Annotated in this window: 58 protein-coding genes and 2 riboswitches (1 of these 60 running past the window's edge); of the genes, 35 read left to right on the top strand and 23 right to left on the bottom strand. The window is 46.1% G+C overall.

Going from position 1 to position 57,671, the window contains the following annotated elements:
- The 5 genes in view from hflK to B2W60_RS00270 are tightly spaced (at most 5 nt apart) and all read left to right on the top strand, a layout consistent with a single transcriptional unit that may run on beyond the window.
- A protein-coding gene (hflK, locus tag B2W60_RS00290; RefSeq protein ID WP_292361442.1) for an FtsH protease activity modulator HflK crosses the window boundary here: on the top strand, window positions 1-678 show its 3' portion. It extends 528 nt beyond the left edge of the window; only the last 678 of its 1,206 coding nucleotides appear in the window; the start codon falls outside the window, past its left edge; its stop codon occupies window positions 676-678.
- 2 nt (window positions 679-680) lie between these two features.
- Entirely contained in the window at window positions 681-1,550 is an 870-nt protein-coding gene (gene hflC / locus B2W60_RS00285) for a protease modulator HflC (protein WP_292361441.1), read from the top strand.
- Window positions 1,550-1,747 carry a DUF2065 domain-containing protein gene (locus B2W60_RS00280; RefSeq protein ID WP_292361440.1) on the top strand — a complete coding sequence of 66 codons (198 nt, stop codon included), beginning with the start codon at window positions 1,550-1,552 and terminating at the stop codon, window positions 1,745-1,747. The genes hflC and B2W60_RS00280 overlap by 1 nt, the downstream gene beginning before the upstream one ends.
- A gap of 5 nt (window positions 1,748-1,752) precedes the next feature.
- The gene (locus tag B2W60_RS00275) at window positions 1,753-2,943 is read left to right on the top strand and encodes an ATP phosphoribosyltransferase regulatory subunit (protein ID WP_292361439.1); all 1,191 of its coding nucleotides are present in this window, start codon (window positions 1,753-1,755) and stop codon (window positions 2,941-2,943) included.
- Window positions 2,936-4,231, top strand: coding sequence for an adenylosuccinate synthase (locus tag B2W60_RS00270; RefSeq protein WP_292361438.1), 1,296 nt, complete (start codon window positions 2,936-2,938; stop codon window positions 4,229-4,231). Before B2W60_RS00275 ends, B2W60_RS00270 begins: the two co-directional genes overlap by 8 nt.
- A gap of 61 nt (window positions 4,232-4,292) precedes the next feature.
- Here the strand turns inward: B2W60_RS00270 and B2W60_RS00265 are convergent, their stop codons facing one another.
- Window positions 4,293-5,156 carry an NAD(P)-dependent oxidoreductase gene (locus B2W60_RS00265; RefSeq protein WP_292361437.1) on the bottom strand — a complete coding sequence of 288 codons (864 nt, stop codon included), beginning with the start codon at window positions 5,154-5,156 and terminating at the stop codon, window positions 4,293-4,295.
- 104 nt (window positions 5,157-5,260) lie between these two features.
- On the opposite strand from B2W60_RS00265, the gene glyA reads away from it, so the two are divergent.
- The 14 genes from glyA (at window position 5,261) to B2W60_RS00195 (ending at window position 18,130) form a co-directional block, all read left to right on the top strand.
- A complete protein-coding gene (glyA, locus tag B2W60_RS00260; RefSeq protein WP_292361436.1) occupies window positions 5,261-6,514 on the top strand; it encodes a serine hydroxymethyltransferase in 1,254 nt (417 codons plus the stop codon).
- Between the two features lie 14 nt (window positions 6,515-6,528).
- Window positions 6,529-7,002: a transcriptional regulator NrdR gene (gene nrdR, locus B2W60_RS00255; RefSeq protein WP_292361435.1), complete on the top strand. Its 474-nt coding sequence runs from the start codon at window positions 6,529-6,531 to the stop codon at window positions 7,000-7,002.
- 87 nt (window positions 7,003-7,089) lie between these two features.
- A complete protein-coding gene (gene ribD, locus B2W60_RS00250) occupies window positions 7,090-8,187 on the top strand; it encodes a bifunctional diaminohydroxyphosphoribosylaminopyrimidine deaminase/5-amino-6-(5-phosphoribosylamino)uracil reductase RibD (protein ID WP_292361434.1) in 1,098 nt (365 codons plus the stop codon).
- 3 nt (window positions 8,188-8,190) lie between these two features.
- Window positions 8,191-8,832, top strand: a complete 642-nt coding sequence (locus B2W60_RS00245; RefSeq protein WP_292361433.1) for a riboflavin synthase — start codon at window positions 8,191-8,193, stop codon at window positions 8,830-8,832.
- The gene (gene ribBA / locus B2W60_RS00240) at window positions 8,832-9,938 is read left to right on the top strand and encodes a bifunctional 3,4-dihydroxy-2-butanone-4-phosphate synthase/GTP cyclohydrolase II (RefSeq protein ID WP_292361432.1); all 1,107 of its coding nucleotides are present in this window, start codon (window positions 8,832-8,834) and stop codon (window positions 9,936-9,938) included. Before B2W60_RS00245 ends, ribBA begins: the two co-directional genes overlap by 1 nt.
- 10 nt (window positions 9,939-9,948) lie before the next feature.
- Window positions 9,949-11,082, top strand: a complete 1,134-nt coding sequence (gene lpxB, locus B2W60_RS00235) for a lipid-A-disaccharide synthase (RefSeq protein WP_292361431.1) — start codon at window positions 9,949-9,951, stop codon at window positions 11,080-11,082.
- Window positions 11,079-11,651 (top strand): ribonuclease HII, encoded by a 573-nt coding sequence (gene rnhB / locus B2W60_RS00230; RefSeq protein ID WP_292361430.1) that lies wholly within the window; start codon window positions 11,079-11,081, stop codon window positions 11,649-11,651. Before lpxB ends, rnhB begins: the two co-directional genes overlap by 4 nt.
- A 51-nt stretch (window positions 11,652-11,702) precedes the next feature.
- On the top strand, window positions 11,703-13,076 hold the full coding sequence (pcnB, locus tag B2W60_RS00225) for a polynucleotide adenylyltransferase PcnB (protein WP_292361429.1): 1,374 nt from the start codon (window positions 11,703-11,705) through the stop codon (window positions 13,074-13,076).
- A complete protein-coding gene (gene folK / locus B2W60_RS00220) occupies window positions 13,076-13,564 on the top strand; it encodes a 2-amino-4-hydroxy-6-hydroxymethyldihydropteridine diphosphokinase (RefSeq protein WP_292361428.1) in 489 nt (162 codons plus the stop codon). Before pcnB ends, folK begins: the two co-directional genes overlap by 1 nt.
- Complete coding sequence (locus B2W60_RS00215) at window positions 13,561-14,220, top strand: deoxynucleoside kinase (protein WP_292361427.1); 660 nt, start codon at window positions 13,561-13,563, stop codon at window positions 14,218-14,220. The genes folK and B2W60_RS00215 overlap by 4 nt, the downstream gene beginning before the upstream one ends.
- The gene (panB, locus tag B2W60_RS00210) at window positions 14,217-15,011 is read left to right on the top strand and encodes a 3-methyl-2-oxobutanoate hydroxymethyltransferase (protein ID WP_292361426.1); all 795 of its coding nucleotides are present in this window, start codon (window positions 14,217-14,219) and stop codon (window positions 15,009-15,011) included. Before B2W60_RS00215 ends, panB begins: the two co-directional genes overlap by 4 nt.
- Entirely contained in the window at window positions 15,011-15,865 is an 855-nt protein-coding gene (gene panC, locus B2W60_RS00205; protein ID WP_292361425.1) for a pantoate--beta-alanine ligase, read from the top strand. The genes panB and panC overlap by 1 nt, the downstream gene beginning before the upstream one ends.
- A 51-nt stretch (window positions 15,866-15,916) precedes the next feature.
- A complete protein-coding gene (gene panD / locus B2W60_RS00200) occupies window positions 15,917-16,297 on the top strand; it encodes an aspartate 1-decarboxylase (RefSeq protein WP_292361424.1) in 381 nt (126 codons plus the stop codon).
- Between the two features lie 117 nt (window positions 16,298-16,414).
- Entirely contained in the window at window positions 16,415-18,130 is a 1,716-nt protein-coding gene (locus B2W60_RS00195) for a lysophospholipid acyltransferase family protein (RefSeq protein WP_292361423.1), read from the top strand.
- 2 nt (window positions 18,131-18,132) lie between these two features.
- Here the strand turns inward: B2W60_RS00195 and B2W60_RS00190 are convergent, their stop codons facing one another.
- Both B2W60_RS00190 and B2W60_RS00185 read right to left on the bottom strand, forming a co-directional pair.
- The gene (locus B2W60_RS00190; RefSeq protein WP_292361422.1) at window positions 18,133-18,591 is read right to left on the bottom strand and encodes a YchJ family protein; all 459 of its coding nucleotides are present in this window, start codon (window positions 18,589-18,591) and stop codon (window positions 18,133-18,135) included.
- A complete protein-coding gene (locus B2W60_RS00185; RefSeq protein ID WP_292361421.1) occupies window positions 18,591-19,385 on the bottom strand; it encodes an SDR family oxidoreductase in 795 nt (264 codons plus the stop codon). Before B2W60_RS00185 ends, B2W60_RS00190 begins: the two co-directional genes overlap by 1 nt.
- Before the next feature lie 114 nt (window positions 19,386-19,499).
- Here B2W60_RS00185 and B2W60_RS00180 point away from each other — a divergent pair, with 114 nt between their 5' ends.
- The 3 genes from B2W60_RS00180 to B2W60_RS00170 all read left to right on the top strand — a co-directional run bounded on the left by B2W60_RS00180 (window position 19,500) and on the right by B2W60_RS00170 (window position 23,876).
- Window positions 19,500-22,229 (top strand): cation-transporting P-type ATPase, encoded by a 2,730-nt coding sequence (locus B2W60_RS00180; protein ID WP_292361420.1) that lies wholly within the window; start codon window positions 19,500-19,502, stop codon window positions 22,227-22,229.
- Window positions 22,230-22,247: 18 nt separating this feature from the next.
- Entirely contained in the window at window positions 22,248-22,775 is a 528-nt protein-coding gene (locus B2W60_RS00175; RefSeq protein WP_292361419.1) for a hypothetical protein, read from the top strand.
- A gap of 72 nt (window positions 22,776-22,847) precedes the next feature.
- A complete protein-coding gene (locus tag B2W60_RS00170; protein ID WP_292361418.1) occupies window positions 22,848-23,876 on the top strand; it encodes a CNNM domain-containing protein in 1,029 nt (342 codons plus the stop codon).
- On the opposite strand, the gene B2W60_RS00165 is transcribed toward B2W60_RS00170, so the two are convergent.
- Window positions 23,860-25,431 (bottom strand): hypothetical protein, encoded by a 1,572-nt coding sequence (locus B2W60_RS00165; RefSeq protein WP_292361417.1) that lies wholly within the window; start codon window positions 25,429-25,431, stop codon window positions 23,860-23,862. The genes B2W60_RS00170 and B2W60_RS00165 overlap by 17 nt on opposite strands.
- Window positions 25,432-25,443: 12 nt before the next feature.
- Window positions 25,444-26,124, bottom strand: coding sequence for a tellurite resistance TerB family protein (locus tag B2W60_RS00160; protein WP_292361416.1), 681 nt, complete (start codon window positions 26,122-26,124; stop codon window positions 25,444-25,446).
- Between the two features lie 105 nt (window positions 26,125-26,229).
- Between B2W60_RS00160 and B2W60_RS00155 the strand changes: the two genes are divergently transcribed.
- The gene (locus B2W60_RS00155; RefSeq protein WP_292361415.1) at window positions 26,230-26,754 is read left to right on the top strand and encodes a retropepsin-like aspartic protease family protein; all 525 of its coding nucleotides are present in this window, start codon (window positions 26,230-26,232) and stop codon (window positions 26,752-26,754) included.
- Here B2W60_RS00155 and B2W60_RS00150 read toward each other — a convergent pair.
- The 7 genes from B2W60_RS00150 to B2W60_RS00120 form a co-directional block, all read right to left on the bottom strand.
- Entirely contained in the window at window positions 26,740-27,456 is a 717-nt protein-coding gene (locus B2W60_RS00150) for an ElyC/SanA/YdcF family protein (protein ID WP_292361414.1), read from the bottom strand. The genes B2W60_RS00155 and B2W60_RS00150 overlap by 15 nt on opposite strands.
- Window positions 27,457-27,517: 61 nt before the next feature.
- On the bottom strand, window positions 27,518-28,219 hold the full coding sequence (locus tag B2W60_RS00145) for a lytic transglycosylase domain-containing protein (protein ID WP_292361413.1): 702 nt from the start codon (window positions 28,217-28,219) through the stop codon (window positions 27,518-27,520).
- Window positions 28,220-28,224: 5 nt separating this feature from the next.
- Entirely contained in the window at window positions 28,225-28,677 is a 453-nt protein-coding gene (locus B2W60_RS00140; RefSeq protein WP_292361412.1) for a CopD family protein, read from the bottom strand.
- Between the two features lie 10 nt (window positions 28,678-28,687).
- Complete coding sequence (locus B2W60_RS00135) at window positions 28,688-30,217, bottom strand: fumarate hydratase (RefSeq protein ID WP_292361411.1); 1,530 nt, start codon at window positions 30,215-30,217, stop codon at window positions 28,688-28,690.
- Between the two features lie 2 nt (window positions 30,218-30,219).
- Entirely contained in the window at window positions 30,220-31,932 is a 1,713-nt protein-coding gene (locus B2W60_RS00130; protein WP_292361410.1) for a proline--tRNA ligase, read from the bottom strand.
- A 90-nt stretch (window positions 31,933-32,022) separates the two neighbouring features.
- Complete coding sequence (locus tag B2W60_RS00125; RefSeq protein ID WP_292361409.1) at window positions 32,023-32,358, bottom strand: phenylpyruvate tautomerase MIF-related protein; 336 nt, start codon at window positions 32,356-32,358, stop codon at window positions 32,023-32,025.
- Between the two features lie 11 nt (window positions 32,359-32,369).
- Complete coding sequence (locus B2W60_RS00120) at window positions 32,370-32,819, bottom strand: DUF4124 domain-containing protein (protein WP_292361408.1); 450 nt, start codon at window positions 32,817-32,819, stop codon at window positions 32,370-32,372.
- A 55-nt stretch (window positions 32,820-32,874) separates the two neighbouring features.
- Between B2W60_RS00120 and B2W60_RS00115 the strand changes: the two genes are divergently transcribed.
- Both B2W60_RS00115 and B2W60_RS00110 read left to right on the top strand, forming a co-directional pair.
- Window positions 32,875-33,687, top strand: a complete 813-nt coding sequence (locus tag B2W60_RS00115; RefSeq protein WP_292361407.1) for an RluA family pseudouridine synthase — start codon at window positions 32,875-32,877, stop codon at window positions 33,685-33,687.
- Window positions 33,688-33,776: 89 nt separating this feature from the next.
- Window positions 33,777-33,980 (top strand): hypothetical protein, encoded by a 204-nt coding sequence (locus B2W60_RS00110; RefSeq protein WP_292361406.1) that lies wholly within the window; start codon window positions 33,777-33,779, stop codon window positions 33,978-33,980.
- On the opposite strand, the gene B2W60_RS00105 is transcribed toward B2W60_RS00110, so the two are convergent.
- A complete protein-coding gene (locus tag B2W60_RS00105; protein WP_292361405.1) occupies window positions 33,977-35,296 on the bottom strand; it encodes an MATE family efflux transporter in 1,320 nt (439 codons plus the stop codon). The genes B2W60_RS00110 and B2W60_RS00105 overlap by 4 nt on opposite strands.
- A gap of 120 nt (window positions 35,297-35,416) precedes the next feature.
- Between B2W60_RS00105 and B2W60_RS00100 the strand changes: the two genes are divergently transcribed.
- The 6 genes from B2W60_RS00100 to clpA all read left to right on the top strand — a co-directional run bounded on the left by B2W60_RS00100 (window position 35,417) and on the right by clpA (window position 40,757).
- Complete coding sequence (locus B2W60_RS00100; protein WP_292361404.1) at window positions 35,417-36,211, top strand: sulfite exporter TauE/SafE family protein; 795 nt, start codon at window positions 35,417-35,419, stop codon at window positions 36,209-36,211.
- Window positions 36,212-36,305: 94 nt separating this feature from the next.
- A complete protein-coding gene (gene ppa, locus B2W60_RS00095; protein WP_292361403.1) occupies window positions 36,306-36,833 on the top strand; it encodes an inorganic diphosphatase in 528 nt (175 codons plus the stop codon).
- A 91-nt stretch (window positions 36,834-36,924) separates the two neighbouring features.
- The gene (serB, locus tag B2W60_RS00090) at window positions 36,925-37,755 is read left to right on the top strand and encodes a phosphoserine phosphatase SerB (protein WP_292361402.1); all 831 of its coding nucleotides are present in this window, start codon (window positions 36,925-36,927) and stop codon (window positions 37,753-37,755) included.
- 73 nt (window positions 37,756-37,828) lie between these two features.
- Window positions 37,829-38,140 carry a Grx4 family monothiol glutaredoxin gene (gene grxD, locus B2W60_RS00085; protein ID WP_292361401.1) on the top strand — a complete coding sequence of 104 codons (312 nt, stop codon included), beginning with the start codon at window positions 37,829-37,831 and terminating at the stop codon, window positions 38,138-38,140.
- An 8-nt stretch (window positions 38,141-38,148) separates the two neighbouring features.
- Window positions 38,149-38,475 carry an ATP-dependent Clp protease adapter ClpS gene (clpS, locus tag B2W60_RS00080; RefSeq protein WP_292361400.1) on the top strand — a complete coding sequence of 109 codons (327 nt, stop codon included), beginning with the start codon at window positions 38,149-38,151 and terminating at the stop codon, window positions 38,473-38,475.
- 32 nt (window positions 38,476-38,507) lie between these two features.
- Window positions 38,508-40,757, top strand: a complete 2,250-nt coding sequence (clpA, locus tag B2W60_RS00075; protein ID WP_292361399.1) for an ATP-dependent Clp protease ATP-binding subunit ClpA — start codon at window positions 38,508-38,510, stop codon at window positions 40,755-40,757.
- Between the two features lie 362 nt (window positions 40,758-41,119).
- On the opposite strand, the gene cobO is transcribed toward clpA, so the two are convergent.
- The 10 genes from cobO to B2W60_RS00025 are packed head-to-tail and all read right to left on the bottom strand — an operon-like array spanning window position 41,120 to window position 49,904.
- On the bottom strand, window positions 41,120-41,728 hold the full coding sequence (gene cobO / locus B2W60_RS00070; RefSeq protein WP_292361398.1) for a cob(I)yrinic acid a,c-diamide adenosyltransferase: 609 nt from the start codon (window positions 41,726-41,728) through the stop codon (window positions 41,120-41,122).
- Window positions 41,729-41,735: 7 nt separating this feature from the next.
- Complete coding sequence (locus B2W60_RS00065) at window positions 41,736-42,458, bottom strand: adenosylcobinamide-GDP ribazoletransferase (protein ID WP_292361397.1); 723 nt, start codon at window positions 42,456-42,458, stop codon at window positions 41,736-41,738.
- Complete coding sequence (gene cobT, locus B2W60_RS00060) at window positions 42,458-43,516, bottom strand: nicotinate-nucleotide--dimethylbenzimidazole phosphoribosyltransferase (protein ID WP_292361396.1); 1,059 nt, start codon at window positions 43,514-43,516, stop codon at window positions 42,458-42,460. Before cobT ends, B2W60_RS00065 begins: the two co-directional genes overlap by 1 nt.
- On the bottom strand, window positions 43,517-44,035 hold the full coding sequence (gene cobU / locus B2W60_RS00055) for a bifunctional adenosylcobinamide kinase/adenosylcobinamide-phosphate guanylyltransferase (RefSeq protein ID WP_292361395.1): 519 nt from the start codon (window positions 44,033-44,035) through the stop codon (window positions 43,517-43,519). It lies immediately after the preceding gene.
- Entirely contained in the window at window positions 44,028-45,536 is a 1,509-nt protein-coding gene (locus B2W60_RS00050) for a cobyric acid synthase (RefSeq protein WP_292361394.1), read from the bottom strand. Before B2W60_RS00050 ends, cobU begins: the two co-directional genes overlap by 8 nt.
- Window positions 45,491-46,480, bottom strand: a complete 990-nt coding sequence (gene cobD, locus B2W60_RS00045; protein ID WP_292361393.1) for a threonine-phosphate decarboxylase CobD — start codon at window positions 46,478-46,480, stop codon at window positions 45,491-45,493. Before cobD ends, B2W60_RS00050 begins: the two co-directional genes overlap by 46 nt.
- Complete coding sequence (gene cbiB, locus B2W60_RS00040; protein WP_292361392.1) at window positions 46,473-47,381, bottom strand: adenosylcobinamide-phosphate synthase CbiB; 909 nt, start codon at window positions 47,379-47,381, stop codon at window positions 46,473-46,475. The genes cobD and cbiB overlap by 8 nt, the downstream gene beginning before the upstream one ends.
- A complete protein-coding gene (gene bluB, locus B2W60_RS00035; RefSeq protein ID WP_292361391.1) occupies window positions 47,378-48,040 on the bottom strand; it encodes a 5,6-dimethylbenzimidazole synthase in 663 nt (220 codons plus the stop codon). Before bluB ends, cbiB begins: the two co-directional genes overlap by 4 nt.
- Complete coding sequence (locus tag B2W60_RS00030) at window positions 48,037-49,329, bottom strand: cobyrinate a,c-diamide synthase (protein ID WP_292361390.1); 1,293 nt, start codon at window positions 49,327-49,329, stop codon at window positions 48,037-48,039. The genes bluB and B2W60_RS00030 overlap by 4 nt, the downstream gene beginning before the upstream one ends.
- On the bottom strand, window positions 49,329-49,904 hold the full coding sequence (locus B2W60_RS00025; protein WP_292361389.1) for a hypothetical protein: 576 nt from the start codon (window positions 49,902-49,904) through the stop codon (window positions 49,329-49,331). Before B2W60_RS00025 ends, B2W60_RS00030 begins: the two co-directional genes overlap by 1 nt.
- A 55-nt stretch (window positions 49,905-49,959) precedes the next feature.
- A riboswitch (cobalamin riboswitch) is annotated at window positions 49,960-50,162 on the bottom strand.
- A 79-nt stretch (window positions 50,163-50,241) separates the two neighbouring features.
- Window positions 50,242-50,436, top strand: a riboswitch (cobalamin riboswitch).
- 61 nt (window positions 50,437-50,497) lie between these two features.
- On the opposite strand from B2W60_RS00025, the gene B2W60_RS00020 reads away from it, so the two are divergent.
- The 4 genes from B2W60_RS00020 to B2W60_RS00005 all read left to right on the top strand — a co-directional run.
- Window positions 50,498-52,327 carry a TonB-dependent receptor domain-containing protein gene (locus B2W60_RS00020; protein WP_292361388.1) on the top strand — a complete coding sequence of 610 codons (1,830 nt, stop codon included), beginning with the start codon at window positions 50,498-50,500 and terminating at the stop codon, window positions 52,325-52,327.
- A 182-nt stretch (window positions 52,328-52,509) separates the two neighbouring features.
- Complete coding sequence (locus B2W60_RS00015; protein WP_292361387.1) at window positions 52,510-53,694, top strand: O-succinylhomoserine sulfhydrylase; 1,185 nt, start codon at window positions 52,510-52,512, stop codon at window positions 53,692-53,694.
- Between the two features lie 129 nt (window positions 53,695-53,823).
- A complete protein-coding gene (locus B2W60_RS00010; protein ID WP_292361386.1) occupies window positions 53,824-55,602 on the top strand; it encodes a vWA domain-containing protein in 1,779 nt (592 codons plus the stop codon).
- Window positions 55,603-57,671, top strand: a 2,069-nt coding sequence (locus tag B2W60_RS00005; RefSeq protein ID WP_292361385.1) for a hypothetical protein, incomplete at its 3' end; no start/stop codon positions are given.

Below are 57,671 nucleotides of genomic sequence, written 5' to 3'. Positions count from 1 at the left end.
AACGTTCGTACTCCTGACACTATTCTTCGTCAAATGATGGAAAGTGCTGTACGTGAAGTTGTTGGGCAATCGACCATGGACTTTGTTTTAACAGAAGGCCGGAGTGAGGTGGCAACAAGAACTGAACAACGTCTGCAGGCTATGTTGGATGCACATGCTACCGGCTTAACCGTGACCAGTGTCAGTATGCAAGATGTTCAGCCACCGGAGCAGGTCCAGGATGCATTTGCTGACGTGGTTAAAGCACGTGAAGATGAAGTTCGGGCAAAAAATGAAGCTGAAGCCTATTCAAACGATATTATTCCACGTGCCCGTGGTCAGGCTTTCCGTGTGATTCAGGAAGCCGAAGCTTATAAAAGCCAGGTGGTTGCCAAAGCAAATGGTGAAGCCAGTCGTTTTGTACAAGTAATGACTGAATATGAAAAAGCACCTTTAATTACTCAAGAGCGCCTCTATATCGATGCGATGGAATCGGTTTACAGTCGTAGTCAAAAAGTGATGGTTGACGTGGATAGCGGCGGCAACAATGTTCTTTACCTGCCACTTGATAGAATGCGTGGCAGTGGTAATGCACCCCGTGTGGATTTAAATAATTTAAATTATCCAACTACCAACAACCCCCAATCGACATCGAACTCATCAGCTCAAGATGGTTCACGTAGCCGGGGAGGACGTTAATCATGAGTTCTAAATTTACTGCAATTGTATTTATTGTCGTACTGGCACTGATCACGTTAAGTTCTGCTATCTTTTTTGTCGATGAACGTGAACGCGTTATTTTATTGAGGTTAGGTCAAATTGAGCGTTCAGATTTTGAGCCTGGTCTTCATTTCAAGATTCCATTTGTAAATGAAGTGCGTCGTTTCGATGGACGAATACTGAGTCTAGACGCCACCCCGGCAAGGTACCTTACTGGTGAAAAGAAGAATGTTATCGTTGATTCGTTTGTACTTTGGCGGGTTGCTGATGTAGCCGATTACTTCACCTCCATGGGAGGCGATGAAGAAAGTGCCAAACTTCGCATATCACAAATTATAAAAGATGGATTACGTGCAGAGTTTGGCCGTCGTACCATTCAGGAAGTGGTTTCCGGTGAACGTTCAGTTATGGTCAGTGGCCTGATGGACGAAGCGAACCGTATTGCGAATGAGTTTGGTATTGAAGTCGTCAATGTTCGCATCAAACGTATTGATTTACCTACTGAAGTCAGCTCGTCGGTATATACCCGTATGGAAGCTGAACGTGAGCGTGTTGCCAAAGATTTACGCTCGCGTGGTGCTGAAGAAGCTGAAAAAATCCGTTCTGATGCTGACAGACAGCGAACTGTTATTTTGGCAGAAGCCAATCGACAGTCGGAAATGCTTCGAGGTGAAGGCGATGCTACCGCTACCCAAATATATGCTGATGCCTATGGTCAGAATGAGTCTTTCTACTCTTTCTATCGCAGATTAGGTGCTTATCGGCATATTTTCCAAGGAGATGATTTGCTGGTAATTGAGCCAAAAGGTGATTTTTTCAGCAGTTTCAGTGACTTGAATACACTGGACTAGTGAGTGACTCACTGATTCATAGCCTATGGCTCGCCACAGCATTAATGCTGATTATTGAAGGGGTTTTGCCTTTTGTGAATCCCACAGCATTAAGGCGAGCCTTGCTGCAGGTTGCTACCATGACTGATCAGCAATTACGTATAACGGGATTGCTCAGTATGGTGGCAGGCTTGCTGATTTTATATTGGGTAAATTAATTTACATGACATTAAAAGAGAGTTGGTTGCTCCCTGAGGGCATCGATGAATTAATGCCGGAAGAGGCTTCCCAGCTGGAGAGAATGCATCGGCTGCTGGTTGATCGTATGCAAAGCTGGGGGTATCAACTAGTTGTTCCGCCATTAGTCGAATATCTGGATTCCTTATTAACAGGAACAGCAAAAACACTTGATCTGCAAACCTTTAAGTTGATTGATCAGTTATCAGGTCGCCTGCTTGGTATCCGTGCTGATATGACACCTCAGGTGGCCCGGATTGCAGCACATCGCTTACGGGATAATTCGAATGTCTTACGACTCTGTTATATCGGTAGTGTGCTGCATACCTTACCGGCAGGTCAGGCGAGTTCTCGCAATCCAATTCAGCTAGGGGCAGAAATTTACGGCCATGCCGGGCCGGAAAGTGACATTGAAAGTATCCAGTTGATGATTGAATTACTGAAAATCAGTGGGGTTTCCGGATCTATCTCGCTGGATATTGGCCATGTTGGTATCTATCGCGGATTAGCAGATTTTGCTGAACTTGATGATGCTCAGGAGCAAGCGCTTTTTTCTGCGATGCAGCGCAAGGCTTTGCCTGAAATCGAAAGGTTAATAACCCATTATGCTATTGCGGAACCAGCTGGAAAAATGCTGACAGCATTGTCTGAACTTAATGGTAATTCCAGTGTGCTTGATGACGCAAAACGGATATTACAAGATGCTCCTGAGGCGGTGATAACAGCACTTGATACTCTGGTAGTAGTCGCTGAAATGGCAAAGCAGCGATTACCTGGAATCCAATTAAATTTCGATCTGGCAGAGCTACGGGGTTATCACTATCACACCGGAGTGGTGTTTGCGGCTTATCAACCGAATTCAGCCCAAGCCATTGCTCTTGGTGGCAGATACGATGATATCGGGCAGGATTTTGGTCATGCTCAACCAGCCACTGGTTTCAGCCTGGATTTGAAAAAACTGGTGACAAGTTTTCCTAAGCCAACTGAAAAGCGACAGGTCATTACGGCCAACTGGTCAGCAGATCCCTTACAGCTTGAGATGATCGCAAGCTTACGTGAGAAGGGTAATATTGTCGTATTTGCTTTGCCTGGTAGCACTGTGCAAACCGAAAAAACATTGATTCAACAAGATGGCCGCTGGCAAGTGGTCGAGACAGGAAATAACACGCGTGGCTAAAAATATTGTAGTAATAGGTTCCCAATGGGGTGATGAAGGTAAAGGCAAGGTTGTTGATTTGTTGACTGACAGCGTTTCCGCTGTGGTGCGCTTTCAAGGCGGACATAATGCTGGCCATACGCTGGTTATTGAAGGCAAAAAAACCATTTTGCACCTGATTCCTTCAGGCATTTTGCGTGAACATGTTCAATGCCTTATCGGCAATGGTGTAGTGTTGTCTCCGGAAGCATTAATCAAAGAAATGAACGAGCTGGAAGCCAATGGTATTCCAGTGCGGCAACGATTGAAAATCAGTGCAGCCTGCCCGTTGATTTTGCCTTACCACGTCGCATTGGATGTCGCCAGAGAATCCCGCCGCGGTAAAGATGCGATCGGCACAACTGGTCGTGGTATCGGCCCAGCCTATGAAGATAAAGTTGCCCGTCGGGGCTTACGCCTTGGTGATCTGGTTAATGAACAGAAATTTGTGGAAAAACTTCGCGAAGTCGTCAGCTTCCACAATTTCGCCTTAATTAATTATTATCAGGCTGCGCCGGTCAGCTTTGAAAAGGTGCGTGATGAAACCCTGGCAATGCGTGATGTACTGTTGCCAATGATTGCTGATATTCCGGCGATGCTGCAGCAATATTATCTCAATGGTGACAGGGTCATGTTTGAAGGTGCTCAGGGAGCATTGCTGGATATTGATCACGGTACCTATCCTTATGTGACCTCTTCCAATACAACTGCCGGTGGGAGTGCTACGGGTGCTGGTGTGGGGCCATGTCATATTGACTATGTACTCGGTATTACCAAAGCGTACGCAACACGAGTTGGTGCAGGTCCATTCCCTTCAGAACTCAGTTGCGGTATCGGTAAACACCTTTCTGAAAAGGGGCATGAAAAAGGCTCCACTACCGGTCGTGACCGTCGTTGTGGCTGGCTGGATATGGTGGCATTGAATCGGGCGAGCTGGATTAACAGCATAACGGGTTTATGTTTAACCAAACTGGATGTTTTGGATGGTCTGGAAACGATTCGCTTGTGTGTCGGTTATCAACGTAAAGGCGAAGAAGTCACTATTCTGCCGTTAAGTGCTGATGAGTTTGACGGCTGTGAACCCGTTTATATCGATATGCCAGGCTGGCAGGACTCAACCTTGGGTATTACTGAGTTTGATGCCTTGCCGGAAAATGCACGTAACTACATTAATAAGATTCAGGAGCTTGCCGGAGTGCCGATTGATATTATTTCAACTGGTCCTGATCGCTGTGAGACGATTATTCGCCGTGATTTGTTTAGTATTTAACGAAAAAATCTTAAAGATATAGTAAAACGCCCTCAGATAGAGGGCGTTTTTGTTTATGGGGTTATTTTCTGTCAGGTGAAATTGCGGCGTATATTGCGGAGTAGTCAGTATTGCCCAACCCCATTGCCATGGTTTTATCCAGTAATCGAGCGATACCTTCCAAAGCGGTTGTATCGAGTCGTAGCTGTTCGCCAACTTCCAGAAATAAATGGGTATCTTTTGCTAAGTGTTTGGTGGGGAAATTGGGATCACTGAAATTACGATTGCACATACGCTCCAGTTTTTTATCAAACGTAGGCGCATAGAGAGCACTTTCCCGCAAAATCTGCATAAATTGTTCTGTATCAATCTGATGCTCTTCAATCAATGCCAGACTCAATGAAAAACTTGCAGTGAGGCCAGCAATTAATTGATTGAGCGCTAATTTGACAGCGGCTCCCTGACCTGTTTCACCGATATAACGAGGTGTTTCCCCGATCATTTTCAATAAAGGCAGAGCCTGTCGATAATTTTGTTCCGGGCCCGCTGCCATGAGGATCAGCTTGCCATTGCGAGCTTCCGGAAGGCTTCCCAGCACAGGGCATTCGAGATAGCGCGCGCCGACGCTGTTTAACTGAGCTTCAATGTGCTGAGATTGCTGCGGAGCAATGGTACCCATTTGGATAAACAGCTTATCAATAAAGCTGCTGGGTTCGACACTATCTAAAACAGTAGCAATGGCATCAGCATCGGTAAGCAGCAAGATGACTATCTGACTTTGCTGAACGGTTTCGCTGGCTGTCCGGAAAACATTGGCTCCCTGAGTGCTTAGCGTCGTGATTTTATCAATACTGCGGTTATAAATGCTCAACTCACATTTCTGGTTGAGAAGGTGTTCTGCCAGAGCACTGCCCATCAGACCGCCTCCAAGAATACCTATTTTCATGATGACTCCTGTTTTGTGTAACTAAATATTCTATTCTTACATAGATGCTGCGTGCGTTGTGGGATACAATATGCGGGCATTTACAGCCGCTACAGGGGAAAACTGTGTACAAAAAAAACATGAGCATCGCTGATTTTGATGACGAGTTGTTTCAGGCAATTTCTGCTGAAGAGCAACGTCAGGAAGATCATATTGAATTGATCGCTTCTGAGAACTATACCAGCCCACGGGTGATGGAAGCTCAGGGCTCATTGTTAACCAACAAATATGCAGAAGGTTATCCTGGCAAACGCTATTATGGTGGTTGTGAACATGTTGATACAGCCGAAGATCTCGCCATAGAACGAGCTAAAGCATTATTCGGTGCCGATTATGCCAACGTTCAACCGCATTCAGGTTCACAAGCTAATGCTGCTGTTTATCTGGCCTTGTTACAGCCCGGCGATACAATCCTGGGTATGAGCTTGGCGCATGGTGGGCATCTGACACATGGTGCCAAAGTCAGTGCGTCAGGAAAAATCTATAATTCTGTAGCGTATGGCATTAGCAGTGATTCCGGTGAAATTGATTTCAGTGAAGTTGAGAGACTGGCAAAAGAACATCAGCCAAAAATGATTGTCGCTGGTTTTTCAGCTTACTCACGGATTATCGATTGGCAAAAATTCCGTGATATCGCGGATTCAGTAGGTGCATATTTGTTAGTTGATATGGCGCACGTTGCTGGTCTGGTCGCTGCCGGACTGTATCCAAATCCAGTACAGATTGCTGATGTGACAACCACAACGACTCATAAAACCTTAAGAGGTCCGCGTGGAGGTCTGATACTGGCCAAATCGAATCCTGAAATTGAGAAAAAACTTAATTCAGCAGTCTTTCCTGGTTTCCAGGGTGGCCCGTTGATGCATGTGATCGCAGCCAAAGCCGTTGCGTTCAAAGAAGCCATGTTGCCCGAGTTTAAAACCTATCAGCAGCAAGTTGTTAAAAATGCTCAAGCCATGGCCAAAGTCTTTATGGCTCGCAGTTATGATGTGGTTTCCAAAGGTACAGATGATCATTTATTTCTGGTCAGCTTTATTGAAGCAGGCCTGACTGGTAAAGAAGTCGATGCATGGTTAGGGAATGCCCATATTACAGTCAATAAAAACGCTGTTCCCAACGATCCGCAATCACCTTTTGTCACTTCCGGTATTCGCGTTGGAACACCTGCTGTGACTACACGTGGTTTCAGTGAACAGGATTGCACGGACCTCGCGGGCTGGATGTGCGATGTGATTGAAAGTCATGGTGACGAGAAAGTGATAGCGGCTGTTCGCGACAAAGTAACCACTATCTGCAAACGTTTGCCGGTTTATTCATAAGTTTGTGCTGACTGATGCGCTGCCCGTTTTGCGGAGCTGAAGACTCAAAAGTCGTCGACTCGCGTCTCTCTTCTGAGGGAGATGCGATTCGACGTCGTCGCATGTGTCAGGAATGTAATGAACGTTTTACCACTTACGAAACGGCAGAGCTCAGTCTGCCACGGTTGATCAAGCGTGATGCCACACGGGAAGCGTTTGATGAAAATAAATTACGTGCTGGCATTATGCGAGCACTGGAAAAACGCCCGGTCAGTATTGATGCTATTGATAATGCGGTAAAAGCCATCACCCGGCGTTTATGGGCAACCGGCGAAAGAGAAGTGCAGAGTCGTCTGGTGGGGGACTGGGTAATGGATGCGTTACGCGAGCTCGATGAAGTCGCCTATGTTCGGTTTGCGTCTGTATATCGAAGTTTTCAGGATGTAAATGCATTTCGGGAAGAAATCGAACGCATGGAAAATCGTGCTTTATCTGATAAAGACAGCTGAATCTTACTGTCAGCCTCAGTTTATGCAAACGCATCATTCGAATGCGATTACAATCATTGCTAACGAAAATCTGTGGAGGCAACCCCAATGAGCCAACACGAACAATTTATGGCACAGGCAATACAACTGGCCTGGAAAGGTTTATACACCGCAGATCCCAATCCGCGGGTAGGTTGTGTCCTTGTCAAAAATGATCAGGTGATCGGTCAGGGTTGGCATCATCGCGCCGGGGAAGCGCATGCAGAAATCAATGCTTTACACGATGCAGGACATAATGCAGAAGGCGCTGATTGTTATGTGACTCTGGAACCCTGCAGCCATTTTGGCCGTACACCGCCTTGTGCCGATGCACTGATTCGAGCCGGAATAAAACGTTTATTTGTGGCGATGACCGATCCCAATCCTGTGGTTTCTGGAACCGGTATTCAACGGCTTGAACAGGCCGGAATAGAAGTTCATCAAGGAATACTGACCACCCAGGCTGAACAGTTAAATCCGGGCTTTATTCAGCGTATGCGCCTCGGCAGACCCTATGTGCGAAGTAAAATGGCGATGAGCCTTGATGGTCGCACGGCAATGGCGTCAGGGGAAAGCAAATGGATAACCGGTCCGGAAGCGCGTGCTGATGTACAAAAACTCAGGGCTCGCAGCTCAGCTATTCTAACTGGTGTAGGTACCATTATTGCGGATGACCCTATGCTGAATGTACGGCATGTTGGCGACTGGTATCCAAAGGGTGAAACGATACGTCAACCGTTAAAAGTCATCGTTGATAGTGAACTGCGTATGCCGAAGACGGCGCAGATCCTAAATGATGAAAAAATATTGCTGTTTACTGCCTGTGATCGAATGGTGCGTGAGGATATTGAAACCATCGTTTTGCCGGCACCCAATAATCAGGTCGACTTAACGGGCATGTTATCGGTATTGGCTAAGCGTGAAATTAATGAAGTCATGGTAGAAGCCGGTGCAGTTTTGAATGGCGCATTGTTACGCTCACAATTAATTGATGAAATGATATTTTATGTGGCTCCTAAACTTATGGGTGATGCCGCCAGAGCGGTATTTCACCTGCCAGGTATGGAGCGCATGGCACAAAATATTCAACTGAAGATCACCGATATTCGTGCCGTTGGCAACGACTGGCGAATTACCGCTAAACCACACTATAACGAGGCTTTTTAACGCATGTTTACAGGTATTATTGCAGCTGTCGGTCAGCTCAAATCTCTGCAATCAGTCGGGGGCGATATACGTTTGCATATTGACACTGCGAAGTTGGATCTCAATGACGTCAAGCTGGGTGATAGCATCGCGGTAAATGGTGTGTGTTTGACTGTGGTGGAAATGGCAGCTAAAAGCTTGCAGTTTGATGTGTCTCAGGAAACATTACAGCGAACAAGTCTGGGACAATTAAAAACCGGTAGTGAAGCCAATCTTGAGAAAGCCCTTGCCGTTGGGGATCGATTAGGTGGTCATATGGTTAGCGGCCATGTTGATGGTTTGGGTGAAGTCATCAGTAAAACGGCTTCGGCCCGTTCCTGGCAATACAAGATAAAAGTTCCTGCGGAACTGGAACGGTACATTGCAGAAAAAGGCTCGATTACTATTGACGGTGTCAGCCTGACAGTGAACGGCGTGTTTGAAGGCGGGTTTGATATCAATATCATTCCGCATACCCTTGAAGAAACCATCATTAAACATTACCAAACAGGTACCAAGGTTAACCTGGAAGTGGATTTGATTGCCCGTTATCTGGAGCGTTTACTGCCGCAGGCAGACTCAACTATCAGCCGGGATTTTCTCACTCAACATGGTTATATCCGTTAATGCAAATCAATAGTACGCAAGAAATCATCGATGACCTGAAACAAGGCAAAATGGTCATCATTATGGATGACGAAGATCGGGAGAATGAAGGTGACTTAGTCATGGCGGCCGATATGGTTACTGCGGAAGCCGTTAACTTTATGGCTAAATTCGGTCGTGGACTGATTTGTCTGACGTTAACGGAAGATCGTTGTCGTCAGTTACGTTTACCTTTAATGGTGACTGATAATCAAACGCCTTATGCCACCAACTTTACCGTTTCGATTGAAGCCGCTGAAGGTGTGACCACTGGTATTTCTGCAGCTGATCGAGCTTTGACCATCAAGAAAGCGGTGGCAGCAAGAGCAAAACCAGAAGATCTGGTACAACCCGGGCATATTTTTCCGTTAAAGGCGCAACCGGGTGGCGTGTTAACCCGTGCCGGACATACTGAGGCAGGTTGTGATTTGGCGTACTTGGCTGGCTGCACACCAGCGGCCGTTATTGTAGAAATACTGAATGATGATGGCAGCATGGCACGGCGTCCGGATCTGGAAAAATTTGCTGAAATGCATCAGTTAAAAATCGGTACCATTGCAGATTTGATCAGCTACCGTCTGCAAAATGAAATGACCATCAAGGCCATGTCAACCTGTGAGTTTCCAACTGAATATGGTGATTTTACCTTGCACAGTTATCAGGATGATGTGAACGGCCAAACCCATCTTGCGTTGGTTTACGGGGATATAGATGCTGAGCAGGAAACGCTGGTCAGGGTGCATATGGCTGACCCCTTGGGCGATTTACTGGCTTCTAAACGTGAACCCACGCATTGGCCTTTACCGGATGTAATGCGACGTATTCAACAGGCGGGTAAAGGCGTTTTAGTGGTATTGCGTCAACCCGAACAGAACAAACAATTGGCAGCAAAAATTGCCCGTTACCAGCAGCAGGATCAAGGTATAGCAGCGCCGTTCAAAGCCAGCTGGGATTTAAGAACATTTGGCGTTGGAGCACAAATTTTAGCGGATCTGGGTGTGCGTAAAATGCGAGTGATTGGTACGCCAACTAAATTGACCGGTGTATCCGGTTTTGGTCTCGAGTTAACCGGTTATTTAGAAGACTGAGTCAGGCGCAGTGAGTAATCATATCCATATTGTTGCTGGTGAGGCATCGGGTGAAGCACATGCTGCCCGTCTTGTCAGTGCATTAAAACAACAACAGCCCGCTATTTATATCACCGGTATTGGTGGTGAGAAAATGCGTGCTGCTGGTGCTGATATTAATATCGATTTTGCCGAATTAGCAGTGATGGGCCTGGTAGAAGTCATAAAACGCTACCCAAGAATCAAAGGTATTTTTAATAAGGTTGTGGCTGAATTACGCCGTCAGCCACCGGATTTACTCATTCTGGTGGATTATCCCGGCTTTAATCTGAAACTGGCGAAACAAGCTAAAAAGCTTGGGATTAAAGTGCTGTATTACATCAGTCCAAAAATATGGGCATGGCGAGCGGGGCGTATTGAACAAATCAAACGTGATGTGGATCATATGGCTGTGTTATTTCCATTTGAACAGGAAATATACCAAACAGCAGGAGTTGCAGTGACCTGTGTCGGCCACCCATTAGTCGATGCTGTTCATACTGAACTATCTCAAAATGCTGCGCGTGAAAAGTTTGCTTTGGATAATGATATTCGGGTTATTGGTTTATTTCCCGGCAGTCGTCGCAGTGAAATTTCAGTGTTACTGCCTGTAATGCTTGAAGCAGCCGAACGAATACAGCAACGGCATTTTCCAGTTAGTGTTGTTATCCCCCAAGCTCCCGGGATTGATGAAACCTATCTTCATCAGTATCTGGCAGGTTCACGATTACATATCAGTATTATTAAAGACGATTTTTACGACGTTATTAAAGCGTGCGATGCTATTGTTGCGGCATCGGGGACTGTTACGCTTGAAATTGCGTTGCTGGGTGTTCCGCATTTTATTATCTATAAGGTTTCGCCTTGGAGTTATCGTATCTTAAAACGGCTGGTAAAAATCCCCTATGTGGGGTTGTGCAATATTGTGACAAAACAACCGGTTATCAAGGAGTTGTTGCAAGATGATGTCACTTCTGTCCGGCTTGAACAGCAATTAATGGATTTACTGACGCATCCTCAACGCTTGAAAAATGCCGAACAAATTCGTCAGCAGGTGCGAGAAGCACTGGGACCATCCGGTGGTGCAGACAATGCAGCTAAACTTGTGCTTAGTTTGCTTTCATGACGACGATAGTCTTAATTGCCGGTATTGATGAAGTAGGGCGAGGCCCTCTAGCGGGGCCAGTTGTTACAGCTGCCGTAGTACTGGATCCGAATAAACCGATTGCAGGCCTGACAGATTCTAAAAAACTCAGTGAAAAACGCCGGGAACAGTTGGTGCCGATCATTGAAGAATACGCTTATGCCTGGGCGCTGGGACGGGCAGAAGTCGAAGAAATTGATCAGTTAAATATTCTGCAAGCCAGTTTACTGGCCATGCAACGTGCGGTGGCAGCTTTGCCATTTGAGCTGGAACATGCGTTGGTCGATGGCAATCATGCGCCGCAGTTGCCATGTCCTGTTACCACAATCATCAAAGGGGATTTGACGGAACCTGCAATAGCAGCAGCTTCCATATTGGCTAAGGTGGCCAGGGATCGTGAAATGCTGATTTTGGATCAGCTTTATCCCGGCTATGGTCTGGCCAAAAATAAAGGTTATCCGACGGCACAGCATCAACAGGCGTTACTCGATTTAGGTCCTTCGCCAATTCATCGTCATTCATTTGCACCAGTCCGCCGAGCAGTGAGATAAATTGATACAAATTCCGGTTATCGCCTGCAAGCATGGTATTATTCGCTCCTTATGCTTTCGATAAATTCACTCATTAACTCATTCAAACGGATCAAAGCCGGTAAAAAAAGCCGTGCAGCTGCTGAGGGAGCTGCGCCACTTATTGTGCCTCGAGCTGACCATAATATTTCTCGTGATCTCATCAGTCCCAGCGCACTAAAAGTACTTTATACCCTTAAAGATGCAGGTTACGAAGCATATCTGGTGGGTGGTTGTGTACGGGATTTGTTACTGGGTTATGAACCCAAAGATTTTGATATCACCACCAATGCTTTGCCTGAACAGGTTCATCGTTTATTTCGCCGTAGCCAGCTGATTGGCCGACGTTTTAAACTGGTTCATGTACGTTTTGGCCGTGATGAAATTATTGAAGTAGCGACTTTTCGTGCGCCACCTGAAGCGAAAAATCATGTCGATGATCAAGGCCGCATCATGCAGGATAATGTGTATGGCACATTAGAGCAGGATGCCTGGCGGCGGGACTTCACCATTAATGCCCTTTACTACAATATCCGTGATTTTTCAATTGTCGATTACACCGGTGGTATTGCTGATTTACAAGCCGGTCTGATTCGGTTAATTGGTGATAAACCGGTTCGTTATCGCGAAGACCCGGTGAGAATGTTGCGTGCTTTACGGTTTATGGCAAAGTTAGGTCTCAAACTGGAAGCTGAAACCGAGCAATTGATTGTTGATTTGGCACCATTACTAGGCGATATTCCTCCGGCCAGATTATTTGATGAAACCTTAAAACTGTATTTAAGTGGACAGGCCGCTGTGACTCACGAGCTGCTTTGTCACTATGGTGTGTTTGATCATCTTTATCCGCAAACAGCGGCTTTACTGCATCAGGAAAAAGACGGCTATCCACGAACATTGCTGATGAAAGCGCTGGAAAACACCGATAAACGGCTGGCTGATAATAAACCGGTTACGCCGGCATTTTTATTCGCTGCATTACTATGGGAACCGCTGCGCCAACGTTGGCAGCAGTTAAGCAAAGAAATGCCGGAGATACCGGCTATGCAACGTGCAGCTGGTGAAGTCTTGTCCGAGCAAATTCAGACTGTGGCAATACCCAAGCGCTTCAGTCTTGTCACCCGTGATATCTGGACCATGCAACCCCGTTTGACACGTCGTCAGGGTAAACGGGCATTTGCTTTGTTGTTGCACCCTAAATTTCGTGCGGGTTACGATTTTCTGGCACTTCGGGCACAGTCCGGTGAACCGCTGCAGGAATTAACTGATTGGTGGACAACTTTTCAACAAGCATCGGCAAACACCCAATCCGATATGGTGAATGCCTTAGGTGCGGGTGGAGAAGCAGAAAAACGTAAACCACGTCGTCGCCGTCGCCGCAAACCAGTTATTAAAAAAGTTGAATAATGCTGGTTTATATTGGACTTGGCAGTAATCTGGAAAACCCGCTGCAACAGATTAAAACCGCCATCAATGATTTGCAGGCAATCGCTGAAATAACCATTGTTTCAGTATCTTCCCTTTACCAAAGTCCGCCAATGGGACCAGCAGATCAGCCGGATTACATCAATGCTGTATTAGCATTGAAAACAATCCTTAATCCGCACCAGTTACTGGACGTTTTACAGTCCGTAGAACAATTGCATGGTCGAGAGCGTAAACGGCATTGGGGGGAACGGACACTGGATTTGGATATCTTGCTCTACGGCGATCAGATATTGGATGATGAGCGATTGAAAATACCGCATCCAGGCATGCATGAACGAGCCTTTGTGTTATATCCGTTAGCTGAAATAGCACCGGATGTTGAAATTCCCGGTATTGGTAACTTGCAGGAAATATTGCCATTATGTCCGCAAGGTGATTTACAACAAGTGGAATACACTAGCTTATGAAAACATTGTCGCATCGTTATATTGTTGTTGAAGGCCCGATTGGTGTCGGCAAAACTCATCTGGTCAAACGGTTGGCGGAGAGCTTTTCCGGGAGCACATTATTAGAAGCACCGGAACAAAATCCATTTTTAGAACGTTATTATCTGCATCCCAAGCAATCGGCTTTGCCAACACAATTAAGTTTTTTGATGCAGCGCGTCAAGTTAGCCAAAACCTTACAGCAGGACGATTTATTCACTTCGCTGCACGTGGCGGATTTTATGCTGGAAAAGGATCGCTTGTTTGCACAGATATCACTGGATGATGATGAACTGGCTTTATACAACATGGTTTATGAAAATCTCACTCTGCATCACCGGACGCCAGATCTGGTGATTTATCTGCAAGCCTCTTTGCCGACATTGAAAACCCGGATTTCGCAGCGCGGTATAAGTTATGAACAACATGTCGAAGATGCTTATCTCAAACGTCTGGCGGATTCCTATGCTGACTTTTTCCATTATTACGATGCGTCACCGTTACTGATTGTCAATGCCGAGCAGATTGATCTGGTGAAAAGTGAAGCCGATTACCAGCAGCTGCTGGATCAAATTTGCACTATTCAAAGTGGTCGGCAGTACTACAATCCGCTGCCGGTGAAAGAGAAAAAAGCATGAGCCGTCTGAGTCTGAATCAGCTGCGTAAAATGAAAGCTGAGCACAATAAAATTGCTGTATTAACGGCCTATGATGCGACGTTCAGTCATGTACTTGAACAGGCTGGAGTGGATATTGTTCTGGTTGGCGACTCGCTGGGAATGGTGATTCAGGGGCAGGAAAGCACTTTGCCAGTGACAATGGACCATATGGTTTATCACACGGCGAATGTGATTCGCGGCAGTGAAAGCCTGTTTGTGATCACCGATATGCCTTTTATGAGCTATGCCAATATTGATCAGGCTTTGCATAATGCCGCCCGTTTGATGGCTGAAGGCGGCGCACAGATGATTAAACTGGAAGGCGGTGCTGAACAGGTTGAATTAATCTCGGCATTGACCCGGCGTGGTATTCCGGTCTGCGGCCATCTCGGATTATTACCGCAGTCGGTTCATAAACTGGGTGGCTATCTGGTACAGGGCAGAGAACAGGCCGCGGCAGATAAAATCTTGCAGGATGCGATCAGTCTGGAAAAAGCAGGTGCCGATATGTTGGTACTTGAATGTGTGCCTGCTACCTTGGCAAAACTCATCAGCGAAGCGTTAACCATACCGGTGATAGGTATTGGTGCTGGAGCTGATTGCGATGGTCAGGTGTTGGTGCTATACGATATGTTGGGTATTACGCCGGGTAAACGGCCGCGTTTCAGCCATGATTTTCTGGCTGATTGCGGTCATATCCCTGCGGCAATCAGCCGTTATGTTGAAGCTGTTAAAAACGGCAAATTCCCCACTGCTGAGCAACAATATTAATGCAGATTGTTGAGTCTATTCTGAGCTTGCGTGGCCAGATAAAAACCTGGCGCGTGGCGGGTGATACCGTTGCATTTGTCCCGACCATGGGTAATCTGCATGATGGTCATATTTCACTGGTCAAAAAAGCCCAGACATTGGCTGATAAAGTGGTCGTCAGTATTTTTGTCAATCCATTGCAGTTTGATGACAAACAGGATTTAGCGAAATACCCACGCACATTACAGGCGGATATAAAAAAACTGATGCAGGCTGGTTGTAATCTGTTATTCACGCCTGATACTGACGTTATGTATGCACAAGGACAGGATTTTCATACCTTTATTCATGTACCGGGTATGGATGACAAGCTCTGCGGACTGGAACGACCTGGACACTTTGATGGTGTGGCCACCGTGGTCACCAAGTTATTCAATATGGTGCAGGCAGATGTGGCGGTGTTTGGTGAAAAAGATTACCAGCAATTATTACTGATTCGGAAACTGGTAAGCGACTTAAATCTTCCGGTGAAAATCGTTGGTGCGCCGACAGTAAGAGAAAAAAATGGGCTTGCAATGAGCTCACGCAATCAGCACTTAACCGACACACAGAAACAGCAGGCCGCTAGTTTGTATTCGAGCTTAAAACAACTTAAACAGCAGCTGGAAACTGGCGGCCAGGATGTGAATTTTTTATTGGCACAGGCCCATTCCCAATTAACGGCTGCCGGATTTACACTCGACTATTTTGATATTCGTCGGGAAAAGGATCTTCAAGTGGCGGATCCCGCAGTGGATAAAGCCTTGCGATTGCTGGTGGCGGGGCGGTTGGGAAATGTTCGTTTGATCGACAATATTGCCTGTAACCTTGCTTGACTATACTGAAAAAGCGATAATATACGGCTTATTGACGGAAAATTTCCCGCTATGCATCTGACACTGTTAAAAGCTAAACTACATCGTGCCTGTGTAACTCATTCCGAACTGGAATATGAGGGGTCATGTGCAATTGATGGTAAATTGCTCGAAGCCGCCGGCATTCACGAGTACGAGCAAATCCATATCTATAACGTTGCCAATGGTGAACGTTTTGTAACCTATGCAATTCGTGCCGAAGACAATTCCAATATTATTTCGGTGAATGGTGCAGCAGCGCATAAAGCATCACCGGGTGATCGAATCATTATCTGTGCTTATACTGCAATGGATGCAGAGGAGCTGAAAAGCTTCAAACCGACGCTGGTATATCTTGATGAAAATAATGATATTACCCATATGCGTCACGCGATTCCTGTCCAGGCGGCCTGATTAAAACTCTTCAGATATAACGGTTTGCGAGACTGTCACCGAACAGTCATCAAACCGTTATTTTTTTGTCATATATATTCTCTAGACTTTGCGGCATGAAGTTATCAGAGAATATGTATGCTCAATATTGAACAGGCTGTTCAACAAAAATTTCCCAATTTTCAAAAGCAAAAACCCTGGGTCAGAATACCGACTTTAGGCTTTCTCCGAAAAATCACCCATGAGCAAGAAGTTAATCGTTTCCTCGAACAGCATAAGCAGCTTGAAGGTTTTGATTTCATTGATGAAGTTCTGGATTATTTTAACTTCAGTTACAGTATTACCCATCGTCACCGCAATAATATTCCTGCCACTGGCCGGGTGGTAATTGTTGCCAATCATCCATTAGGCGCGTTGGATGGATTATGTTTGTTAAAGCTGGTGGGAGAGGTCAGGCGCGATGTGAAAATCGTTGCCAATGATATGTTGCTGAACTTTTCCGCATTAAGTTCATTGTTTCTGCCGGTTGATAACCTCTCAAAATCTACCCGTAAAAGCAGCGTGGCACGTATTGTCGAGTGTTTGAATAATGATGAAGCCGTCATCGTGTTTCCTGCCGGTGAAGTTTCGCGAATTCGCCCCGGTGGTGTTCGGGATGGTAAATGGAACAGCGGGTTTTTAAATTTTGCCAGGAAAACCCAGGCACCTATTTTGCCAATTTATGTTGAAGCCAGAAACTCATCGCTGTTTTACAGTGCTTCTATGGTCTACAAACCTTTATCCGGCATGATGCTGGCGCATGAAATGTTCAACAAAAACTCTAAAACCATCTCAATGCGGGTAGGGGAAACGATTGCCTATCAGCAGATTGAACAGCTGCCATTGGTCAAAGCGGAAAAGGCCAAATTATTACGTCGTCATTTGTATCGGCTGGCCAAAGGTAAAAAGCCATTATTTGTGACTGAACAGACGATTGCTCACCCGCAGGAACGCCGGGCGATTAAAAAAGAATTACAGCAAGCTGAATTATTGGGTGAGACAGCCGATCATAAGAAGATATATCTGTTTGATTATCAGGCGAATTCTGCTGTTATGCAGGAGATTGGCCGGTTACGGGAAATTACCTTCAGACAGGTGGGTGAAGGCACGGGAAAAAAACGGGATTTAGACCAGTACGATCGGGATTACCGGCATCTGATTTTGTGGGATGAGCAGGAGCTGGAGATCGCTGGTGCTTACCGGATTGGTGAAGTTGCTCGTATTATGGAGGCAGAGCGTGATATTTATACCAGCGAGCTATTCAGTTTTAACTCGGCGATGCAGCAATATTTTCCGGTTAGTATTGAATTAGGTCGCAGCTTTGTCAGCCCTAAATACTGGGGAAAACGCAGTTTGGATTATCTGTGGTATGGCATTGGCGCCTATCTCAAACGCTATCCAGAGATCCGTTATCTGTTCGGGCCGGTCAGCCTCAGCAATACTTATCCTGATTTTGCCAAGGCGTTGATTGTCAGTTTTTATCAAAAACATTTTGCAGATACGGAATCTCTGGCGACTGCCAGAGTACCGTCCATTTTTGATACAGAGCTGCAACAACGAGTGTATTCAACGTTAGTTAATCAAGATGCCGATAGTGACTTTACAGCGATGCGAGAGCAGCTGACACATATGAATGTGACGGTACCGACGCTATATAAACAATATGCCGATATTTGTGAGCCGAGAGGTGTACGGTTTATTGATTTTAATATCGATGCCAGTTTCGGTAACTGTATTGATGGTCTGGTGATGGTAGATTTACAGCAATTAAAGCCTGCCAAGCGCAAACGCTATTTAGGTGAGTCAAATACCTGACATCATCCGTGGCAGCGTTTCAGTTTTTTGCCACTGCCACAAATACAGTTATCATTACGACCAAGTTTTATCGGCGGTAAAAACTCGCCGTCAATATAAAACCAGTGACCTTGCTGTCGACTGAATCGAGAGCGTTCGTGTAACTGTCCGATAGGGTTATCTACATAAAAGGCAATAAATTCCACTTCCGCCTCATCATCAGTTTCAGCGTGATCCACAATGGTTAAACCTAGCCACTGTGTGGTTTCCATAGTTTGCTGCAAATTAAGCAAATCATCCGGCTGTCGTTGCGATGGGTGCAATGTCGCCTGTAAATAGCTGATATTGTGCATTACAAAGGCGCTGTAGCGAGAACGCATTAATTGCTCAGCTTTAATAGCAACCTCTTTACCTTGATGCAGCAAGCCACAACACTCGTCATAAATAGATTGACTCTGACAGGGGCAAAGTTGGTTTTTCATTAGAAAGTAATCTTCATTAAATCAGGGTGTTGAAAGGTATAGTTTAACTTTGATTTAACTTTTTGATTGCTGATTATTTTGTACTTAATCTCCGTTTCAGTATCAAATTCCGGTGGTGACAGGCCCATTAACTTTCTGGCATAACCGTAAAACTCACGTTTGCTGGGATGTGTATCCGCACAACCATTAAATATTTCGCCCCAGGCTTCCTGTTGCAAAATGGCATTGATAATACCCAGGCAATCATCCAGATGAATCAGGTTCACTGGAGCATCGGCTTGTGGCACGCTGCGACCATTACGGAAAAATCTGCCAGGATGGCGACGGCTATCAATTAAGCCGCTGAAGCGGACTATTGTCGTTTTAAAGTGCGTATTGTTTTGAAACAATTGTTCGATTTGCCATAACACGCTGTTGTGATCTTCGGCGTTTTCATCTTCAGTGACTTCCCGGTTAAGATTCTGATACACCGAAGTGGAACTGATAAACAAGACCTTTTGAATTGGTGATGTTTCAATTTGCTCAATCAGCCTGGCGAAGCCGTTAATGTTTTTCGAGGTGATATTGATAATCAGAATTTCACTGTCCAGAAATTCACTGATTTCAGATAATTGGTCAATATCAACATGAAATGCGCGTGCACCTGTAGCGTCCAGTTCGGTAAAACGCTCATGATGCCGAGTCGAGGCTCTTACTCTAAAAGCTTGTTTATAAAGAATAGTTGCAAGCGGTAATCCCAGCCAGCCGCTACCTAAAATACTGATGGTGTTAATGATAATTTCCTTAGAGCACAATTAAACAATAAGCCTATTGTGCAGCTTGATGCAGATCAAGTGAAAGCTCATTGTTAATAAGGCATTTGTTTAAAAACGGTATGCTAAAGTTATGAGCCTTACCAGGAGCTATCTATGAACGAAGATATGCAGAAACAACCTTTTGAAAAATCATGGCATCACCTCAGCTTTGAGGAAAGTCTGTCACAACTTGATAGTGATAAGCATGGTTTAGGGGCTGAAAAGATTGAACAACGACTGCAGCAATTCGGTCCTAACCACTTGCCACGTGCAAAAGGGCGTTCGGCCTTCGTCAGACTATTAGCTCAAATGCATAATTTGCTGATTTATGTTTTGTTAGGTGCTGCGTTTTTAACCGCCATACTTGGTCACTGGATCGATTTTTGGGTCATCCTGGCGGTTGTCATCTTAAATACCATTATCGGTTTTGTTCAGGAAGGAAAAGCCGAAAAGGCGCTGGATGCCATCAAGGATATGTTGGCGCCTCATGCTACAGCGCTCCGTGATGGACATAGGCTTCGAATTGAAGCAGATCAACTGGTTCCCGGTGATGTAGTGGTATTGGAGCCGGGCGATAAAGTGCCAGCGGATTTACGGATATTCAGTGCTAAAGGTTTACAGATTCAGGAAGCCGTATTAACTGGCGAGTCTGTCGCTGTTGAAAAAAATAGTGAGCCGGTCGCGGTTGACGCTGTGTTAGGCGATAGGCTATGTATGGCCTACTCAGGCACATTAGTGACCTCCGGGCAGGGGCATGGTGTTGTTGTTGCAACCGGCGCACATACCGAGATTGGTCGAATCAGTGGCATGATTTCCGATATCGAAAATCTCACCACTCCGCTGTTAAAGCAAATGTCCGTGTTCTCCCGCTGGCTGACTTTGGTCATTATGGTCATCGCTGCTTTGGTATTCAGCTACGGTTACTGGTTGAATCAGACACCGGCTATTGAAATGTTCATGATTGTTGTCGGCGTGGCTGTCGCCGGTATTCCCGAAGGATTGCCGGCGATTTTGACCATCACGCTGGCAATTGGTGTGCAACGCATGGCCAGCCGTAATGCGATTATCCGGCGTTTGCCAGCGGTAGAGACGCTGGGCGCAGTATCGATTATCTGCTCGGATAAAACAGGTACATTAACGCGTAATGAGATGACCGTTTCCACAGTGATGAGCTTAACAAACAACTATTCGGTCAGTGGAGTGGGATATGCACCTGCTGGAGAGTTCATCATTGATAATCAACCTGTTGAAACGGAACAGCACCCAACGTTAACGTTACTTTTGCGTTGTTCAGCTATTTGTAATGATTCGACCTTAAAGCGACGTGATGATGACTGGCTGGCAGAAGGTGACCCGATGGAAGCCGCAATGCTCACCGCAGCATTAAAAGCGGATTTCACGCTGGAGGAATTGAAACAATATTATCCGCGTCGGGATGTTATTCCTTTTGATACTGCCCATCGGTTTATGGCCACGCTGCATCATGATCACCAAGGGCATGATTTTATAGCGGTTAAAGGTGCACCGGAAAAACTCATCGAACTATGTCAGTTTCAGCGTACTGATGAAGGTGATGTCGAAGTCGACCAGGCCTATTGGCATTCACAGATTGAAAAAATTGCAGCAGACGGCCAGCGTGTATTGGCGGTAGCCACTAAAACGGTCGATCACAATACCGGTGAATTGCAATTCGAGGATTTAGATCAAGGACTGGTATTGCTGGGCTTGATTGGTTTGATTGATCCTCCTCGGGAAGAAGCCATCACTGCGGTCAGTGAATGTCATAAGGCGGGAATTCAGGTCAAAATGATCACTGGTGATCATGCTGCTACTGCGGGTGCCATTGCGAAAAAACTAGGTCTGAAGAATACGGATAACGTGCTTACTGGCCATGATCTCACTCAATTGAGTGATACGGAATTGCAGCACTTGGTTCAGCAAACGGATGTTTTTGCACGAACGGCACCAGAACATAAATTACGGTTAGTCAGTGCCTTGCAGGCAAATGGTCATGTTGTTGCGATGACCGGTGATGGTGTCAATGATGCACCTGCCTTGAAACGAGCTGATGTCGGGATTGCGATGGGACATGGCGGTACGGAAGCGGCCAAGGAAGCAGCTGAAATGGTATTGGCAGATGATAACTTTGCTTCGATTGCCAGAGCAGTGCGAGAAGGCCGCACAGTGTATGACAACCTGAAAAAAGCCATTTTATTTTTATTGCCCATCAATGGTGGTGAATCATTGAGTATTATCGTGGCGGTAATGGCCGGCATGACCTTGCCAATAACGCCATTGCAAATTTTATGGATTAATATGGTGAGCTCAATCGCTCTGGCGCTATCTCTTGCATTTGAGCCGGGAGAAGAAAATGCCATGCGCCGTCAACCCAGAAAGCGTGATGAAAAAATGCTCTCCGGTTTCCTGGTCTGGCGCATCAGCTTTGTGTCATTACTGTTTGTGATTGGTGTCTACGGCATGTTTTTATGGACCCAATCTCAGGGAGCCTCACTTGAGCAATCCCGAACTTATGCTGTCAATACGCTGGTCGTTATGGAAGTATTTTATTTGTTTAATGTGCGTTGTCTAAGCAGTGCATCCTGGTCAATTAAACAATGGTTTACTTCGCATATCGTATTTATTTCCATCGGCCTGGTTATTGTCTTGCAGTTGATATTCACATACGCCCCGATAATGAATACCTTATTTGAAACAAGACCTATTGGTTTACGACACGGTATGGAAATTATTGCAGTAGGTGTGATGATGTATTTGATTTTAGAGGCCGAAAAGTGGTTACGTCGTAAAATGACAGGCATTCAACAGACTGGAACTGCCAGCTAAGTGAAAAGTCATATTGCTATGAAAAAACTATTAATGCTTTGTTTGATTTTGATAAACCCTGTTCATGCGAATGGGATTTTTACTGATGGGGATGAGTTGTTACTGCAGACCTCATTATGGACGAAGCATTATAATCCGGAGCCGGATCATAATAATCATCAAAAGCTGTTCAATCTTGAATATTATTTCAATGATGAGGTGAAGCTTTTTGTTGTTCCGAATCAAGCCAGTTGGCGTGATGATGTCCGCTGGCTGGCAGGTGCTGCGACGTTTAAAAACAGTTATGACCAGCAGACGCTCTATCTTTATGGCGGCGGTCGCTACGATTATGACTTAGGTGAAAATACCAAAGCTTATGCCAAACTGACCGCCGGGCTTTTGTATGGCTATCGCGGGGAATATAGAGATAAAATTCCTTTGAATGATCTGGGCGTTGCACCGGTCATTTTACCGGCTTTCGGTGTTCAGCATCGCAGGGTAAACCTTGAAGTTGTGCCGTTTGCTGCTGCAGGCGTGATGGTTAATGCAGGCTTTTATTTTCGCTGAATAGTATTGATATACAGTAATTTATGTCCAGTGTATTATGACTGTCCCCTGTAACTGGAGCTGTTAACCCTAATGACTTTACTTATCGCTTTTGCGGTACTTTCAATTCTTGTCTCATTTGTTTGTTCTATTCTCGAAGCGGCATTACTATCTGTCACTCCTAGTTATATTGCCCAGCAGAAAGAGCATAAACCTAAGCTTTACAAACAGCTTAACCGGCTTAAAGATAAAATCGATCAGCCTCTAGCCGCTATTCTGACGCTGAATACAGTCGCGCATACGGTAGGCGCATTAGGCGTTGGTGCACAGGTAACCGTGGTTTTTGGTAATGGCTATCTCGGTATTGCCTCAGTAATTATGACGCTATTGATTCTCATACTTTCAGAAATTCTGCCTAAAACAATTGGTGCAAAATATTGGCGGAGTTTGGCCCCCATCTTGCCCCCGATTTTAAATGCCATGATCTGGATGTTAAAACCTTTTATCTGGGTGTCAGATCAGATGATGAAATTGATCGGCGGCAAAGAACAGCAGGGTGATATTCGTCTTGAAATCAAAGCGATGACCTCTCTTGGACATGAGTTAGGGGAGCTGGACGAAGATGAGTCACGCGTTATTGCCAATATTCTGGATTTACATGAAATCCGCACAAGAGACATTATGACTCCTCGAACTGTCTCCGAATATGTTGGTCCGGATGAAACCATTGCGGAATTCATCAAACGCTCGCAAGAGGGACAATTTTCTCGCTATCCGGTTCTTGATACAAATGAGTCGCCATTAGGCGTGATTTTCCGACGCGATGTTATTGGGGCGGATAGTACTACGAAAGTTTCTGATGTCATGAAACCGATTGTAGTGGTGACTGATCAGAAAGATGTTGAATCGGTCATGACTTTGTTAATGAAAGAACGCCAGCATATGGCAATTGTTTATGACGAGTACGGAAGCTGGTTAGGTCTTGTGACCATGGAAGATATTTTTGAAACGATTATCGGAAAATCCATTATGGATGAAACGGATGATATTCCAAACATGCGTCGTTACGCCAAAAAACTGTGGGAAAAACGCCAGCGTAATACGCCTAATCTAACGAACTAATGCTTTTGTTGAACATCCAGCGTAATGACAGAGCAATAAAGCTGGAAAGACCAAATAAAATCAATATGATAGGCCAGGGAATTGGCGAGGGGCGTGGATTCACTGGTTCTTGTTGTTTTAATGATTGAGGCATATCACGTGTTGCCAATTCAATAGTGACCCACTCATCGCGATCATCTGGTGCCGTTTCCAGATATTCGCTAAAGCTATACACCGGTGCATCTCCTGATACCCGGCTTGATGGGATTTGTGGAATCCGGACAAACCAGATGGCTTCAATTGAATCTGCAAGTGTTTGTTCGTAGGGTGTCAGTGAGCGGGGTGGTTTAGTGGCAGTCAAACGGATTAAATCTTCGCCAATGGCATCAAATGCTACTGCGGGTAACAGCCGTGTTGTTTCAGTGATGAGATAGTCATAAATTTGTCTGGCAGCGTCCAAATCCATTTCGGTAATGACCGTATAAAAATAGGCTCCGATAGCCTGTACATAACCATTTATGCCCCGCTCAGGTACTTCCCAGCCTAAGGCCCGTAAGGTATCGATGCTGATACCAGTGCAATTGGCACCAGCATGGTTATAGAGAAATTCATGCCGGTAAAAATAGTTCATTACCTGATTAATTGATTGCTGAAACTCGGTGGCTGCCTGGCCGTTTTTAAGCGTGGCCACCAGCATGTAGGATGGGCGATAATAATTCTGTCCTGCATTAAGATCCGCCAGGTAATTATCCATCGGGGTGACGGCCGCAAGAATACCTTTTTCACTGATCACATCAAGGTTATAGAAATTATTCACCAGCCAGTCATGATAGCTGCCATCAGTGTTAAATTGTCCGGTGATTACGGCGAAATGACCTGCAAGTGCTTCATGATCATCACCCTGAGCACCATTCAGCATCAGTCCAAAAACCGGTTTTCCGGCAGCACCCATGGCAGAGCCGGGGGTGCGTTCCCATAATAACCGGCTTTGATGTGGTTGCCGTACGCCACCATCATCTGCCTGAATCAGGGTTTGTAAGTCTTCATCTGCATTTAGGGGGAGTAACTGAAAGTTGGTAATGACAAAATCCAGCGGCCAGACCGTGCGGGCTATAAACTTGTTGTCGATCCATTCGCCGCGTAGGCGTATATCACGTTGGTTAAAAAATGCGGTGGTATCCTGATTCCAGAATGACTGGTTCTGAGGGATTTGCTTAACGGTTTTAAATGGGACTTTTTTCCCATCTTTTATGCTGATGAGTTGGCCTGAAGCATCGAGCTGTGCAGACTCTATTAAATCTGGGGAAGCTATCCAGACGGCGATGTCATCGTTGATTTCAGATTGTTTTTCCAACCATTCTGGCAGCTTGACTAATGATGAAGCGGGGGTAGGGAGGGGAGCGATAATTTCATTGTTGAAATACCATTTAGCCTGTTCAGACAGATTACAGTCAGTACAATTTCCAGTGGTCAGTTCTGCATCAACTGTTTCAACTGAGACAGTATCAAAGAGGGTTGTTGACTGCGCAAAACTGCTGCCCAGCAACATGAAAAACAGCGAGGGTAAAAATGACATGCGCAAAGCATATCATGAGACAGCGTTATTTTTAGCCTGATGGATTTCAGCTTTTAATGCTTCATCGAGATTTAGCTGACGCGCCAGTTCATCCAGATACGCTTTTTCCATAAAGCTATCTTCATCAATCATGATCAAACTGGCCAGATACATTTCAGCAGCCATTTCCTGAGTTGACGCTAACCTGGCAATTTCAACCGGGTTGACCGGCTTTTTTAACTCTGAATCTATCCATTTTTGTAATTCGGAATCATCGGTATATTCAGCAATTTGCTGATCAATTAACAGACGCTCCTGATCATCGATATGTCCATCCGCCTTGGCGGCCCCGATCATGGCTTGCAGAATGACCTGACTGTGACGTTCAGCCTCTGCTGCGGGTAACTTGTCTATGGTTTGTGGCGTGGCTTGTGGTGCTGTTTGCAGGTTATTTTGCTGCCAGTTCTGATAGGCTTTAAATGCAACAGCCCCCAGCGCTGCTACACCACCGTATTTGAGTACACTGCCACCCATTTTGCGTGCCTTTTTATTGCCAAGCAGCAGCCCCACCGCTGTTCCCGCTAAAGCACCGCCACCCGCACCCGTTAAAAACTGACCTATTTTATTGTCACCACTGCTGGAACCATTATTTTGTTTATCGAGAAATTGCTGACCAGATTGTAAAAGTTTATCCATCAGACTGCGTGTGTTCATTTGCCAATGTCTCCAACTTGGATGTAATTTGAGCTACTTGCCCGCATAATGTCATTCTGACAGTCGTTATACTGAAATGGTTTTACCTTAACTGAAATAGCTTAAATGAAAATGAATCCCGCACATCAACAAGGCTCGTCAAAAGCATTTACCATTATTTTCTGGTTGTTATTAATGGGGTCACTGACATTGTTTTTTAATGGTTTCATTGAACAGAAACATAACCCTAACCGGCATCTGGTGGAAATGGATGCCGGTCTGGGCTCAGATGTCGTGCTATTGAGAAATCAGGCCGGACATTATGTTGCTCCGGGGTTTATCAATGGCCATGAAGTGACCTTTTTGCTGGATACCGGGGCGACCAATATCAGTGTGCCTGCAGGAATCGCCAGAAAAGCAGGTTTGAAGCAGGGGCGCCAGGCCATGGTGAATACCGCAAATGGGGTTGTACCCGTTTATGCTACGGAATTAGAGACCGTGCAGCTGGGAGCGATAAAGCTGCAACACATTCGGGCGCATATTAATCCACATATGTCTGATGATATTGTATTGCTGGGAATGAGCTTTATGAAACATCTTGATATGACCCAGCGCGAGGGGACACTAACGCTGCGATTACCGAATGTCTGATGTCGTTCGGTTACTCTCGACAGCCCATTTTTCATAATGTGAACCGGGCTCACCTGGCTGAAAACAACACGCTACCCAAAAATTACCAATCAATTCTGTTATGACTGATTTTGCGCCATCACTGCTTTTCCACCATTGTTTAAGCTCAAAATTATGTGGTGCGGCGGCATAAATACCAACATTAACATCAGGAAAGGCCTGTTGATACAAACTGCGGGTGCGCCTGGCATGTACATGGCTGGTATGCACATTTAGTTCGGTTAGTGTTACACCATGTAAAGTGAACCAATCCCTGACCATAACGGCACTCAGATAAGTACGTTCCTGAGCCGATTCGGGGGCCGGTATCACGATCAGTTGCTCTGCAGACAATCCCTGGGTCAGCATGAAATCGCCGGCCTGCTCTGCATACGAGGCATGGGCTGGATTTACAAAACGATCATTAGGTCCGCCAGTAGTAATCATGTATTGATATTCTTCTGCATGAAACATGGCCAAGGCAGATAACAGGCTGTTTTCATCCTGCCAGCCTTCCACCACCAGGTAAGTACGATCAGCGGCGGGCTGATTGGGAGCAAGGATAACGGCCAACTGTTTTAAAAAATACAGGCTGCCAAGTATCAGCAACAATAAAATAAGCAAACTTCCCCAGAGTGTGGGAAACCATATTGGTCGTTTTCGAAATAAGGCAAAATTAGACAAACAGTCGATCCCTGATTAATACCGGCAATAGAGAAGAATAGATCAAATTAAGTTGAATGAATTATCCTTCCTGCCCATATCGATGATGCAAAATCCCAACACGTTCAACATACACTTCTGTCTCGGCAAAGGGAGGGATTCCTTTGTAACGTTTCACTGCACCTGGACCGGCGTTATAAGCCGCTGTAGCCAATTTGATATCGCCGTTGAAGGTATCAAGTAATCCCGACAGATATTTCACGCCACCTTCAATATTCTGCTGCACGTCAAACGCATTGGTGACACCGAGATCCTTAGCGGTTCCGGGCATCAGTTGCATCAGCCCTTGTGCCCCTTTTTTGGAAAGTGCTTTGGCATTAAACGCCGATTCAGCATGGATTACCGCACGCACAAGCGCTGCATCTACTTTGTACTTACCCGCCATGGTTTTAACGGTATCAGCATAATCGGAAGTATTCAGGCTGATGGTATGCCAATTGATCTTGGAGGTCGGATTACAGGCGTAACAATCATAAGCCAGCACCTCGAACTCACCATTTATCGGTCTTTGATCGGAAAAGCTGAAGCTTTCACCATCATTGGAAAGTGACTTATAAATAATGGTTTTATTACTGTTAATCGACGTCGGTTTGCGTACATCTATATCGGCATTCGTAAATTCCACCACGCCATCGCTATTGCGAACCTGCTTAATATCATTGGCCAGCACACTGCTGGTTAACAGCAGTGAACACAGTGGAATATATAAATGCTTAGCAATCATAGGATCTAAAAATAGCGTCCAGCCGAGCCAATGACAATCACAATTAACCCTAGAATGAGATTTGCTCGAACAAATTTACGAATTTTATCCAGTTCATTGGCTGAGGCTATCCAGTCGTGTTCGGCAACAGCCCATTTAAGTTTTCTGAATGGGTTAAAAAACACATGTAGGAACAATAGAATCATAAATATTCCGAGTAATAACATGATATGTACATGAACACCGACACCGCCCATGCCGCCCATCATAAACAGCATGCCAAACCCGGTAACCAGGATGGTGACAATGGATGCCCAAACCCATGGGAAAAAACGTTTAAATACACTCGCCCAAAGTGGAAAACGTTGCTCTGGTTCAAGCATGGTAGCCGCGACGGGGCGTAAAAACATAAAGGCGAAAAATAGTCCGCCTACCCAAATGACCGAAGCCAGTAAATGTAAACTTATTGCAATGCCCATAATAATTTCTCTAAGTTGTTATCGTTTTAATGGGAATGCCAGCGATTTTCTGCTGCCACTCTTGAGGACCGGTTTGATGTACTGACCGGCCTTGGCTATCCACTGCTACAGTGACCGGCATATTCTCAACATAGAACTCACGAATGGCTTCCATGCCGAGCTCTTCAAAAGCGACCAATCGAGAAGATTTAATCGCTTTCGATACCAGATAAGCAGCGCCGCCCACGGCAATCAGATAGGTAGATTGATATTGTTTAATCAAATCAACCGTTTGTTCACCACGCTCGGCTTTACCTATCATGCCTAACAGACCGGTTTTAGCCAGCATGGTTTCAGTAAATTTATCCATCCTGGTTGCGGTGGTGGGGCCGGCAGGACCGACAATTTCATTTTTCACCGGGTCTACTGGCCCGACGTAATAAATAAATCGATTATGAAAATCCAGGCCTTCAGGTAAGGGTTCGCCTCGATCCAACAGGTCGGCTATTTTTTTATGAGCGGCATCGCGACCGGTTAAAAAATGGCCGGTCAGCAATAACGTATCACCCGGTTGCCATTGTTTAATCTCACCATGCGTCACGGTATCAAGATTAATATGTCGGGTGTTTTCAGCGGCCTGCCAGGTGATTTCCGGCCAGTCATTTAAGGAGGGCGGAGTGAACGTTGCCGGGCCAGATCCGTCCAGGGTGAAATGCACATGACGTGTAGCAGCACAGTTCGGAATCATCGCTACCGGTAAGGAGGCTGCGTGGGTGGGATAATCTTTGATTTTGATATCCAGAACGGTCGTCAGTCCACCTAAGCCTTGTGCGCCAATGCCCAGGTTGTTGACCTTTTCATATAACTCAACACGTAATTTTTCAGTGGCGGTTTGCGGCCCACGTTCAATCAAATCCTGAATATCAATATCTTCCATCAGGCTTTGTTTGGCCATCAGCATGGCTTTTTCGGCTGTGCCACCAATGCCAATACCCAGCATACCCGGTGGACACCATCCGGCACCCATTTTGGGCACGGTTTCCAGTACCCAATCCAGCAGACTGTCACTGGGGTTCAGGATGGTGAATTTGGCTTTGTTTTCGCTGCCACCGCCTTTGGCGGCAATATCAATTTCTATCTTGTCGCCGGGAACCAGTTCGGTATAAATCACCGCCGGTGTGTTATCACCAGTATTTTTACGACTGCCAAGGGGATCGGTAACGATAGACGCACGCAGCACATTATCCGGATGTTGATAGGCCTGACGAACGCCTTCATTCACCATCTCTTCCAGGCTTTGGTCGGTCTCCCATTGCACTTGCATACCAACCTTGAGAAAGATATTCACAATGCCGGTATCCTGACAAATTGGCCGATTGTTTTCGGCGCACATGCGTGAGTTCACTAGAATTTGCGCTATGGCATCTTTTGCAGCAGCTGATTGCTCACGTTCATAGGCTTTGCTCATCGCATCAATAAAATCTCTGGGATGATAATTGGCAATAAACTGCAAGGCATCAGCGATGCTTTGTATAAAGTCCTGTTGGCGAATCACCGTCATTTTTAAAGTGCTAACTTCTGTTGGATGGCGGCCACTACATCATTTAAAACAAATTCATCCGCTTCGCCGGACGCACGGTGTTTATATTCAATCACACCGTTATCTAGTCCACGCTCACCAAGAATAAGGCGATGTGGAATACCAATAAGCTCCATATCAGCAAATGCCACGCCTGGACGAAGTCCACGATCATCGAGTAAGACATCAATACCGGCAGCGAGTAATTGCTGGTAGATTTTTTCCGCTTCATCGCGAACCCGTTGTGATTTATGCGCATTGACCGGTACCAATACCACTTCAAATGGTGCAATGGCTTGTGGCCAGATAATGCCATTTTCGTCGTTATTCTGTTCAATGGTTGCGGCCACCACTCGGGAGACCCCAATGCCATAACAGCCCATAGTAATCACCTGGGATTGTCCGGTTTCGGTTAACACCACAGCATTCAATTTGCTGCTGTAGTTTTCGCCGAGCTGGAAGATATGTCCTACTTCAATACCGCGGGCAATTTCCAGTGTTCCCTGACCATCCGGACTCGGATCTCCGGCAACCACATTGCGTAAGTCAGCGGTTTCGGGTTCCGGGCAGTCACGACCCCAATTTACGCCGGTCAGATGTTTTTCATCTTCATTGGCACCGCAGACAAAATCAGCGATATGTGCAGCCGCATGATCAACCACCATTGGAATCGTCAGCCCGACTGGTCCGATAGAACCGATATTGGCACCGGTGGCTTCATGTACCTGTTCCGGGGTGACAAAGGTTAATGGCGCTGCAATTAAGGGATGTTTTTCTGCCTTGATTTCATTGAGTTCATGATCGCCACGTAATACCAAAGCGACAACACTGTTTTTAGCCGCTCCTTCAACCAATAACGTTTTCAGACATTGTGCAGCCGATACCTTCAAAAAAGCACTGACATCTTCAATGGTATGTTTGTGGGGAGTATCAACGGTTTGCATGGGGGCAGATGCCGCAGGACGAGCACCGGCAGGTTTCACTGCTTCAGCCAATTCAACATTGGCGGCGTAGTCACTGGCATTGCTGAAGGCAATGGCATCTTCACCGGAGCTGGCCAACACGTGGAATTCATGTGAGGCATTACCACCAATACTGCCAGTATCGGCCAGTACTGCACGGAAATTCAAACCGATTCGCTGGAAAATACGTGTGTAAGTTGCATACATATCATCATAGGTTTGCTGCAAAGAGGCTTGATCCACATGGAAGGAATACGCATCTTTCATCAGGAATTCGCGGGCACGCATTAAACCAAAGCGCGGACGAATCTCATCACGGAATTTGGTCTGGATTTGATAGAAATTGACTGGTAATTGCTTGTAACTGCGAATTTCCTGACGTACCAGATCAGTAATGACTTCCTCGTGAGTCGGACCGTAGCAGAATTCACGTTGATGGCGATCGGTAATACGTAATAATTCAGGACCATATTTCTCCCAGCGCTGGCTTTCCTGCCAGAGTTCAGCAGGTTGTACTGAAGGCATCAATACTTCCTGAGCACCGGCTTTATTCATTTCCTCACGTACGATGGCTTCAGTTTTACGCAACACCCGCAAGCCCATCGGCAACCAGGTATACAGACCAGATGCGAGTCGGCGTATTAATCCGGCACGAAGCATCAGTTGATGGCTGACGATTTCGGCGTCTGCAGGGGTTTCTTTTAAGGTGGAAATAAGCAGCTTCGAAGTACGCATGGAAAACGTGATTCCTGTTAATTAGTTATGGTGATGGATATAAAAAAGACCGCGCTGACAGATAGAATATCAGCGCAGTCTGCTTTGCACTTAAAAAGTGCTGTGATCCCAGCCCCAGTTCTGCCGTTCGGAGTCAGTCATACTGATATAAGTCCGACTGCCGCTGACGCCAATCTGTTCTTCAATCATCGTACATAAAGCATCAGAAAGCGCTTTTCTGTCACTGGGTAAGCCGAGCGATCGATAATCCAGAATCGCTGCAGGCTCAGTGCTACCACCAAACGACATTGCGGTTTTTGATTCAACCGCGATCATCACGTAACTTTCCGGTTTACCGGATGCCTGTGCGACAGTTTTACTGGCCACCTTCAATAACGCGGCTTCATCATTAATGGGTTGATTGGTCACAATATTTAAATAAGGCATGGTTACTTCTCCTATTCGCAGAATTGGTTAACTTGCTGTTGAAGCGTGCTTATTTTTTGCTGTCTTTCTTCTTCGGTGGGGCGGGTGACATTGCCCTGCGCATCCATCATTCGACGGCCGGGATTATTTTGGTACTGTTGCAGATTATATTTGGCAACCCGGCAGTTTTCTGCCAAAGCTTCAGCGGCGAGCTGTTCCTGTTGCTGTTTTTGTTGTTCCTCTTCGCGCGCTTTATCGGTCGCCTTTTGTGCTTCAATAAGCGACTCAACTTGTTTTTTAGCTGCTTCCGGATTCATTGATGGCGGCGGTGGCGTGCCCATCTTTTCATAGGGTTTGTCGACTGGTGGGGTTTGTGAATAGATAACATCACCATCATCATCGATCCACTTATAAGCATCCGCCTGAACCGCCATGGCAAATACTAAAGCAAGACAACAACAGCTTAATTGCGGTATAAACATCGCGGGTACCTGATAAAATAAATCGTTATTCTACGCCAAAGCGCTATTTCATAAAATGTCTGATCATCATGCTCGTTTCGAGTTAAAAATCCCGGTAGAACAAGGCTCGGCAAATGCCGTCGATCTGTTAGCTGCTCACTGTGAATTATCTCGTCAGCAAATTAAGCAGGCGATGAGCAAGGGAGCTGTCTGGTTACAAAAAGGGAAACGGACTCAACGCCTGCGCCGGGCGACAAAAAAACTGAATTCGGGTGAAATACTGAGGCTGTATTACGATAAGCGTTTACTGGACCAAATCCCTGAGCCCCCGCAGCTGTTACATGATTTCGGTGTTTACAGCGTGTGGATTAAACCCGCTGGAATGCTCGCACAAGGAACGGAGTGGGGCGATCATTGCAGTTTGCTGAGGGTGTCTGAACTAGCCTTTGACAAACCGAGACAGAGTTTTCTGATTCAACGCCTGGATCGTGAAGCCTATGGTTTGATGATAATTGCGCATCAGCAAAAAGTGGCGGCTCAGTTATCCACGCTGTTCCAGCAGCGCATGATTGAAAAAAACTACGAGATCCAGGTAGATGGAGAGGTGAGCTGGCAACAACTGACAGTTAATACGCCGCTGGATGGTAAACATGCCATCAGTCATTTTGAAAATCGTGCTTATGACCCTTTACAGAACCGTACTCAGCTAAGGGTCAAAATTGAAACTGGACGAATGCACCAAATTCGACGTCATTGCGCGTCAATAGGCCATCCTGTGAGTGGTGATACACGTTATGGCAGAAAAAGTCGCGATGGATTGCAGCTCAAAGCCAGTCGTTTAGAGTTTGATTGTCCGATTACACATAAAAAACAAATATTTAGTTGCTAGGGTATGAATGATAAGCAGACCCCAGTACGTTGACAATGGTTTTTTTGCGGCGTAATGATCAGCTATCGACATCAACGGAGAAGTCTGTGATGAGTCAGTCCGAACAACAGTGTGTTCAGGATCCCGGATTCGGGCAGTATGATGGGGATGATGATCGCCGTCGATATCAACGGCGCCAGGGCATTGAGAGGCGACAACTCATTCGTTTTGATTTGACTCATATCAAACGACGTTCCGGACGCGATCGTCGGTTATTGCCTACGAAACAGCAAAGTCCGGTTAAACACCATTAAGCTGAATCTGCCAGTCGCAAGATCCTGCCAACATAAATACTTTGCGAGAGGCCTCTTGCCGCCAGGAAAATAATTAAAGCAGCCCACAAACCATGATTACCTAACGGTTGCAGCAGATAAAAAGCAGGCAAATAGCAACAAAGTGCTGAAAACAGCATGGTATTACGCATTTCGCGGCTGCGTGTCGCCCCTACAAACAAACCATCCAGCAAATACGACCATACCGCAATCAGCGGTGCGATTATCACCCAGATAAGATGCATGTTGGCGAACTCAATAACCGCATCAATCCCGGTTAATAGTCGAATAATCAGCTGACCAAACAGCAGATAAGTCAGCGAAAACAGCAGCGCCATCAATACAGACCAGAACGCTGTCAGACCAAGCGCTTTTTTTAACATCACTGGAGATTTGCGCCCAATGGCTTTGCCGGTCAGTGCTTCGGTCGCATTGGCAAAACCATCCAAAACAAAGGCCATGAAGGTAATAAAATTCAGTAAAACACTGTTGGCTGCCAATACGGTATCGCCCTGTCGGGCACCTTGCGTGGTGAATAGGGCAAAGCAGCTGATTAGCAAAAAGGTTCTGATCATTACATTGCCATGTACATGTAAGCCATGTCGGCTTTGTTGCAGTACTTTTTTGCTGAGTGATAAACGAATACCGGCTTTATTCAGACCATAATATCTGAGTAACAGCAGTCCGATCAGCAAGCCAGTGTATTCAGCAATAACCGATGCCAATGCAACGCCATCAACATCCATGCCCAACCCCATAACAAAAACGGCATCCAGCAGAATATTCGTGATGTTGATAACCAGTACCATTACCAACGCAGCTTTTGATGCTTCACGACCGATCAACCAGCCTAATATGGCGTAATTAATTAATGTTGCTGGCGCGCTCCAGATCCGGATATCAAAATATACAGCAGCAAAATGTTCCACTTCAGCACTGCTACTGACCAGCTGAAGAGCGAGATGACGAATCGGGAGCTGTATCAGCAGTAACAACAGAGCAATTATCAAAGCCAGCCAGATGGCTTGCATTAATACCGCCTGCATTTTTGGGGTGTTGTTTTCCCCATAGGCTTGAGAGGTGAGACCTGTGGTCGCCATTCTGAGAAAGCCGAATCCCCAGAAAACAAAGGTGAAAATCATACTGCCAATCGCCACGGCTCCCAGGTAATGGGCTGCACTGAGGTGCCCAACCATGGCAGTATCTACCATGCCCAACAGCGGGGTGGAGATATTGGCAATGATCATTGGACCGGCAATATGCCAAACTTGGCGGTGGGTTACAGTGTGATTCGACAATTTGATATCCGTAAAAAGCCCTCGTTCAGGGCAGGCGGTTTAAGCTTTAAACAATCTTCAGTTTGGAAAACAGCATGATTTTAGCGAAAAAAAACAGCATAACCTACGGATGTGAAGCCAATGTGGATTGAGTGGCTGAGTTATGCCTCAGCTGGCATGGTGGCAGGCACACTTGCGGGGCTATTTGGTATTGGTGGTGGACTGGTGATTGTGCCTGTCCTGGTCTGGTTATTCAGCAAACAGGGGGTACCCAGTGAATATCTGATTCATATGGCGGTGGCGACATCATTAATGACAATTGTTGTCACGTCCATGTCGTCCATATTTGCTCACTGGCGGATAGGTAATATTTCATTTCTGGCGGTTCGCAGATTGGTGCCGGGACTTATTATTGGCGCTTTTAGTGGTGCATTGCTGGCAAGCTCAATAAGTGGTGACAAACTGCAGATACTGTTTGCAATATTTGCATTGGTAATGGCACTACGTATTTGGTTGCCTAATTCAACCGCTTCCTATCCTGTTTTATTGAATCGCTTACCTTCGACTATCTATGCTTTGGGGAGTGGCGTAATAAGTGCGCTGGTGGGCATCGGTGGCGGAACATTGATTGTTCCTTATTTAGTGATGGCCCGTCTCAGTATTCAGCAGGCAATTGGATCCGCTGCATGCTGCGGTTTACCGATTGCGATTGCCGGAGGACTTGGTTTTATTATGTTTGCACCAAGCGAAATAAGCCAGCAGTCCGTGTGGCAAACTGGCTTTGTAAATTGGCAGGCATTTATTGGCATTATTGTTACCAGTGTATTTTTTGCTCAGTTTGGGGCACGTTTAGCTAAAATTTTACCGTCACATTGGTTACGCCGATTATTTTCGTTATTACTGATTTGTGTATCCGTTTATTTTTTCATTCGCTAATGACAGCATGACATCGGCTTTGATGGTAGCGCCGTTTCTTTTATAATTGCCGGGTTTCGTTTCTAACCTAATCTTATATTGGAGCAATCGCTTTATGAATCTTGACCGTGTCGGCCCAGGCAGCAACCTGCCTGAAGATATCAATGTCATCATCGAAATTCCTGCTAATGCTAATCCGGTCAAATATGAAGTTGATAAAGCAACCGGTGCGCTGTTTGTCGATCGTTTTATGAATACCGCCATGTTTTACCCGGCAAATTATGGCTATGTGCCAAATACTTTATCGGATGATGGTGATCCTGTTGATGTCCTGGTGATAACGCCATTTCCTTTAATTAACGGTTGTGTCGTTGCTTGCCGTCCAGTCGGCATGCTGAAAATGACAGATGAAAAAGGCGAAGATGCCAAAGTCGTCGCAGTTCCTCACGACAAAATGTATGACCATGTCAAAGATATTAATGACGTGCCAGAATTTTTGCTAAACCAGATTGCGCATTTCTTTGAACATTACAAAGATTTGGAAAAAAACAAATGGGTCAAAATCGAAGGTTGGGCGGGAATTGATGCCGCCAAACAGGAAATTGTTGATAGTGTTGCGCGTTATCAGAATGAAGTGAAATAACTATCATTGAATTAGTAAACACGACTGTCTTTGCATACGGCGAGCTGACATAAGTCAGTTCGCCGTTTGTCTTTTATGACTGGATAAAAACATGACACAGATTATTGTTCAGGGACCACAATTAACGCATGAACTGGCCAATGACATTGCCGAAAAACTGGCTGGAAACTGCCGTTGGCAAAATCGCTATGCATTAATTGAAAATACTCAGCATGCTGACTTAACCATGTTGCGGCAACAGTTTCCAGTAGACATTAATGTCTTACCCGCCAACTTTGTGGCAGATGATTGCCGGTTGATTGTGATGGATATGGACTCCACTTTGATCAATATCGAATGTATTGATGAAATTGCCGATTTTATGGACCTTAAACCGCAAGTGGCGGCAATAACCGAAGCGGCAATGCGCGGCGAGATTGATTTTGAAACATCATTAAAAAAACGGGTAGCTTTATTAAAAGGATTGCCCGTCGATATGTTGGATCGGGTCTATAACGAACGTTTGATGCTCAATCCTGGTGCAGAGTTGATGTTAAAAACGGTGCAACAGGCTGGTATGAAAACAGCGCTGGTTTCCGGTGGTTTTACGTTTTTTACTGATAAGCTGAAAAAGCGTTTGAATCTGGATTTTACTCAGGCCAACGTGCTGGCGGAAGCAAATGGTTTGCTGACTGGAGAAGTTAAAGGAGCCATTTGTGGGGCACAGGCCAAAGCTGACTTTTTAATAAAATGCTGCGCTGACCTGGGTATAGAAAATAGTCAGTCCATTGCTATTGGCGATGGTGCAAATGATCTTTTGATGATGGCTGAAGCCGGTATGAGTGTGGCTTATCATGCTAAACCCAAAGTACAGGAAGTTGCCGATACTACATTTAATTTTTGTGGTCTCGATGGTGTGTTGGGACTATTGCAACGATCTTAATCAAAGGCGTAATCTTGAATTAACAGCAGGTGCCCCCATCTGCTACAACTAACTAAACAAAGAGGTAACATCGATGGATATTATGGAGCGCATTAAACAGGCAATTGAATCAAATTCTGTGATTCTGTTTATGAAAGGTACGCCTGAGTTTCCGCAATGTGGATTTTCCAGTCGTTCATCACAAGCGCTGACTGCCTGTGGCTCAGAATTTGCTTATGTAAATGTACTGGCTGACCCGGAAGTACGCGAAAATCTTCATCGCTATGCTGACTGGCCAACCTTCCCACAACTCTATATCAACGGTGAATTAGTAGGTGGATGTGACATTATTATGGAACTGTATGAGAGCGGTGAACTCAAACAGATGGTTGATGCAGCGAGTTGATTTTTGCTATGGCAGAAAAACGTGATCAAGATTGGCAGGCCGAGAACGGTTTTGCGGTTGCGCCATCTAAACCTGATTTAAAACAACCACCCAAATATCGGGTGATCATGATGAATGATGATTACACACCGATGGACTTTGTGGTGGAGGTTTTGGAAACCTTATTTGATATGGGGCGTGAAAGAGCCACACGTACCATGTTACAAGTGCACACAGAAGGGCAGGCTTTGTGCGGGATCTTTACATTTGAGATTGCCGAAGCCAAAGTGGAACAGGTAAACAGTTATGCCCAAAGACATGGGCATCCTCTACAGTGCACCATGGAACAGGATTGAGATGGCTGCAATGACAACAGGCGGATAGCAATATGCTGAGTAAAGAACTTGAACACACGCTAAGTCAGGCATTCAACTATGCTCGACAAAGATCCCATGAATTTCTCACGGTTGAACATTTATTACTGGCCCTGCTGGAGAACGGACAGGCGCTGGCGGTACTTAAAGCCTGTGAGGTGGATATCAATGCTTTGCGTCAGGATCTGACCGATTTTCTTGCCGATAACTTGCCTACTTTGGCCGAAGACAGCGAGCGTGAAACTCAGCCAACCTTGGCTTTCCAGCGGATTCTGCAACGTGCTGTGATGCATGTACAGTCTTCCGGTGGTGAAGAGGTCACTGGTGCTAACGTTTTAGTGTCCATTTTCTCAGAACAGCAATCTCAAGCTGTTTATTTATTGCAGAAGCAGGATGTCAGTCGGCTGGATGTGGTGAATGCCATCAGTCATGGTGGTATTGAAAACCTGGCCGAAGAAACCAAAAGCGAAAAGATTGAAGTTGAAGACGGCAATTCTGAAAGTAAAAGCCCCTTGGCTCTATATGCGACTAATCTGAATGCTGAAGCAAAACTGGGTCGAATCGATCCGCTTATTGGCCGTGCCCATGAGATTGAACGGACTTTGCAGGTCCTTTGCCGCCGTCGTAAAAACAATCCATTGTTTGTCGGTGAAGCCGGGGTGGGCAAAACTGCACTGGCGGAAGGTCTTGCCAAGCGTATTGTTGATGGTGAAGTGCCGGAAGTGCTTGAACAGGCCGTGGTTTATTCACTGGACATGGGCGCGTTGGTCGCTGGTACTAAATACCGTGGAGATTTTGAAAAACGATTGAAGGCTCTGCTGCGCGAAATTAAACAGCAGGATCATGCCATTTTGTTCATTGACGAAATTCACACCATGATCGGTGCAGGAAGTGCCGGTAACAGTGCGATGGATGCAGCCAACTTGCTTAAACCATTACTGGCTAACGGGGAATTAAAGTGTATTGGCTCGACCACTTATCAGGAATATCGCAATATCTTTGAACATGACCGTGCTTTGGCGCGTCGTTTTCAAAAAATTGATGTGCCTGAGCCATCTGTGGCTGAAACCATTGAAATTCTTAAAGGCCTCAAGCCAGGATTAGAGCTGCATCATAATGTGCGTTATTCCAATGCGGCCATTGAACAGGCTGCAGAACTTGCTGCGCGTCATATTAATGATCGTTATCTGCCTGACAAAGCGATTGATGTACTGGATGAAGTCGGTGCAGCACAACGTATTTTGCCAAAATCAAAACGTAAAAAAATGATTGGTGTGCCCGATGTGCAGCAGATCGTTGCCAAGATTGCCCGTATTCCGGCTAAAACAGTCAGCAATGCCGATAAAGACAATCTGCGTAATCTTGAGCCAAATCTGAAACACGTTATTTTCGGTCAGGATGATGCAATTTCTGCATTAAGCTCGGCGATTAAAATGGCTCGTTCTGGTTTGGGACATCCCGAAAAGCCGACAGGTGCATTCCTGTTTGCCGGACCGACAGGGGTGGGTAAAACAGAAGTCACCCGCCAGTTAGCACGTATCTTAGGCGTTGAACTGATTCGTTTTGATATGTCCGAGTATATGGAGCCGCATACGGTGTCACGTCTGATTGGTGCGCCTCCCGGCTATGTCGGGTTTGATCAGGGGGGGCTATTGACTGATGCGATTATCAAGCAGCCTCATGCGGTGTTATTGCTTGATGAAATTGAAAAAGCCCATCCGGATGTGTTCAATCTGTTATTGCAAGTCATGGACCATGGTACGTTAACCGATAATAATGGCCGCAAGGCTGATTTCCGCCATGTGGTGCTTGTGATGACCAGTAATGCCGGCGCACAGGAAATGGGCCGCAGTTCCATTGGCTTTACCAAGCAGGAACACCATATGGATGGCGCTGAAGCATTGAAACGTGCTTTCTCACCGGAATTCCGTAATCGTCTGGATGGCATCATTCAATTCCAACCTCTGAGTAAAGAAGCGATTCTGCGTGTTGCGGACAAAGCGGTGCTTGAATTGGAAATGTTGTTGCAGGACAAAAACGTCACTATTGAAATTGAAAATGATGCACGGGAATGGCTGGCAGAGCATGGCTATGATGTGCAAATGGGGGCCAGACCCATGGCGCGGCTGGTACAGGAAAAAATCAAACGGCCGCTGGCGGATGAACTGTTATTTGGTCAGCTCAGTGATGGTGGTCATGTTCGGGTTATCCTGAAAAACGATGAACTGGTTTTGGATATCGTCAAAGAAACCGAATCAGTCTGAGTCAATAAATGAAAGCCCGGTAGAGTAATTAACTACCGGGCTTTTTTATGTCCGTAAATTACCATCATCACGATAACGTTATGATTTAATACCGGCAAGTTATTCACCTGTTTCACAATTTCTTCATATCTTTTATAACAGATGTCGCTAACTCACTGATTAAGCAGGACCTATTCGTAAGTTATTGAAAAATAATGAATAAATAGTGTTGGTGGTTTTTTGACCATTTTGAGCAGAGTGCTTAAATATGAACAGCTTAGCAACTAACTCCAAAGTTAAACACAGAGTTATCCACAGAAATTGTGAGTAACTTTACCGTTTGATGACACAGCAAAATCCACGCCAAAACCAGCGTAAATTCTTTAGAGTTCTATGCCTTTTTGTGCCCGAACCCCATCACGAAATGCATGTTTGACATCGTCAATCCGGCTGACAGTATCAGCTGCTTCAATCACGCTATCCGGTGCGCCGCGACCGGTAATAATCACATGTTGCATAACTGGACGTGCCGCAATATCGGCCAGCACTTTGTCAGCATCCAGATATTTCATTTTCAGGACAATATTCAGTTCATCCAGCAGAATCACATGAATGCTGTCGTCTTGTAACAGGGTTTTAACAATATCCCAACCTGCTTCGGCAGAAGCTTTATCCTGTTCCAGATTCTGGGTATCCCAAGTAAACCCATCACCGACAACGTGATAACTGACCTGTTCAGGAAAACGACGATAAAAGGCTTCTTCGCCAGTACTCATCGCCCCCTTAATAAATTGCACAATCCCAACTTTCATATCATGACCCAATGCACGCGCAATCATGCCAAAACCCGACGAGCTTTTGCCTTTGCCATTACCAGTTATACACAGCAATAGTCCTTTATCCCTGGTGGCTTTCTGGATCTTCTGATCGACCACTTCTTTGTGACGTTGCATGCGAGCTTTATGGCGTTGGTTTTTCTCAGAATCAGTCATAATTTTCCTAAAATAAAACAAAAAATATCAGTAATGCCGCTTCAAGCAGTTCCACCATGGCACCCGCCGTATCACCAGTGAAGCCATTTAATCGCCGTTCCATCAAATAGCGCAGCAATAAAAAAACGATTAAGCCAAACAACAGGGCAAACAGGCCGATACTGAACAAAGCTACTACAGCCACGGCAAGTATTAATCGGCGTGTGTGCAGTGCTGATTGCTGTTGTTTGAGAATACTGCCCAAACCGTGAGGACGCACATAGTCCGTGGTTAAAAACAATAACGGTAAAGCGGTGCGGGCCAGTATCACAGACCAGATTAATGCCCACCAGTTCTGTTCGGCGAGTAAAACAGTCAGCATGACAAATTTAATCAACAGCACTAATACGATTGTCACCACCGCAACAGGACCGGCTGCAGGGTCTTTCATAATGCTGAGGGTTCTGGCCTTATCGCCAATACCACCCAACCAGGCATCAGCACTGTCAGCTAATCCATCCAGATGTAATGCACCAGTAAAAGTTACCCAGACAGCTAACACCAAAATAGCAGAGACCATTGGTATTTGAGAGGCCAGACTCCAGCCTAAAAGGCTTAAAACAATACCGATTAGCAAGCCAACCAATGGATAAAACAATAAGGAGCGGCCAATATCCTGTTCAGCAAATTCACCCTGCAATTTGATGGGCAGGATCGTTAAAAACTGCAGCGCTATCAGAAAAGATCGCATCAGCTAATGGCCCCGGCAATCGCCGCCTCTTCAAAAGTCGCCATTTGATTGTGGAGGGCACAGGCCATTCTTAATAAAGGAATGGCTACAGCTGCGCCGCTGGCTTCCCCCAGACGCATATTAAAGTTGACTAAAGGCTGAGCATCTATCGCCTGTAAGATGGCACCATGCCCTGGTTCGGCGCTATGGTGACTGAACAGAAACCAGTGACGACTCTCCGGACATATCTGTTCTGCACATAAAGCGGCAACACTGCTGATAAAACCATCGATGATTACAGGAAGACCGGATTTTGCACATTGCAGATAACTTCCTACCATCGCGGCAATTTCAAAGCCGCCTAAATAGCGCAATACAGCGAGCGGCGAATCCAGATGGTTTTTATGCAAAACCAGGGATTCTTCAATGATAGTGGCTTTATGTGAGATGCCTTCTGCGTTGAGCCCCGTGCCTGGCCCTGCCAGTTGGCTTGCGGGAAGATTCAGTAAGGCACAGGCCATGGCACTGGCTGCTGTCGTGTTGCCAATGCCCATATCGCCGGCAATATAAATCCGGGTACCGTTTTGCTGACAACATTCCACGTTATGCTGACCAATCAACATGGCTTGTTGGCATTCGGCTTCAGTCATGGCAGCTTGCTGATGAAAATTGGCCGTGCCATTGGCGATGCGTTGATCCTGTACGCCTTTGATTTCTTCCAATTCTGTGACAGTGCCAACATTGATCACATCCAGCGAGGCGTGCAGGTGTTTCGCAAGGACGCTGATAGCGGCGCCACCTGAAGCGAAATTACGTATCATCGAAGCGGTAACTGATTGCGGGTAGGCTGAAATATTCTCTGCCATGACACCGTGATCGGCAGCATAGACGGTGATGTGCACATGCTCCGCTTGCGGCGAACCACCTTGCATTGCAGCAAGTTGTACAGCCAGCCGTTCAAGCTGGCCTAATGATCCTGCAGGTTTAGTCAGCTGGCTTTGTCGAACCAGCGCTTGATCAGCAGAGTCAGTATCAAGGGCTTTGACTGGCAACGTTAACCAGTGGTTGAAATCGATCATTCAGTTTCCTTTTAATGCATGCGGCAGTCCCGCCACAGTCAGGATGACATTATCCACCATTACAGCAAGCTGCTGATGTAACCGGCCGGCTTCATCACAGAAACGCCGGGTCAGCTCGCCCATTGGCACGATGCCCATACTGGTTTCATTGCTGACCAGAATGATTTCAGCTTGTAATGTTGGCAAGGTATCCAGTAATTGCTGGATTTCATCGCGAATGAATTTTTCGTCATCAGCCAATAACAGATTAGTCAGCCATAACGTCAGGCAATCCACCAAAATGCATATATTGGCAGCGTCCTGTTGTTGCAAAGCAGCGGCCAGATGCAAAGGTACTTCAATCGTGGTCCAGTGAGCAGGACGCTGCTGTTGATGCAATACGATACGTTGCTGCATTTCATTGTCATCAGCACGAGCCGTGGCAACATATAAAACGGGCAATTCGCTGTTGGTAGCGCGTTGTTCGGCCAGTCGGCTTTTACCGGATTTTACACCGCCTAGGATCAGGGTTTTAGCCATTTTCTGCCTTTAAAATCGTCAGTAGTTCTGTGGTATCCATATGCTGTTCTATCATCTCGGCCAGTCGTTCAATATCTGTTTCACGCAAAGTATGATAATCAGGGCTGCTGACATTATTCAGTCCGGCCCATTGCAGCAAGGCATCGCAGCTTTTTGGCTGTTCAAACAAGCCGTGCAGATAGGTGCCGATAATCTGTTGATCTTCGCTGATTGCCCCATCAGGGCCGTTTGATAGCTGTAACAGGGGACGCATCAAAGCTTTGCCTTCACTGATACCAGCATGGATTTCATAGCCAGTGATGGGAACAGCATTTAACAGTAACTGCCCCTGACTTTGCCTAAGTTGTTTTTCAGCATGCAGAGTGGTGATCATATCCAATAAACCCAGGCCTTTTTTAGATGTCCCGACCGTGCTTTCAACACCGTGTGGATCATCAATTTGTTGCCCCAGCATTTGAAAGCCACCACAGATACCGAGCACCTTGCCGCCATACCGCAGATGTTTATCAATCGCTTGGGGCCAACCTTGCTGTTCCAACCATTGCAGATCAGCACTGACATGTTTGCTGCCCGGCAGAATAATCAGATCAGCCGGTGGAATGGGGGAATCCGGGCCAATAAACTGCAAATTTACCTGTGGGTGAAGTCGTAACGGATCCAGATCAGTATGGTTACTGATGCGGGGAAGTACAGGCACAATAACGTTTAGCACATTTTTAGCTTTTGCTACCTGCGAAGTATTAATGGCATCTTCGGCTTCCAGATGCAGGCCATGCAGATAGGGCAACACTCCTAAAACGGGTTTGCCGGTGCGTTGTTCCAGCCAGTCGAGACCAGACTGCAACAAGCTGATATCGCCGCGAAAACGATTAATCACAAAGCCTTTGACCCGTTGTTGTTCAGTAGAAGAGAGCAGATCTAACGTGCCTACCAAATGGGCAAATACGCCGCCCCGATCGATATCGGCGACTAATATCACCGGACAATCCACCGCTTCGGCAAAACCCATATTGGCAATATCCCGATCACGCAAATTGATCTCTGCTGGTGAGCCGGCACCTTCTACCATTACCACATCATATTGATTAATCAGCCGTTGATGAGACTCAAGTACTGCCGCCATCGCAGTTTGTTTATAGTCGTGGTAAAACCGCGCATCCATATTGGCAATGGCTTTGCCATGAATAATGACCTGAGCCCCCGTGTCACTGTTTGGTTTCAATAAAACCGGATTCATATCCGTATGTGGCGGCAGATTACAGGCTTGTGCTTGAACCGCCTGAGCTCGCCCGACTTCACCACCTTCAGCGGTCACAGCACTATTTAAAGCCATATTCTGGGGCTTAAATGGCGCGACAGAATAACCTTGATTCACCAGCCAGCGACACAGGGCGGTAACCAAGGTACTTTTACCCGCATCAGAGGTCGTTCCCTGAACCATAAGCGTTTTGCGCATCATGACGGCACGACTTTTTGCAAGGCGGTTTCCAGTCGTAACCATTCATGTTCCGAAGCGGGCAAACCAAAGCGTAAAGCGGCGGGTGCATCAAATAATCTGCATAAAATCCCTTGTTGAGCCAACTGCTGATGAATATGTGAGGCCTTGTCAGTTTTTATCCATTGAAACAATCCGCAACCACCTGTTGGCTTAAGATCATATTCAGTAAGCAAATCAAACAGGCGCTGAGCATATTGTGGCAGATATTGACGTGATTGTTTTTGCCAATCGGTATCGGCCAGTGCCTGGCTGGCTATCCATCGTGAAACTGAGGCAATAGGCCAGGGACCGGACTTTTCTGTAAGTTGATTGAGCACGACTGGATGGGTGATCACAAAGCCGACTCTGAGGCCCGCCAGGCCAAAAAACTTGCCAAGTGAACGCAAGATAATCAGGCCATTCATCACTGGAAGCGAAGCCAGACTATGCGCGGGCGCAATATCGATAAATGCTTCATCAACTATCAGCCAGCCACCACGTTTCTGCAAACGCTGATACCAATTTAATAAACAGTCTGAGCTGAAGGTTTCACCTGTGGGATTATTGGGATGAACCACAATGACTACATCAAAGTGATCAATCAGCTGATCCAGTTCAAAGCTCTCCAACTCAGATACTGCATGGCCAGCCTGTTGCCAGCAATAGCGATATTCTTGATAAGCCGGGGACAATATGGCAACCCGACAAGCGGGCCGCATCCGGGGAAGTAACTGTATGGCAGACTGAGAGCCAGCCATTGGCAAAATATGTTCACATTGATAATAGGCTTTGGCTTTTTCAATCAGGTCATCTTCAGCTTCGGGCAGTCGTTGCCAGAGTGTTGTTGGAATAAATTCAGGAACCGGCCAGCCATGAGGATTAATGCCGGTCGAAAGATCCAGCCAATCATTGACCGGAATGCCATATTGTTTTGAATTAGCCTGAATGCGGCCGCCATGATTAAGCATGGTGAATTCCTACGATAATACCTGTCACCATCAGCCATAACCCCACGCTGAAAAACACCAGACAAAGTGCACGTTGAATATCCTTTGCTTCAGCCGGATTTGATGTCCCCAGATGGGGGCGTTGATGCCACTCGCCGTGGTAGCAGGCAGCTCCGCCGAGTTGAATATCCAAAGCGCCTGCGCCGCTGGCCATTACCGGACCGGCATTTGGACTATCCCATTTGGATGCCTGCTGCCGCCAACAAATAAAGGCTTTGCGGCTATTGCCAAGCAAGGCATAGCTCAACGCGGTAAGTCTGGCGGGAATATAATTTAAAACATCATCAAGTCGTGCTGCCGCTTTACCGAAATAGAGATAGCGCGTCGTTCTGTAGCCCCACATGGCATCCAGGGTATTGACGAGTCGATAAGTGACTGCACCTGCAGCACCGCCGATGGCAAACCAGAACAGGGTGGCAAAAACCGCATCATTGCCATTTTCCAGTACCGATTCAATGGTGGCTTTGTTGACATCAATATGTTCTTTGTCACGACTGACAATACGACTGGTCAGCGTTTTGGCCTGTTCAATATCACCTTGCTGCATGGCATGCAGAATAGGTTTTGCGTGATCAAACAGGCTGCGGTGACCGATGCATAAAGTTAATACCAGGATAGAAAATAGCGTTCCCCAGACAGCAAACTGGCTAATGAAAAAACTGATAACGGCAAAGGGCAGAACGCAAAGCAGCAAAGCCAACAGGCCGAGAATAAATTGTCTGGAAGTGCTGTGGTGGTTCTGGTTAAAACGGGATTCCAGTTTGTTTGCCAGCGTACCAAAGCCCACCAAAGGATGCAGGCATTTGGGTTCACCAAAAAACCAGTCCAGAATCAAAGCAGACAGCATCATAATAAACGTCATGATTTGGTTCTGACTGGCCAGCAGTTTTCAAAAATCAGCTCATCCAAAGGTTGACGTTGTCGCCAATTTTCCTGTTCCAGCATGGGTTGTTGGTAAAACTTATCGACATGACCCAAACAAAGAATGGCGACCGGGCAGGCACCTTCAGGAATAGCCAGTAACTCAGAGAGTTGGTCGGGATCAAACAAGGATACCCAGCCCATCCCCAAACCTTCGGCACGGGCAGCCAGCCACATATTCTGAATGGCACATGATACCGATGCCAGATCCATTTCCGGCAGGGTACGCCGACCAAAAATATGCGACTCACGTTTATCCATCAACGAAATAACCAGCACTTCGGCGCACTCCTTGATGCCTTCGACTTTCAGCTGCAGAAATTCCGTTTCGCGTTCACCCAGCGCCCTGGCAGTCAGAACTCTTTCGTTTTCAACGATTTGATGGATAGCGTTGCGGATGTCGGTATCGGTAATCCGAATCATCCGCCAAGGCTGCATCAGCCCTACGCTTGGAGCCTGCCAGGCGGCGTGAAATAATCGCTGCAGAATATCCTGATCGATGGGCTCAGCAATAAAATGCCGTATATCCCGACGCTCACCAATGGCGCGATAAACCGCCTCACGATCCTGGTCATTAAAACGGTATTTATCCAGACTCATGGGGTAAACCAGCGGGCGATTAGTTCAGGGGCTGACGGAAAGTAAAAGTGGATATAACTGGCGGTCAGGCGTAGTTGCTGAAATACCGCTTCACTGACTTTGTTGTCATTAGGGGATTCAGCATAAGCAATAGCGTCGAGTTGGTTTTCCAGCAAGGAATGGTGATAGGTATGCCCACGTAAGGTGTGATTATCAAGAGTGACTTGTTGTAAAGCCAAGGCTGTCAGTCTGGCCTGCAATTTGGCATCGGCTGCCAGCACGCCACACATTTCAGCTTGTTGGCCATGCTTATCGGTTAAGGTACGGCACAAATACAGCATGCCACCACATTCAGCCACAATCGGTTTATTGGCATTAATATGTTCACATATCGCCTGACGCATCGACATATTTTGGCTGAGTGTTTCCAGATGCAGTTCAGGATAACCACCGGGCAGATAAAGACTATCCACTTCAGGAAGTGTTGAGTCAGTTAATGGCGAGAAAAATACCAGCTCAGCGCCCATTGCGGTTAAACAATCCAGATTCGCCCGGTAAATAAAGGCAAATGCTGCATCCTTAGCCACGCCGATGCGAAGATCTTTTAATAATGGGGGTAAAGCTTCAACAGGTTCGTAGTCTAGTTTGATTTGCGGTAAAACAAAGTTGGGATTGAGCTGAATGCTATCTGCCAGTTTGTCCAGACGCTCACTCAAATCCGTGAGTTCATCAGCCTGAACCAAACCCAGATAACGGCTGGGCAGACTTTCAGTTTGACGAGGCATAGTAGCAAGATAGGGTAGATCGTCTGGTAAAGTGGATGTCAGCATTTCAGCATGTCTGGCACTGCCCACACGATTGGCCAGAACGCCAGTCAACGTCACATCCTGACGAAATTTGGCTAAGCCGAACGCTAACGCAGCGAATGTTTGTGCCATGGCACTGGCATCAATCACCGCTAACACCGGGATTCCCAAAGTGGCAGCCAGATCAGCTGTGGAGGGCGCGCCATCAAACAAGCCCATCACCCCTTCAATCAGAATGATATCCGCCTGTTGGGCGGCTTCAGCGATAAGTTGTCTGGAGTGAGTTTCACCGACCATCCATAAATCAACTTGATAAACCGGATGGCCGGAGGCAAAAGACAGGATCATTGGGTCCAGAAAGTCTGGACCCACTTTGAAAATTCGGACCTGTTTACCCTGACGTCGATAATGCCACGCCAAGGTCGCGGTAACGGTTGTTTTACCTTGACCTGAGGCGGGGGCAGCAATAATCAGCGCAGCGCAGGTTTGCGGCTGCTTTGACATTAACGTAGCTGATTACTGCGCTGGCTCAAATTGGCAAAACGGAAGCTGATATGAATCACCGCGGCTATAGCGATATAAAAGCTTAATTTACTCAGGTTACCAGGATAGGACTGCACAAACCGGGTCATATACTCAGCCATGGTGGGATCAATATAACGACCTGAAAACCAGTAAAAACCACCGCCACTGAACAAGCCGGCAATTGCAGTCACCGAAACCAGTGTCAATGCAAGGGTAAACAATGCGGTCCAGTTAAATTGGTATTTGGATTGGAACCAGCGACCTGCCAGCCATAAACTGCCGTAAGCGGGTAATAAAAATCCATACGCTGGTGAAACACAAAAATTACTGGCACCACCGATGTAAACCGACATCAAATCCAACACGACAGCCATGCCTAAAAACACTGGAAACCACAATTTGGAAGCCAGATAAAACCCGGCGAGCATAAATACGGCCCAGGAAGCGCTGTGTAAAACATTGATATCGGCAAAATGATGACCGCGAGTCATCACCATTAATAAAGCCAGAAGTGCAGCCACGATCAGTTGCTGACGTTGAGATAATAACGACATTGAGGTTCTCCGATGTGCTCACCCGCACAACTTGGTTAATAGCATTTTCGGTCAACAGACCAGGATATTTCAGGCCGGTCTCCGGACTCATAAGTGGTGCCATCACCAGTTGAACACCTTCCCGTAAAAATACAGTGGCGTAACGTTCAACCTGAACTTATTTACCGTTGCGGGGGCAGTGTCGGCTTTATCTTCAGATGAAAATGCACCAACTTCCCGTTTCATCGCTTTCGCGACACCTGAAACAGCCGACAGAATAAGGATTAGCAGTCCATATTGTCAATTTGGAAATAGACTTTCTACGTTATCGCATTTGACGATATGGCGGGGGAGATCTAAGATGCGCCCCTCTTCAGGTGCTTTGATATCCATCAGAGTTAAACGGGAAGTTGGTGAAAAACCAACACTGCCCCCGCAACGGTAAACGTTGAAAATGCATCCAATCAGCCACTGCGATTAATCGTGGGAAGGCGGGTGTACTGGCGCAAGCCACAACGTGAGTCCGGAGACCGGCCTGAAGTTCATCACAACCAACGTGTGTTGTGTGACTTTATTAATCCGGATCGCGGGTGAGCGTATCCCCAGGAGACAATATGAAACCTTTAACAAAGGCCATGCCTTTGCGTGTCTGTGCCCGACTGACTTTGGCGGCACTGGCTACTTCCACCTTCTCTGTTACGGCTCTGGCCGAACAGGAATCCCTTGATGCAATAACCATTACCGCCAACCGGATGCCTACCGAAAATGCGCTGGCACCCAATAGCGTTATCACGCGTGCTGATATTGAACGTTTGCAAATCAATGATTTGCCTAGCTTATTATCACGGTTTCCAAGTATGGATATTTCAAATAGTGGTGGCTTAGGGAAAAACAGTAGTGTCTATTTGAGAGGAACAAATTCAGATCACGTTTTGTTTTTAGTTGATGGGGTTAAATGGCATTCTGCTACATCAGGCGGTGCTGCCATCCAGGACTTTCCGATAAATCAGATTGAGCGTATTGAAATCGTACGTGGACCAAGGTCTGGTTTGTATGGTTCTGAAGCGATTGGTGGTGTCATTCAGATATTTACCCGGCAAGGTAAAAAACAAGACCCGACACCCTATGCTTCGGTTGGAATTGGCAGCCATAATACCAAACAGGCCAGTGGTGGTGTCAGTGGTGGTAATGAAACAACGCGTTATCATGCAAATTTCACGCATCAATCCACCAATGGAATTAATGCCCGAGAAGAAGATAATCCGGATCATGATGGTTATCGGAATAATAGTGTTTCAGCAAAAGTTGATCACGATATCAATAAGGACTGGAGTGTTGGAGCGAATTTTTTACGCGCTCAATCCCGAAATCATTATGATAGTTTTTCTGTTACAGAAGATTTTTATGCTGATAATATTCAACAGGTTATGGGCGTAAACACACGTTATCAGTTCACTGATTATTGGTTAATGTCACTCAATTTATCTGAATCAAGGGACGAATCGGATAATTATAAAGATGGCATTCCGGATGGCACTTTCAATACCCGTCATCGGTTTATCAGTCTGGTCAATACTTTTATGCTGACAAAAAATCAACGACTTAATGTAGGTCTTGACTATGATCATGACCGAATTGAGGGCACGATTGATTACGATGAAACTTCACGCGATAACAAGGCGTTTTTTATCAGTTGGCAAGGGCAGGCAGGAAATCACAGCTGGTTATTAAGTTCTCGACATGATGATAACGAAGCCTATGGGGAAGAAACGACCGGCACGGCAGAGTGGGGCTATCAGTTAACACAGGCACTTCAGCTTACGGCGAATGTTGGAACGGCATTCAAAGCCCCAACATTTAATGAACTTTATTATCCAGATGTTGGGTTTTTTGTTGGCAATCCCGATTTGGAAGCCGAAAAATCGAAAAACTATGGTGTTGGTTTGTTAGGTAACGCTGATTGGGGTACCTGGGGAGTCCATGCTTTTCAGAACAAAATACGTGATTTGTTGGTATATCAATTTCCCACCACTGAAAATGTGGCTGAAGCCAAAATCAAAGGTCTTGAATTCGATTTGGCTACAACGCTGCTGAATTGGCAGGTACAGTTCAATGCGACTGTGCTTAAACCCGAAGATGAGGAAACACGTAATAAGCTACCACGCAGAGCACAGCGCCTGGCGAATCTGCATGTTGATCGTCAGTTTGGCGACTGGTCAATTGGCGGCAGCTGGAAAGTGAGTGACTATCGTTATGACGATGCCGCTAACAACACGCGTTTAAGTGGTTATGGTCTGGTGGACTTTCGAGTGGCTTATCAGATTGATAATGACTGGTCGGTTAAGCTAAATGCAATGAATGTGTTTGATAAGGAATATCAGACAGTCAATAACTTCAATACCTTGGATCGTACCTATATGCTGTCTTTACATTATCAGCCTTAAAATAGGTAGCTTATTTCATGCTCAGTCATTATCGACTGAGCATGATTTTTAGCTTTTAACGGCAAATCATTAATTTTATCTTCCTCGCATGTTCGCCGGATCATTCAGTAAGGATAAAGCTGGTCAGCTATAAGGCTTATCTTTTAGAATGGCAGGATTTTCCAGCGATATTCAGAGTTATCATGACAGATCTCAAAGACCAGGGTTTTGCCACCCGTGCAATTCGTACAGGACATGTAAGAACTCCTGAGGGCGAACATTCCGAACCAATTTTCCCCACTTCAAGTTTTGTGTTTGACAGTGCTGAACAAGCGGCAGCACGATTTGGCGGTGATGAACCCGGCAATATCTATGCACGCTTTACCAATCCAACCGTACGCACCTTTGAGCAACGTCTTGCCTCGCTGGAACAAGGTGAAGCCTGTGTGGCAACAGCTTCAGGCATGTCGGCTATTCTCGCAACCTTTATGGGATTATGTGCTGCAGGGGATCATATTGTCTCTTCACGCAGTGTATTTGGTACTACCCGGGTATTGTTTGATAAATATCTCAGCAAGTTCGGTTTGCAGACGGATTATGTGCCGTTAACCGATTTGGCGGCCTGGGAAGCGGCAATTAAACCCAATACCAAGGCGCTGTTTCTGGAAACGCCATCCAATCCACTCAATGAAATTGCTGATTTAGCGGCGTTATCCGCTTTGGCAAAACAGCATGATTGCCTGTTAATTGTCGATAACTGTTTCTGTACCCCGGCTTTACAGCAGCCATTATTGCTTGGCGCGGATATTGTGATTCACTCTGCTACCAAATATATTGATGGACAGGGGCGTTGTGTTGGTGGGGCGGTAGTCGGTGATGCACAGCGTGTCGGAGAAGATGTCTACGGTTTCCTGCGTTCAGCTGGCCCAACGATGAGCGCATTCAATGCCTGGACTTTTCTGAAAGGTCTGGAAACCCTGGATTTACGTATGAGAGCGCATTCCAGCAATGCCAATCAACTCGCCCATTGGTTGCAACAGCAAAAACAAGTGTCACAGGTTTTTTATGCGGGTCTGAAATCACATCCCGGTCATCAACTAGCCAAACAGCAGCAATCTGATTTTGGCGGCATTATTGCGTTTGAAGTCAAAGGCGGGCAACAGGCTGCGTGGAAACTGATTAATGCCACTCGTTTTATTTCAATTACCGCCAATTTGGGTGACACAAAAACAACGATTACCCATCCCGCGACGACTACGCATGGCCGTTTGTCTGAAGTAGCCCGTGCCGAATCAGGTATCAGCGAGGGCATGATACGTCTATCGGTTGGTTTGGAAAATGTTGAAGATATTCAAACAGATATCCAATGTGGGTTGGATCTACTTTAAGCTCGCCAAGCAAATAACTGAACTATCGGCATAAAACCTGCATATTGAGTCTGAAATAAAACAATTCGCGTCAGAAAATCGCCAGTGATGACATTTTCTGCCGCTTTTCAAGCCAAACAGGTTGTTTTTATGCAGAGAATATTAAGGGTAATACTGGCCCTGCCAGTCATCTGGCTTGCCTTTCCAGCGAATGCCAATGCTGAGTCAAATGCAGATGTCCGCATCATTATTGATGTGTCTGGCAGCATGAAATACAACGATCCACAGAATCTGCGATCACCTGGTCTGCGTTTATTGGGTGGGTTGATGCCGGGCGATGCCGAAAGTGGTGTCTGGACGTTTGCCCGTTACGTCAATATGCTGGTTCCAATACAGAATGCTGACGATAAATGGCGGCAACAGGTCCAGCAAAAATCCTCTGAAATTCATTCCCACGGCTTGTTTACGGATATCGAGCAGGCCCTGCAAAAAGCTACCGCTAATGTTAAGTCCTCAGATCCGGCCAGGCAACGCAGTATTATCCTGTTATCGGATGGTCTGGTTGATTTACATCAGGGAAAAGCTGCCAGTCAACAATCCCGGCAAAACATTATCGATAAACTGTTACCGCAAATTAAGCAAAAAGGCTTTCGTATCCATACAATAGCGTTATCCGAAGAAGCTGATCATGAACTACTGAAACAACTCTCCCTCTCCACCGATGGCTGGTACCACAAGGTGGATAATGCCGATGAGCTGGAACGGGTATTTCTGCATTTGTTTGAACAGGCAACCCAACGTGATTCGGTTCCGTTGGTTGAGAATCAGTTCACTATTGATAACAGTGTCAATGAAATGACGATTTTGGTGTTTCGTGAAAATGAAACCGATGTCACCCAACTGGTGCAACCTGATCAGCAACGCCAACAAGCTGATAATCATGAGTCCTCGGTACGCTGGATGCAGGAAAAACATTTTGATTTAATCACGGTAGAAAAACCGATGACAGGTGACTGGTTTATTGACGCTAATATAGATCCGGATAACCGGGTCATGGTGCTGACCGATCTGCGACTGGAAACCATTGATCTGCCAAATAATATTCTGGCAGGAGAGCAATTTGATATTGTTGCTAAATTGATCGACCATGGTAAACAGGTTGAGCGAACGGATTTTCTGCAGCTGGTGACGGCAGAGTTGAGTACCCAGCCACTGGCAGGCGATCCCATCAACAACACGATGACCTTAAATAACCAGACGGCGACGTTTATGGCAAATTTGGGCAAGCTGTTTGATAGTGGACAAAATGATATTGTGATCACGGCAAAAAGTGACACATTTGAACGCCAGCGGCGGCAATCTGTCAACGTAGTAGCATTGCCGTTTGATGTTACCGTTACCCAGCTGGAAACAGACAGTCGAAGTCATCGTTTATCCATGTCAGCTGATGCCAGCATGATTGATCCTAAATCATTGCAAATCACCGCATTGCTCAGCGCCGCTGATGGCAGTGAGTTTCCCTATGATGTGTTACGCCAAGCTGATAACACCTGGCAGCTGACTTTAGCTGATCTGCAGCCGGAAACTGCGTATCAATTATCGTTGCAGATCAGAGGTAAAACCCTGACTGGCCGTAATGTTTTTTTACAGCCGAAACCCATTCAGTTACTGGACGAAATGGGGGCCACATTGACGATTACTTCAGAAACAGCGCTTGCTGCTGATTCTGCTGATAAGCCATTTGAACCGGTGATGATTGATCCGGTTGCAGATGAAGAAACAACGATTATTGATGAGACTGTCTTTCGATTATCAAATACTGTCATTTTAGCCATTGGTAATGCCGTTATTGTGCTGTTGTTATTGATGGGATTCTGGTTTTGGCATCGCAGCCGTCGCCGGCAGCTATTACCTGGAGACTTATTATAAATGTCTATGACTGATCCGGTTTTTCAATGGCTGGCTTACGAGCTGGCTTTTATCTTTGCCATTTTGTTTGTCTGGGTTCTGCTTCGTGCCCGACGCAAACATAAACGTGCTCAGGCAGCGGCTGCAAAAACGGCCAAGTTAATCAAAAACAATCATGAACAACGTTTTGCTGCATTAAGCAGTCAACTGAGTGAACGTTATGGTTTAAGCGGCGCTGCTCTCGATACCATGGTTGAAGAATTGATGTCGCGGGAAAAGGAAATCTTTAAATCGATAGTCAATCTGTATTCAGAACAGGACGAAAAATCACTGGGAAAATTACCGGAACAGATTACTTCGTTAACGGATGCAACGCTAAGTATTATGCAAGCCGATATTGAGCAGGATCCTGTCGAATCCGAGATGACGGAGGAAATTGCCAGCGAAACTGAATTATCCGAAGAAACGGCAGAGTTTGAAGATCAAATAGTGTCACCTGAAGCGGAAGAAGAACCTGTAGCAGACTTTGACAGTGTGTTTGATGACGAGAATGCTGAGAATGTTGTTGCACAAACCGAACTACTGGATGATGAAACTGTTGTCAGTGACGAACAGAATGATACTTCCGAGATGTTTGAGATTGAACTGGCGGATGTTGAAACTGAAAATGCGGAGGATATATCCAATCAAAACCAGTTGGAGGATGAAACGACCAGCAGCGATTTGACTGAAGAGGTAAATGAAGAACCCGCTGCAGACTCGGAAGTGGAGATGGCTCCTGAACTGCTGGCAGAATTTGATGGCTTGGCAACTGATGATGTCAATACAGCTGACCAATTGGAACCAGACGTTCAAGACGGGCAAGATTTACAGTCCGAGGCAGTGTTAGAAACTGAAGCAGTCAAACCCGCCATGCGGATGGCGGATTTTGTGAAAAATGACTGGAACCCAACCGTTCCTGATATTTACGGTAAAGCTTCTTCAGAGATGGCTGCTCCTTCACCAGAGATCGATGAAGCCGCAATGGAAAATGCCGGCAGCTCATCAGAACTTAACAGTATGAAGGCTTATTTAAATAAAGCCTGGGCCAATCAGGTGCCGGATGTTTATGGCAAATCTCCCACCCCTGATGCAAGTGCCGATATTCCTGAAAATACGGCGGCGTTTGAACATCAGGAGCTGAAATTCCATGCTTTTGAAAGTGGAGATATCAATCCACTGGATTTAATGAATCCAGTTCAGCCTGCCGAAATTGAATTAGACATTGATCAGGCTGTTGAAATGGAGCCTGCTGGGGAAGCCGGGATTTCGGTCGCGGAAATCGATGAATTGATGCGCATCAAAGATGCTACAGATGAGCCGGAAGTTTCCAAAAAAGAAAATAATAATGAAACACCCGACAGAATCATTGATGAGATCACCACGCCAGAACAAGATGATATGGCGCAATCGGTTACTGCTGATGAAGTCACCGAAGTACTTGAACAAGCGATATCAGAAGCTGATGCAAATCCAATAGATGTTGTTTCGCCTGAGGGAGGTGAGTCCTCAGCGCAATATGCTGAAAAAATGGCCGCGGTAGAACCGGCAGGTCTTGATGAAACAGCCAGTGACGCAGCGGAAGATTTGCTGGAACACACGCAACAAATCGAAAACATAACCTCCGGACCTGAACAGCCCTTGAAGCAAGAGCAAGCCGAGGTTCCAGATGCAGAGGATTTAGACCCACTACTAACCGAGAATGCCTCTTTTGCTGATTCACTATTAAAAGAGTCTGAGAATACCGGTTTGCTCGTTGAAGAGAGTGACTCGACTGTTCTGGAAAAAGAACAGGAGGAATTCACTGAAAATGCAGAATCTAACGGGCTGGAACAACGGGTTGAAACTGAGATGCCGGAAGCTGTAGCTGATGAAGTTGTTCCGGAAGAGCCTCATCAGCCATCAGAGCCAGAATCCAATGAAATGAGGGAAGCAACTCAGGATGTTGTGAATAGCTCTGATCATGAAGAAATACCGGCTGTAGATGAGTTGAGCCCAGAAACGGCTGAACCTGGTGAGCCGGAACAAACCGCCGAACCAGCGCCAGAAGC

Origin of the sequence: Methylophaga sp. UBA2496 (assembly GCF_002341635.1) — a bacterium.
In the GTDB taxonomy this organism is placed as follows: Bacteria; Pseudomonadota; Gammaproteobacteria; order Nitrosococcales; family Methylophagaceae; genus Methylophaga.
This window is presented reverse-complemented; position numbering and strand designations above follow the sequence as displayed.

Bases quoted from the DNA above. Each gene is read 5' to 3' on its own strand.
- cbiB (WP_292361392.1), bottom strand. From the start codon at position 47,381: ATGACGTTTATTATGATGCTGTCTGCTTTGATTCTGGACTGGTTTTTT.
- B2W60_RS00275 (WP_292361439.1), top strand. From the start codon at position 1,753: ATGACATTAAAAGAGAGTTGGTTGCTCCCTGAGGGCATCGATGAATTA.
- B2W60_RS00120 (WP_292361408.1), bottom strand. From the start codon at position 32,819: ATGTTTATACCGCAATTAAGCTGTTGTTGTCTTGCTTTAGTATTTGCC.
- B2W60_RS00010 (WP_292361386.1), top strand. From the start codon at position 53,824: ATGCAGAGAATATTAAGGGTAATACTGGCCCTGCCAGTCATCTGGCTT.
- B2W60_RS00065 (WP_292361397.1), bottom strand. From the start codon at position 42,458: ATGCGATCTTTTCTGATAGCGCTGCAGTTTTTAACGATCCTGCCCATC.
- cobO (WP_292361398.1), bottom strand. From the start codon at position 41,728: ATGACTGATTCTGAGAAAAACCAACGCCATAAAGCTCGCATGCAACGT.
- B2W60_RS00130 (WP_292361410.1), bottom strand. From the start codon at position 31,932: ATGCGTACTTCGAAGCTGCTTATTTCCACCTTAAAAGAAACCCCTGCA.
- B2W60_RS00180 (WP_292361420.1), top strand. From the start codon at position 19,500: ATGAACGAAGATATGCAGAAACAACCTTTTGAAAAATCATGGCATCAC.
- ribD (WP_292361434.1), top strand. From the start codon at position 7,090: ATGAGCCAACACGAACAATTTATGGCACAGGCAATACAACTGGCCTGG.
- pcnB (WP_292361429.1), top strand. From the start codon at position 11,703: ATGCTTTCGATAAATTCACTCATTAACTCATTCAAACGGATCAAAGCC.
- B2W60_RS00030 (WP_292361390.1), bottom strand. From the start codon at position 49,329: ATGTCAAAGCAGCCGCAAACCTGCGCTGCGCTGATTATTGCTGCCCCC.
- B2W60_RS00245 (WP_292361433.1), top strand. From the start codon at position 8,191: ATGTTTACAGGTATTATTGCAGCTGTCGGTCAGCTCAAATCTCTGCAA.
- serB (WP_292361402.1), top strand. From the start codon at position 36,925: ATGACACAGATTATTGTTCAGGGACCACAATTAACGCATGAACTGGCC.
- cobD (WP_292361393.1), bottom strand. From the start codon at position 46,480: ATGCTTAATCATGGCGGCCGCATTCAGGCTAATTCAAAACAATATGGC.
- panC (WP_292361425.1), top strand. From the start codon at position 15,011: ATGCAGATTGTTGAGTCTATTCTGAGCTTGCGTGGCCAGATAAAAACC.
- B2W60_RS00140 (WP_292361412.1), bottom strand. From the start codon at position 28,677: ATGGGCATTGCAATAAGTTTACATTTACTGGCTTCGGTCATTTGGGTA.
- hflC (WP_292361441.1), top strand. From the start codon at position 681: ATGAGTTCTAAATTTACTGCAATTGTATTTATTGTCGTACTGGCACTG.
- B2W60_RS00110 (WP_292361406.1), top strand. From the start codon at position 33,777: ATGAGTCAGTCCGAACAACAGTGTGTTCAGGATCCCGGATTCGGGCAG.
- B2W60_RS00115 (WP_292361407.1), top strand. From the start codon at position 32,875: ATGTCTGATCATCATGCTCGTTTCGAGTTAAAAATCCCGGTAGAACAA.
- B2W60_RS00025 (WP_292361389.1), bottom strand. From the start codon at position 49,904: ATGTCGTTATTATCTCAACGTCAGCAACTGATCGTGGCTGCACTTCTG.
- B2W60_RS00160 (WP_292361416.1), bottom strand. From the start codon at position 26,124: ATGAACACACGCAGTCTGATGGATAAACTTTTACAATCTGGTCAGCAA.
- B2W60_RS00175 (WP_292361419.1), top strand. From the start codon at position 22,248: ATGAAAAAACTATTAATGCTTTGTTTGATTTTGATAAACCCTGTTCAT.
- B2W60_RS00100 (WP_292361404.1), top strand. From the start codon at position 35,417: ATGTGGATTGAGTGGCTGAGTTATGCCTCAGCTGGCATGGTGGCAGGC.
- rnhB (WP_292361430.1), top strand. From the start codon at position 11,079: ATGACGACGATAGTCTTAATTGCCGGTATTGATGAAGTAGGGCGAGGC.
- panB (WP_292361426.1), top strand. From the start codon at position 14,217: ATGAGCCGTCTGAGTCTGAATCAGCTGCGTAAAATGAAAGCTGAGCAC.
- B2W60_RS00195 (WP_292361423.1), top strand. From the start codon at position 16,415: ATGCTCAATATTGAACAGGCTGTTCAACAAAAATTTCCCAATTTTCAA.
- cobT (WP_292361396.1), bottom strand. From the start codon at position 43,516: ATGATCGATTTCAACCACTGGTTAACGTTGCCAGTCAAAGCCCTTGAT.
- B2W60_RS00125 (WP_292361409.1), bottom strand. From the start codon at position 32,358: ATGCCTTATTTAAATATTGTGACCAATCAACCCATTAATGATGAAGCC.
- B2W60_RS00170 (WP_292361418.1), top strand. From the start codon at position 22,848: ATGACTTTACTTATCGCTTTTGCGGTACTTTCAATTCTTGTCTCATTT.
- folK (WP_292361428.1), top strand. From the start codon at position 13,076: ATGCTGGTTTATATTGGACTTGGCAGTAATCTGGAAAACCCGCTGCAA.
- B2W60_RS00190 (WP_292361422.1), bottom strand. From the start codon at position 18,591: ATGAAAAACCAACTTTGCCCCTGTCAGAGTCAATCTATTTATGACGAG.
- clpS (WP_292361400.1), top strand. From the start codon at position 38,149: ATGGCAGAAAAACGTGATCAAGATTGGCAGGCCGAGAACGGTTTTGCG.
- B2W60_RS00155 (WP_292361415.1), top strand. From the start codon at position 26,230: ATGAAAATGAATCCCGCACATCAACAAGGCTCGTCAAAAGCATTTACC.
- bluB (WP_292361391.1), bottom strand. From the start codon at position 48,040: ATGAGTCTGGATAAATACCGTTTTAATGACCAGGATCGTGAGGCGGTT.
- grxD (WP_292361401.1), top strand. From the start codon at position 37,829: ATGGATATTATGGAGCGCATTAAACAGGCAATTGAATCAAATTCTGTG.
- ribBA (WP_292361432.1), top strand. From the start codon at position 8,832: ATGCAAATCAATAGTACGCAAGAAATCATCGATGACCTGAAACAAGGC.
- B2W60_RS00020 (WP_292361388.1), top strand. From the start codon at position 50,498: ATGAAACCTTTAACAAAGGCCATGCCTTTGCGTGTCTGTGCCCGACTG.
- cobU (WP_292361395.1), bottom strand. From the start codon at position 44,035: ATGGCTAAAACCCTGATCCTAGGCGGTGTAAAATCCGGTAAAAGCCGA.
- nrdR (WP_292361435.1), top strand. From the start codon at position 6,529: ATGCGCTGCCCGTTTTGCGGAGCTGAAGACTCAAAAGTCGTCGACTCG.
- clpA (WP_292361399.1), top strand. From the start codon at position 38,508: ATGCTGAGTAAAGAACTTGAACACACGCTAAGTCAGGCATTCAACTAT.
- B2W60_RS00215 (WP_292361427.1), top strand. From the start codon at position 13,561: ATGAAAACATTGTCGCATCGTTATATTGTTGTTGAAGGCCCGATTGGT.
- B2W60_RS00050 (WP_292361394.1), bottom strand. From the start codon at position 45,536: ATGGTTACGACTGGAAACCGCCTTGCAAAAAGTCGTGCCGTCATGATG.
- B2W60_RS00265 (WP_292361437.1), bottom strand. From the start codon at position 5,156: ATGAAAATAGGTATTCTTGGAGGCGGTCTGATGGGCAGTGCTCTGGCA.
- panD (WP_292361424.1), top strand. From the start codon at position 15,917: ATGCATCTGACACTGTTAAAAGCTAAACTACATCGTGCCTGTGTAACT.
- B2W60_RS00145 (WP_292361413.1), bottom strand. From the start codon at position 28,219: ATGATTGCTAAGCATTTATATATTCCACTGTGTTCACTGCTGTTAACC.
- B2W60_RS00135 (WP_292361411.1), bottom strand. From the start codon at position 30,217: ATGACGGTGATTCGCCAACAGGACTTTATACAAAGCATCGCTGATGCC.
- ppa (WP_292361403.1), top strand. From the start codon at position 36,306: ATGAATCTTGACCGTGTCGGCCCAGGCAGCAACCTGCCTGAAGATATC.
- B2W60_RS00165 (WP_292361417.1), bottom strand. From the start codon at position 25,431: ATGTCATTTTTACCCTCGCTGTTTTTCATGTTGCTGGGCAGCAGTTTT.
- B2W60_RS00015 (WP_292361387.1), top strand. From the start codon at position 52,510: ATGACAGATCTCAAAGACCAGGGTTTTGCCACCCGTGCAATTCGTACA.